This is a genomic window from Ralstonia pickettii (assembly GCF_001699815.1).
In the GTDB taxonomy this organism is placed as follows: domain Bacteria; phylum Pseudomonadota; class Gammaproteobacteria; order Burkholderiales; family Burkholderiaceae; genus Ralstonia; species Ralstonia thomasii.
Window position 1 is genome coordinate 1 of the sequence record NZ_MCGB01000007.1, and the last position, 56,506, is coordinate 56,506.

Annotated in this window: 57 protein-coding genes (1 of these 57 cut by a window edge); 29 read left to right on the forward strand and 28 right to left on the reverse strand. The window is 62.8% G+C overall.

Going from position 1 to position 56,506, the window contains the following annotated elements; all coding sequences use genetic code 11:
- Positions 1-13: 13 nt before the first annotated feature.
- A complete protein-coding gene (fghA, locus tag BEK68_RS00970; protein ID WP_012434974.1) occupies positions 14-877 on the reverse strand; it encodes an S-formylglutathione hydrolase in 864 nt (287 codons plus the stop codon).
- 22 nt (positions 878-899) lie between these two features.
- A complete protein-coding gene (locus BEK68_RS00975; protein ID WP_009238992.1) occupies positions 900-2,006 on the reverse strand; it encodes an S-(hydroxymethyl)glutathione dehydrogenase/class III alcohol dehydrogenase in 1,107 nt (368 codons plus the stop codon).
- Positions 2,007-2,237: 231 nt separating this feature from the next.
- Between BEK68_RS00975 and BEK68_RS00980 the strand changes: the two genes are divergently transcribed.
- The gene (locus tag BEK68_RS00980) at positions 2,238-4,040 is read left to right on the forward strand and encodes a methyl-accepting chemotaxis protein (protein ID WP_024541736.1); all 1,803 of its coding nucleotides are present in this window, start codon (positions 2,238-2,240) and stop codon (positions 4,038-4,040) included.
- A gap of 27 nt (positions 4,041-4,067) precedes the next feature.
- Here the strand turns inward: BEK68_RS00980 and BEK68_RS00985 are convergent, their stop codons facing one another.
- The 3 genes from BEK68_RS00985 to BEK68_RS00995 all read right to left on the reverse strand — a co-directional run bounded on the left by BEK68_RS00985 (position 4,068) and on the right by BEK68_RS00995 (position 7,368).
- On the reverse strand, positions 4,068-4,736 hold the full coding sequence (locus BEK68_RS00985; protein ID WP_012434976.1) for a glutathione S-transferase family protein: 669 nt from the start codon (positions 4,734-4,736) through the stop codon (positions 4,068-4,070).
- 253 nt (positions 4,737-4,989) lie between these two features.
- Positions 4,990-6,747, reverse strand: a complete 1,758-nt coding sequence (locus tag BEK68_RS00990; RefSeq protein ID WP_012434977.1) for a GGDEF domain-containing protein — start codon at positions 6,745-6,747, stop codon at positions 4,990-4,992.
- Positions 6,748-7,086: 339 nt separating this feature from the next.
- Positions 7,087-7,368, reverse strand: a complete 282-nt coding sequence (locus tag BEK68_RS00995; RefSeq protein ID WP_004629803.1) for an antibiotic biosynthesis monooxygenase family protein — start codon at positions 7,366-7,368, stop codon at positions 7,087-7,089.
- A gap of 261 nt (positions 7,369-7,629) precedes the next feature.
- Here BEK68_RS00995 and BEK68_RS01000 point away from each other — a divergent pair, with 261 nt between their 5' ends.
- Positions 7,630-8,679: an AI-2E family transporter gene (locus BEK68_RS01000; RefSeq protein ID WP_004629802.1), complete on the forward strand. Its 1,050-nt coding sequence runs from the start codon at positions 7,630-7,632 to the stop codon at positions 8,677-8,679.
- 30 nt (positions 8,680-8,709) lie between these two features.
- On the opposite strand, the gene BEK68_RS01005 is transcribed toward BEK68_RS01000, so the two are convergent.
- Positions 8,710-9,954, reverse strand: a complete 1,245-nt coding sequence (locus BEK68_RS01005) for a saccharopine dehydrogenase family protein (RefSeq protein ID WP_012434978.1) — start codon at positions 9,952-9,954, stop codon at positions 8,710-8,712.
- A 410-nt stretch (positions 9,955-10,364) separates the two neighbouring features.
- On the opposite strand from BEK68_RS01005, the gene BEK68_RS01010 reads away from it, so the two are divergent.
- The 3 genes from BEK68_RS01010 to BEK68_RS01020 all read left to right on the forward strand — a co-directional run bounded on the left by BEK68_RS01010 (position 10,365) and on the right by BEK68_RS01020 (position 14,360).
- The gene (locus BEK68_RS01010; protein WP_004629800.1) at positions 10,365-11,951 is read left to right on the forward strand and encodes an isocitrate lyase; all 1,587 of its coding nucleotides are present in this window, start codon (positions 10,365-10,367) and stop codon (positions 11,949-11,951) included.
- 274 nt (positions 11,952-12,225) lie between these two features.
- The gene (locus BEK68_RS01015) at positions 12,226-13,521 is read left to right on the forward strand and encodes an MFS transporter (RefSeq protein ID WP_012434979.1); all 1,296 of its coding nucleotides are present in this window, start codon (positions 12,226-12,228) and stop codon (positions 13,519-13,521) included.
- 56 nt (positions 13,522-13,577) lie between these two features.
- The gene (locus tag BEK68_RS01020; protein ID WP_012434980.1) at positions 13,578-14,360 is read left to right on the forward strand and encodes a substrate-binding domain-containing protein; all 783 of its coding nucleotides are present in this window, start codon (positions 13,578-13,580) and stop codon (positions 14,358-14,360) included.
- A 36-nt stretch (positions 14,361-14,396) separates the two neighbouring features.
- Here the strand turns inward: BEK68_RS01020 and BEK68_RS01025 are convergent, their stop codons facing one another.
- The 3 genes from BEK68_RS01025 to BEK68_RS01035 form a co-directional block, all read right to left on the reverse strand.
- Positions 14,397-15,314 (reverse strand): LysR family transcriptional regulator, encoded by a 918-nt coding sequence (locus BEK68_RS01025; protein ID WP_012434981.1) that lies wholly within the window; start codon positions 15,312-15,314, stop codon positions 14,397-14,399.
- Between the two features lie 198 nt (positions 15,315-15,512).
- On the reverse strand, positions 15,513-17,012 hold the full coding sequence (locus tag BEK68_RS01030; protein WP_012434982.1) for a GGDEF domain-containing protein: 1,500 nt from the start codon (positions 17,010-17,012) through the stop codon (positions 15,513-15,515).
- 240 nt (positions 17,013-17,252) lie between these two features.
- Positions 17,253-18,116 (reverse strand): SDR family oxidoreductase, encoded by an 864-nt coding sequence (locus BEK68_RS01035; RefSeq protein ID WP_012434983.1) that lies wholly within the window; start codon positions 18,114-18,116, stop codon positions 17,253-17,255.
- 103 nt (positions 18,117-18,219) lie between these two features.
- Between BEK68_RS01035 and BEK68_RS01040 the strand changes: the two genes are divergently transcribed.
- A complete protein-coding gene (locus BEK68_RS01040) occupies positions 18,220-19,119 on the forward strand; it encodes a LysR family transcriptional regulator (protein WP_012434984.1) in 900 nt (299 codons plus the stop codon).
- Here BEK68_RS01040 and BEK68_RS26515 read toward each other — a convergent pair.
- The gene (locus tag BEK68_RS26515) at positions 19,055-19,306 is read right to left on the reverse strand and encodes a hypothetical protein (RefSeq protein WP_407510600.1); all 252 of its coding nucleotides are present in this window, start codon (positions 19,304-19,306) and stop codon (positions 19,055-19,057) included. The two genes, BEK68_RS01040 and BEK68_RS26515, sit on opposite strands and share 65 nt — an antisense overlap.
- Positions 19,307-19,407: 101 nt before the next feature.
- Here BEK68_RS26515 and BEK68_RS24580 point away from each other — a divergent pair, with 101 nt between their 5' ends.
- On the forward strand, positions 19,408-19,584 hold the full coding sequence (locus tag BEK68_RS24580; RefSeq protein WP_280818289.1) for a hypothetical protein: 177 nt from the start codon (positions 19,408-19,410) through the stop codon (positions 19,582-19,584).
- 69 nt (positions 19,585-19,653) lie between these two features.
- Here the strand turns inward: BEK68_RS24580 and BEK68_RS01045 are convergent, their stop codons facing one another.
- From BEK68_RS01045 to BEK68_RS01060, 4 genes are all read right to left on the reverse strand, one after another.
- A complete protein-coding gene (locus BEK68_RS01045; protein WP_004629782.1) occupies positions 19,654-19,938 on the reverse strand; it encodes a hypothetical protein in 285 nt (94 codons plus the stop codon).
- A 59-nt stretch (positions 19,939-19,997) separates the two neighbouring features.
- On the reverse strand, positions 19,998-20,378 hold the full coding sequence (locus BEK68_RS26020) for a hypothetical protein (protein WP_012434985.1): 381 nt from the start codon (positions 20,376-20,378) through the stop codon (positions 19,998-20,000).
- An 87-nt stretch (positions 20,379-20,465) separates the two neighbouring features.
- Complete coding sequence (locus tag BEK68_RS01055; RefSeq protein WP_004629776.1) at positions 20,466-20,750, reverse strand: hypothetical protein; 285 nt, start codon at positions 20,748-20,750, stop codon at positions 20,466-20,468.
- Between the two features lie 91 nt (positions 20,751-20,841).
- On the reverse strand, positions 20,842-21,168 hold the full coding sequence (locus BEK68_RS01060) for a hypothetical protein (protein ID WP_004629775.1): 327 nt from the start codon (positions 21,166-21,168) through the stop codon (positions 20,842-20,844).
- A 711-nt stretch (positions 21,169-21,879) separates the two neighbouring features.
- On the opposite strand from BEK68_RS01060, the gene BEK68_RS26025 reads away from it, so the two are divergent.
- The 4 genes from BEK68_RS26025 to BEK68_RS26520 all read left to right on the forward strand — a co-directional run bounded on the left by BEK68_RS26025 (position 21,880) and on the right by BEK68_RS26520 (position 23,435).
- A complete protein-coding gene (locus BEK68_RS26025; RefSeq protein ID WP_012434987.1) occupies positions 21,880-22,110 on the forward strand; it encodes a hypothetical protein in 231 nt (76 codons plus the stop codon).
- Between the two features lie 81 nt (positions 22,111-22,191).
- Entirely contained in the window at positions 22,192-22,446 is a 255-nt protein-coding gene (locus BEK68_RS01070; RefSeq protein WP_004629771.1) for a hypothetical protein, read from the forward strand.
- Positions 22,447-22,547: 101 nt separating this feature from the next.
- Positions 22,548-22,760, forward strand: a complete 213-nt coding sequence (locus BEK68_RS26030) for a hypothetical protein (protein WP_004629768.1) — start codon at positions 22,548-22,550, stop codon at positions 22,758-22,760.
- 195 nt (positions 22,761-22,955) lie between these two features.
- Positions 22,956-23,435, forward strand: coding sequence for a LysR family transcriptional regulator (locus BEK68_RS26520; RefSeq protein ID WP_407513095.1), 480 nt, complete (start codon positions 22,956-22,958; stop codon positions 23,433-23,435).
- Positions 23,436-23,935: 500 nt separating this feature from the next.
- Here BEK68_RS26520 and BEK68_RS01080 read toward each other — a convergent pair whose 3' ends face one another.
- The 8 genes from BEK68_RS01080 to BEK68_RS26345 all read right to left on the reverse strand — a co-directional run bounded on the left by BEK68_RS01080 (position 23,936) and on the right by BEK68_RS26345 (position 33,523).
- Complete coding sequence (locus tag BEK68_RS01080) at positions 23,936-24,643, reverse strand: SDR family NAD(P)-dependent oxidoreductase (RefSeq protein ID WP_012434988.1); 708 nt, start codon at positions 24,641-24,643, stop codon at positions 23,936-23,938.
- A 2-nt stretch (positions 24,644-24,645) separates the two neighbouring features.
- Positions 24,646-25,410: a DeoR/GlpR family DNA-binding transcription regulator gene (locus BEK68_RS01085; protein WP_012434989.1), complete on the reverse strand. Its 765-nt coding sequence runs from the start codon at positions 25,408-25,410 to the stop codon at positions 24,646-24,648.
- 63 nt (positions 25,411-25,473) lie between these two features.
- Positions 25,474-26,649 (reverse strand): sialidase family protein, encoded by a 1,176-nt coding sequence (locus tag BEK68_RS01090; RefSeq protein ID WP_012434990.1) that lies wholly within the window; start codon positions 26,647-26,649, stop codon positions 25,474-25,476.
- 34 nt (positions 26,650-26,683) lie between these two features.
- Positions 26,684-28,114, reverse strand: coding sequence for a sodium:solute symporter family protein (locus BEK68_RS01095; RefSeq protein ID WP_012434991.1), 1,431 nt, complete (start codon positions 28,112-28,114; stop codon positions 26,684-26,686).
- 110 nt (positions 28,115-28,224) lie between these two features.
- A complete protein-coding gene (pdxA, locus tag BEK68_RS24595; protein WP_012434992.1) occupies positions 28,225-30,537 on the reverse strand; it encodes a 4-hydroxythreonine-4-phosphate dehydrogenase PdxA in 2,313 nt (770 codons plus the stop codon).
- Complete coding sequence (locus tag BEK68_RS01105) at positions 30,534-31,703, reverse strand: iron-containing alcohol dehydrogenase (RefSeq protein ID WP_012434993.1); 1,170 nt, start codon at positions 31,701-31,703, stop codon at positions 30,534-30,536. The genes pdxA and BEK68_RS01105 overlap by 4 nt, the downstream gene beginning before the upstream one ends.
- 33 nt (positions 31,704-31,736) lie before the next feature.
- On the reverse strand, positions 31,737-32,633 hold the full coding sequence (dapA, locus tag BEK68_RS01110; protein ID WP_004629750.1) for a 4-hydroxy-tetrahydrodipicolinate synthase: 897 nt from the start codon (positions 32,631-32,633) through the stop codon (positions 31,737-31,739).
- A gap of 764 nt (positions 32,634-33,397) precedes the next feature.
- A complete protein-coding gene (locus BEK68_RS26345; RefSeq protein WP_259393726.1) occupies positions 33,398-33,523 on the reverse strand; it encodes a hypothetical protein in 126 nt (41 codons plus the stop codon).
- A 176-nt stretch (positions 33,524-33,699) separates the two neighbouring features.
- Between BEK68_RS26345 and BEK68_RS24610 the strand changes: the two genes are divergently transcribed.
- From BEK68_RS24610 to BEK68_RS01185, 15 genes are all read left to right on the forward strand, one after another.
- A complete protein-coding gene (locus tag BEK68_RS24610; protein ID WP_004629747.1) occupies positions 33,700-33,978 on the forward strand; it encodes a metal/formaldehyde-sensitive transcriptional repressor in 279 nt (92 codons plus the stop codon).
- Between the two features lie 7 nt (positions 33,979-33,985).
- Positions 33,986-35,290, forward strand: a complete 1,305-nt coding sequence (gene dmeF, locus BEK68_RS01120; protein ID WP_012434995.1) for a CDF family Co(II)/Ni(II) efflux transporter DmeF — start codon at positions 33,986-33,988, stop codon at positions 35,288-35,290.
- Positions 35,291-35,415: 125 nt separating this feature from the next.
- Entirely contained in the window at positions 35,416-36,372 is a 957-nt protein-coding gene (locus BEK68_RS01125) for a hypothetical protein (RefSeq protein ID WP_012434996.1), read from the forward strand.
- Between the two features lie 195 nt (positions 36,373-36,567).
- Entirely contained in the window at positions 36,568-36,984 is a 417-nt protein-coding gene (locus tag BEK68_RS01130; protein WP_004629741.1) for a DUF1924 domain-containing protein, read from the forward strand.
- A 48-nt stretch (positions 36,985-37,032) separates the two neighbouring features.
- Positions 37,033-37,524, forward strand: coding sequence for a diheme cytochrome c (locus BEK68_RS01135; protein WP_024541741.1), 492 nt, complete (start codon positions 37,033-37,035; stop codon positions 37,522-37,524).
- Positions 37,496-38,227 carry a cytochrome b/b6 domain-containing protein gene (locus BEK68_RS01140; protein ID WP_012434998.1) on the forward strand — a complete coding sequence of 244 codons (732 nt, stop codon included), beginning with the start codon at positions 37,496-37,498 and terminating at the stop codon, positions 38,225-38,227. The genes BEK68_RS01135 and BEK68_RS01140 overlap by 29 nt, the downstream gene beginning before the upstream one ends.
- A 31-nt stretch (positions 38,228-38,258) precedes the next feature.
- Complete coding sequence (locus tag BEK68_RS01145) at positions 38,259-38,933, forward strand: response regulator transcription factor (protein WP_004629735.1); 675 nt, start codon at positions 38,259-38,261, stop codon at positions 38,931-38,933.
- On the forward strand, positions 38,930-40,306 hold the full coding sequence (locus BEK68_RS01150) for an ATP-binding protein (protein WP_012434999.1): 1,377 nt from the start codon (positions 38,930-38,932) through the stop codon (positions 40,304-40,306). The genes BEK68_RS01145 and BEK68_RS01150 overlap by 4 nt, the downstream gene beginning before the upstream one ends.
- Positions 40,307-40,500: 194 nt before the next feature.
- The gene (locus tag BEK68_RS01155) at positions 40,501-41,427 is read left to right on the forward strand and encodes a cation diffusion facilitator family transporter (RefSeq protein ID WP_012435000.1); all 927 of its coding nucleotides are present in this window, start codon (positions 40,501-40,503) and stop codon (positions 41,425-41,427) included.
- A 733-nt stretch (positions 41,428-42,160) separates the two neighbouring features.
- Positions 42,161-42,451, forward strand: coding sequence for a co-chaperone GroES (gene groES / locus BEK68_RS01160; RefSeq protein WP_004629730.1), 291 nt, complete (start codon positions 42,161-42,163; stop codon positions 42,449-42,451).
- A gap of 104 nt (positions 42,452-42,555) precedes the next feature.
- On the forward strand, positions 42,556-44,199 hold the full coding sequence (gene groL / locus BEK68_RS01165) for a chaperonin GroEL (protein ID WP_004629728.1): 1,644 nt from the start codon (positions 42,556-42,558) through the stop codon (positions 44,197-44,199).
- A gap of 230 nt (positions 44,200-44,429) precedes the next feature.
- A complete protein-coding gene (locus tag BEK68_RS01170; protein WP_004629726.1) occupies positions 44,430-45,503 on the forward strand; it encodes a YjgN family protein in 1,074 nt (357 codons plus the stop codon).
- 27 nt (positions 45,504-45,530) lie between these two features.
- Positions 45,531-46,616, forward strand: a complete 1,086-nt coding sequence (locus tag BEK68_RS01175; protein ID WP_004629725.1) for a M48 family metallopeptidase — start codon at positions 45,531-45,533, stop codon at positions 46,614-46,616.
- A gap of 118 nt (positions 46,617-46,734) precedes the next feature.
- Positions 46,735-47,181: a GtrA family protein gene (locus BEK68_RS01180; protein WP_024541742.1), complete on the forward strand. Its 447-nt coding sequence runs from the start codon at positions 46,735-46,737 to the stop codon at positions 47,179-47,181.
- A 221-nt stretch (positions 47,182-47,402) separates the two neighbouring features.
- Complete coding sequence (locus BEK68_RS01185; protein WP_065851523.1) at positions 47,403-47,642, forward strand: pilus assembly protein TadG-related protein; 240 nt, start codon at positions 47,403-47,405, stop codon at positions 47,640-47,642.
- Between the two features lie 4 nt (positions 47,643-47,646).
- On the opposite strand, the gene BEK68_RS01190 is transcribed toward BEK68_RS01185, so the two are convergent.
- Positions 47,647-48,794 (reverse strand): IS3 family transposase gene (locus tag BEK68_RS01190; protein WP_372585118.1). Its coding sequence is split into 2 segments (ribosomal slippage): positions 47,647-48,551 and positions 48,551-48,794, totalling 1,149 coding nucleotides; the frame shifts between segments, so codons are not numbered across the junction.
- Between the two features lie 112 nt (positions 48,795-48,906).
- Here BEK68_RS01190 and BEK68_RS01200 point away from each other — a divergent pair.
- From BEK68_RS01200 to BEK68_RS01210, 3 genes are read left to right on the forward strand one after another with little or no spacing between them, the layout of a single operon-like run.
- The gene (locus BEK68_RS01200; protein ID WP_249262876.1) at positions 48,907-49,881 is read left to right on the forward strand and encodes a hypothetical protein; all 975 of its coding nucleotides are present in this window, start codon (positions 48,907-48,909) and stop codon (positions 49,879-49,881) included.
- Between the two features lie 9 nt (positions 49,882-49,890).
- Positions 49,891-50,388, forward strand: coding sequence for a TadE/TadG family type IV pilus assembly protein (locus BEK68_RS01205; protein WP_012435003.1), 498 nt, complete (start codon positions 49,891-49,893; stop codon positions 50,386-50,388).
- On the forward strand, positions 50,381-50,827 hold the full coding sequence (locus BEK68_RS01210) for a TadE/TadG family type IV pilus assembly protein (RefSeq protein WP_004629715.1): 447 nt from the start codon (positions 50,381-50,383) through the stop codon (positions 50,825-50,827). Before BEK68_RS01205 ends, BEK68_RS01210 begins: the two co-directional genes overlap by 8 nt.
- Positions 50,828-51,661: 834 nt before the next feature.
- Here the strand turns inward: BEK68_RS01210 and BEK68_RS01215 are convergent.
- From BEK68_RS01215 to BEK68_RS01235, 5 genes are all read right to left on the reverse strand, one after another.
- Complete coding sequence (locus BEK68_RS01215; RefSeq protein ID WP_004629709.1) at positions 51,662-52,624, reverse strand: type II secretion system F family protein; 963 nt, start codon at positions 52,622-52,624, stop codon at positions 51,662-51,664.
- A 65-nt stretch (positions 52,625-52,689) separates the two neighbouring features.
- Complete coding sequence (locus BEK68_RS01220; RefSeq protein ID WP_004629708.1) at positions 52,690-53,667, reverse strand: type II secretion system F family protein; 978 nt, start codon at positions 53,665-53,667, stop codon at positions 52,690-52,692.
- Positions 53,668-53,731: 64 nt separating this feature from the next.
- Positions 53,732-55,096 (reverse strand): CpaF family protein, encoded by a 1,365-nt coding sequence (locus BEK68_RS01225; protein ID WP_012435004.1) that lies wholly within the window; start codon positions 55,094-55,096, stop codon positions 53,732-53,734.
- Positions 55,097-55,135: 39 nt separating this feature from the next.
- Positions 55,136-56,344: an AAA family ATPase gene (locus BEK68_RS01230; RefSeq protein WP_004629703.1), complete on the reverse strand. Its 1,209-nt coding sequence runs from the start codon at positions 56,342-56,344 to the stop codon at positions 55,136-55,138.
- A gap of 116 nt (positions 56,345-56,460) precedes the next feature.
- Positions 56,461-56,506, reverse strand: the final stretch of a protein-coding gene (locus BEK68_RS01235; RefSeq protein WP_004629701.1) for a hypothetical protein. 293 nt of this gene lie beyond the right edge of the window; only the last 46 of its 339 coding nucleotides appear in the window; the start codon falls outside the window, past its right edge; the stop codon is at positions 56,461-56,463.

Below are 56,506 nucleotides of genomic sequence, written 5' to 3' on the forward strand. Positions count from 1 at the left end.
CACTGACCTGCTGCTAACGCAGTTGTGCCGCGTGGTGCAGCAGGTGGTCTTCGATGAAGGTCTCGATGAAGTAGTAGCCGTGGTCGTACCCGGGGTGGCGGCGCAGTTGCAGCGGTTGCCCGGCTGCGGCGCACGCGGCCGCGAAGTCATCCGGGTACAACTGTTCTGCCAGGAATTTGTCGGCCTCGCCCTGATCGATCAGGATGCCGCGCGGGAAGGGGCACGACGCCTGCCGCATCAACTGCGTGGCATCGTGCGCTGCCCAGGCGGTGCGATCGTCCCCGAGATACCCGGTGAATGCCTTGATGCCCCACGGGCACACAGACGGATGCGCAATGGGCGCAAACGCAGACACCGAAGCAAAGCGTTCCCGATGGCGTAGCGCCAGCGTCAACGCGCCGTGGCCGCCCATCGAGTGCCCAAAGATGCCAATGCGCCCGGCCGCCACCGGAAAGACCACGCGCGCGATGTGGTGCAGTTCGTCGGCGATATAGCTTTCCATGCGGTAGTGCTCGCGCCATGGCGCCTGCGTGGCGTCCAGATAGAAGCCGGCGGCAATGCCGAAATCCCAGCTGTCGGTTTCGCCGGGGGCGTTCGCGTCGCGCGGGCTGGTGTCGGGCGCGATGAGGATGAGCCCCTCGCGTGCTGCCACGCGCTGCGCACCGGCCTTGATGGCGAACGTCTCTTCCGTGCACGTCAGGCCCGCCAGATAGAACAGCGCGGGGCAGCTCGTGCCTGCCAGCGCCTGGGGCGGCAGGTAGACCGAGAAGCGCATCGGCAGCCGGATCGCCGTCGAGGCATGCCGATAGAAGCGCTGCACGCCACCAAAGCAGGCGTGTTCGGAAAGCAGTTCAAGTGCCGGTACCGGGATCGTCATCGCGTGGCTCCATCCCCAAGGATCAATACAACACGACCGAACGGATCGATTCACCGCGCTTCATCAGCTCGAAGCCTTCGTTGATGCGCTCCAGCGGCAGCGTGTGCGTGATGAGGTCGTCGATGTTGAGCTTGCCTTCCATGTACCAGTCGACGATCTTGGGCACGTCGGTGCGGCCGCGGGCGCCGCCGAACGCGGAGCCCTTCCACTCACGGCCGGTCACGAGCTGGAACGGGCGCGTGCTGATCTCCGCGCCGGCTTCGGCCACGCCGATGATGATCGATTGGCCCCAGCCCTTGTGGCAGCACTCCAGCGCCTGGCGCATGACCTTCGTGTTGCCGATGCATTCGAACGAGTAATCCGCGCCGCCATCGGTGAGCTGGATGATGTGATCGACCACGTTCTCCACATCGCTCGGGTTGATGAAATGCGTCATGCCGAATTTGCGTGCCATCGCCTCGCGTGCGGGGTTCAGGTCCACGCCGATGATCTTGTCTGCGCCCACCATCTTCGCGCCCTGGATCACGTTCAAGCCGATGCCGCCCAGACCGAACACGACCACGTTGGCGCCCGGTTCCACCTTGGCCGTGTAGACCACCGCGCCCACGCCCGTGGTGACGCCACAGCCGATGTAGCAGACCTTGTCGAACGGCGCGTCGGGGCGGATCTTTGCCAGCGCAATCTCCGGCACCACGATGTGATTGGCAAACGTGGACGTGCCCATGTAGTGAAACAGCGGCTTGCCATCGAGCGAGAAGCGCGACGTGCCGTCCGGCATCAGGCCCTTGCCTTGCGTGGCACGAATGGCCTGGCACAGGTTCGTCTTGCGCGACAGGCAAAACTTGCACTGGCGGCATTCCGGCGTGTAAAGCGGGATCACGTGGTCGCCGGCTTTCAACGATGTGACTCCTGCTCCCACCTCAAGGACCACCCCTGCGCCCTCATGCCCGAGGATCGCCGGGAAGATGCCTTCCGGGTCTGCGCCCGAGAGCGTGTAGTAGTCGGTATGGCAGATGCCGGTCGCCTTGATCTCGACGAGCACCTCGCCGGCACGCGGGCCTTGCAGGTCCACTTCTTCCACAGTGAGCGGAGCACCGGCTTTCCAGGCGATGGCGGCTTTGGTTTTCATGCGCATTCCTTTTTTTGAAGTGGAGCCTGCCCGACGTGGGCAGTGTAGGGAGGCCGATTGTAGAACGTTGCCTGCCCCGGCAACGTGACAACAACGTCATGTTCGACAAATCAGACTTCAGATTCTCTTACAACGGCCGTTTCTTGTGCGACGGCAGGCCGACAGGGCCGCGTGCCGCATGCCTTACATGGTGGAACCCCTGCCATGGGCGTCGTAGTAGGAAACCATACCGTGCTTGCATCCATCCGTACTCGCATTTTGCTGACCTGCGTTGCCATCGTGGTCGGCGCATTGACCTTTGCCGGCGGTCTCAACTATCTCGTGACGCGCTCGTACAACGACGAGTCCATCCGCCAGAACCTGCAGTCCGTCGCGCGGGGCCACATCGCTGGCATCGACGACTGGGTGGCGTCCAAGACGCAGATGATGGTGTCGCTGCAAGACGTGGCGGTGTCTGCCGATCCGATTCCGGTCTTCAAGGCCGTGCACAAGGCTGGCGGCTTCATTAACGTCTATGTTGGCTATCCCGACAAGTCGTACAAATTCTCGAACCCCGAAGGCATTCCGCCGACGTATGACCCGACCGCGCGCCCCTGGTACAAGCAGGCGGTGGAGGCGGGCAAGCCTGTGGTGACGCCGCCGTACGTGAGCGCCAGCACCGGCCAGCTCGTGGTGACTTTCGCAGTGCCCATTCTGGAAGGCGGCGCGCTCAAGGGCGTGATTGGCGGCGACGTGGCAATGGACAGCGTGATCGCCAACGTGAAGGCCATCCATCCGACGCAGGCGAGCTTCGGTTTCCTCGTCAACGCTGCGGGCAAGATCGTTGCGCACCCGAATGACAAACTCACGCTCAAACCGGCAACTGAGCTGGCGGCAGGGTTGAACGAAGCCACACTGGCATCGCTGGCACAAGCCGAGAGGCCCGTGGAAGTGACGGTGGATGGGGCGTCCAAGCTGCTCTACCGCCAGGGCGTGAAGGGCACCGACTGGGGCCTGGTGGTGGCGCTGGACAAGTCTGACGCCACCGCGGGTATGCGCTCGCTGGTGATGACGTCGATTGGCGCGCTGGTGGGCGTGGCCATCGTTGCAGCACTCATCGTCGGTGCAATGACGGCACGCGCGTTCCGCCGCCTGTCGATGATCCGTGATGCAATGGACGACATCGGCTCGGGCAGCGGCGACCTCACCAAGCGTCTGCCGTCGGACGGCGAAGACGAAGTCGCGCAGATCGCCCGTTCGTTCAATGCGTTTGCCGACAAGCTCACGGCGGTGATGCAGCAGATCCGCCTGGGCAGCGATTCGGTGCGCTCGGCCGCGCAGGAAATTGCCGCCGGCAACGCAGACCTGTCGCAGCGCACGGAAGAGCAGGCCAGCTCGCTGGAAGAAACCGCGTCGAGCATGGAAGAACTGACGAGTATCGTGAAGCAGAACGCCGACAACGCGCGTCAGGCCAGCCAGCTTGCCGTCACGGCGTCGGACGTGGCCACGCGCGGCGGCAACGTGGTCGGCCAGGTTGTGCAGACCATGGGCGGCATCAACGAGAGCAGCAAGAAGATTGCCGACATCATCGGCGTGATCGAAAGCATCGCCTTCCAGACCAACATCCTGGCGCTGAACGCGGCGGTGGAAGCCGCGCGTGCCGGCGAGCAGGGCCGCGGCTTTGCCGTGGTGGCCAGCGAAGTGCGCAGCCTGGCGCAGCGTTCGGCCGGTGCGGCCAAGGAAATCAAGGCGCTGATCAGCGACTCGGTGGATCGTGTGAGCAACGGCACGGCGCTGGTGGATCAGGCCGGCGTGACGATGGCCGAGATCGTGGATGCAGTGAAGCGCGTGACCGACATCATGGGCGAGATTTCATCAGCGTCGGAAGAGCAGAGCAGCGGCATCGAGCAGGTCAACCAGGCCGTCAACCAGATGGACCAGGTGACGCAGCAGAACGCCGCGCTGGTCGAGCAGGCGGCTGCCGCTGCGGAATCGCTGGAGGAACAGGCCCACAACCTGAACGAGGCAGTGGGGCAGTTCCGCTTGTCGCACTAAGTGCATTAACTGCACCATGTTGTCGCGTTACGGGGCCGGGGCGGCGTTTGTTGCCTCGGCCTTTGCCTTGTCCTGCGCTTCGGCCAGCGCCACGTCGGCAGCTTGCGCGCGCTGCATGGCTGGCCGCGCCATGACGCGGTCAATGTAACCGCGCACCAGCGGTGTTTCCGGGATGAGCTTGAACATCGTCGTCCAGCCCAGCGCCGCACCCCACAGCACATCCGCCGCGGTAAAGCGCTCACCCAGCAGGTAAGGGCCTTTCTCCAGCTGGGCTGTCAGCGTGCCAAGCATGGTGTCGAAGTTGCCATACGGTGACATCGAATACGCTGCCGGTTCGCGTTTCATCGAGCGGTCGACGATGGCCGGCTCGAAGCATGTGCCGTAGAACGCCATCCGGCGCAGGTACGCACCGCGCAGCGGATCACCCACCGCCGGCGACAGCCCGGCCTCCGGATACAGCTCCGCCGCATACAGATACACCGCTACCTGCTCGGTGATGACCGCATCGCCGTGACATAGCGTCGGCACCTTGCCCAGCGGATTGATGGCAAGAAACTCTGGGCTCTTGTGCTGGCCGGTCGTCAGGTCGAAGGCATGCACCTCGTAGTCGGCGCCGAGTTCTTCGAGCAGCATGCGCGCGCCCCGCGAGCGGCTGCGTGGCGAGTGGTACAGAGTCAGGTGGCGGTCTTGCGGCATCGTCGTCTCCGATGTGCGGTGCAATGGGTGGATGACAGCTTGCCACTGTAGGCGGTCGATCCGGCTCCGTCTTGGAAAAATGCGCTGCGGCGGTGCATCATCGCGGCATTGTTTCCGCCGCTGCCGATTCCATGAACGATCTGCGTGACGTTGCCGGCAAGCCAGACACACGCGACTCCCGCCGCCTTGTGGGGAAGGCGCCTGCGGAGTATTGAGTATCGGCGCGCCAACCAGGCCTGGCGCGCCCAGCACATCAATCCGCCGCGAGCGCCACGTCTGGCGACGCAGGCGGGCGGTCCGCCATCACGCAGTTGCGCCCCGCCAGCTTGGCAGCATAGAGCAGATGGTCTGCCCGCCGCAGCAGCGGCTCCAGTTCGGGGCCATCCGCCGCGGGCGCTGCCGCCACGCCAAAGCTGGCCGTCATGCTGCAGGGCAGATCGGTGCCGGTGGGCACTGTCACCTCGGCAATGCGATGGCGCAGATGATCGGCCACCGCGCGCGCCTGCGCGAGGCTGTCCGCCCACACCATCACTGCGAATTCCTCGCCGCCGATGCGCGCCACCATGTCGGCGGACGGGCCTTCAGAGCGGCACAGTCTTGCAACGGTGCGCAGCGCTTCATCGCCCACGGCGTGGCCGTACGTATCGTTGATGCGCTTGAAGTGGTCGATGTCGAACATGATCAGTGCAATGAGCCGCGCCTTCGGCTGCGGCGATTTGCACATCGCGCCGGCGCGGTCTTCAAAGGCGCGACGGTTGAGCAACTGGGTGAGCGGGTCGGTCTCGGCCATGCGCGAGAGTTCCTGCATCAGGTGCGCGCGTTCCACCTCCAGCCGGCGGCGCTCGATGCTATTGATGCGCAGCACGCGGATCGCGTCGAACATCGCTCGGATCTCGCGCCGCGCAAAGTCGGTCGGGATGTGCACACTCAAGTTGCCTCGCGCAATCCCGTCGATCAGCCGCGTGGCGTTGACAAACGGCCTCACCACGTTGCGGCGGAACGAAATCATCATCCATGCCAGCGCGCCCAGCACCGACACCACGGCGCCTGCCGAGCCGATGAGCACCAGCAGCATCGCGCGCCGATGTTGGCGGATGTCGTCATCCGCCAGGCGCAGCACGATGTCGCGGAAATCCGTAGTGGCGCGCATGGTGGGCACGTAGCGCTCGGCAAATGCGGCGGGGGTGATATCGACGCCGCCGGGCTGGCTGGCCTTGGCGCGCACGGCAGCCACATAGCGCAGCCCGTCGCCGAAGTACTGGGCGCCGAGCGTGGCCAAGGCGTGCTGGTTCAGTGCCGAATGCGCACCCACGCGGGTCTCGATCATGCTGCGCAGCTGGTCAATACGGCCTTGCGTGCGTTCGATTGCAAGCTGCTCGTCAAACGTGAGCATGCGGTGCATGGCCAGCGCACCGGTAAAGCGCGAACCGAGCTGGCCCGCGTATTCACGTAGATCGGCCGACAGCCGCGCCAGCGTCAGGCAATTGAGCACGTCGGGATCGCCGCGCGTGATGTTGGCCGTGCGCGCGTTGACGATGGGCAGGAATTCCGGGATGACCGCGATCATGCGGTTCACGCCATCGGCCAGGTCGTCGCTGCTGCGTGAGCGCAGGGGCAGGGCGGTCAGCCGGTCGATGTTGGCGCGCGCGGCGGCCAGATGCGTCTGGGCGCGGCGCGCGGCCTTGATGTCGGCCTCGCAGCCTGGGCAATGTTCAGGGCCCAGCGCGTCGAGCAATTGGGCGACGTGTTCGTCGCTGACGGCGCGCATGCGTTGCAGGGCCGCGCTGCGCTCGGCCGGCACCGGCAAGTCTTCGCCGAGCACGCCGTTGGTCGGGCCGCGTTCGGCTGAAACCTTCTCCATGGCCAGCAACGTCATGCGCAGCACCTGGACGCTGCGGGCGGAATCGTCGGCACGGCCGTAGGCCAACCATGCGTAGCCCAGCAGCCAGCACGATAACGACAACACCGGAACGAGGACGATGGCGACGCTGGCGCCAAAGCGCCTGTCCATCGACGTTTCAGAAGACATGAACGGAGTGGTGGAACGTCTTGGCGGGCGGTTGGGCGGCCCGGAAGGCGGTTGCGAACGGGTTGCACAGGTGCCGGCGCACGTTGCCGCGTGCAGTACACATTTCTGGCTAACGGCAGCATCGGAAGCTTCTTTACCGTGCCATTGGAGCCGCGCCACGAGCGCGGACTGCAAACAAATGCAAAAGGATTTTTTACGGAATATTCAGGCCGGAGCCCTGAAAAAAGGGCTGGGCGGCCGGGTTGTTGCCACGGCATGGCACGAGATGGCGCCGCGCGCATCTCGTGCCTGGATGAGCATCGAACGATTCGGGCGGGCCGACTACTTGACCGCCACCTCGGAGTGCACCACTTCCGGCGCCTTTGCGAAGAACGGGCCGACCAGCTTGCGCCATTCCTGGAAATCGTCGGACTCGCGAAAATCGACCATATGGTCTTCCACGGTGTTCCAGCGTACCAGCAGCACGTAGCTGGTGTCGCGCTCGACGATGTGGTGCAGCTCAGCGCCGTGGCAGCCCTTGGCGCGCGCAAACAGCGGCAGGGCTTGCTGGACGGCGGCTTCAAACTCGCGTTGCTTGCCGGCGAGAATTTCGATGTGGGCCATTTCGAATACCACGTTGTGCTCCGTTTGGTTGGATGGGGAGAAGACTATAGCCGGTATAGCTGGCAATCCTCGGTGCCATGGCGGGCCGGCATCGGGGTCGTTCGACAGTGCGGGCGCCAACCTTTGGTTGGCTTCGCAAGCCGTGTCCACTTGTGGGCCGCCCCTATGACAACCGCGGCCGCGCGGGCATACTCGGATTCCATTGCCTTGGCCCGGATCCTGCTTGGGCCCTTCAGACGTCACCTCAAGCGAAAGCAATCCATGGATAGCGGAAACGACCACCAGAAATTCTTATACCTCCTGCTGTTCGCCGTCACGCTCGGACTCTGCTGGATCCTCTCGCCGTTCTTTGGCGCCGTGTTCTGGGGCGTCATCCTGGCGATCCTGTTCCAGCCCGTGCAGCGCGCGCTGGTTGCCCGCATGGGCAAGCGGCGCAATCTCGCAGCGCTCGTCACGCTCGCCCTGATCATCCTGATCGTGATCCTGCCCGTCATCTTTGTGGCGGCGACCATCGTGCAGGAGATCGGCGTTGCCTATCAGGAGATTCAGAGCGCGCAGCCGAATTACTCCCGGTACCTTTCGGAAGCGGTTCATGCGCTGCCGACGTGGGTGCAGCAGTTGCTTGCCAAAGCCGGTCTGACCAACATTGCCGGCATCCAGAAGAAGCTGGCCGATGGCGCCGCGCAGATCAGCCAGTTTGCCGCCACGAAGGCGCTGAGCATCGGGCAGAACACGTTCCAGTTCGTGGTGGGTTTTGGCGTGATGCTGTACATGGTGTTCTTCCTGCTGCGCGATGGCACCGAGATCGGCCGCCGCGTGCGCCGCGCGCTGCCGATGGACGAAGAGCACAAGCGCCTGCTGCTGAGCAAGTTCACCACCGTCGTGCGCGCCACCGTCAAAGGCAACATTGCCGTGGCGCTGGTGCAGGGCGCGCTGGGCGGGCTGATCTTCTGGATCCTTGGCATTGACGGCGTGGTGCTGTGGGGCGCGCTGATGGCGTTCCTGTCGCTGCTGCCGGCGATTGGCGCGAGCCTCGTGTGGATTCCGGTCGCGGTCTACTTCCTGATGGTGGGGGCGATCTGGAAATGCGTGATCCTCGTCGCGTTCTGCGGCGGCGTGATCGGCCTCGTCGACAACCTGCTGCGCCCGCTGCTGGTCGGCAAGGACACCAAGATGCCCGACTGGGTCGTGTTGATCTCCACCCTGGGCGGAATGGAGCTGTTCGGCATCACCGGCTTCGTGATCGGCCCGCTGGTCGCCGCATTGTTCATGGCCAGCTGGGACATCTTTGCGCGCGGGCAGAACGAATGATGCTTCGGCCGAATGGGCGGCGCGTCCCGCTCATATGCGCTCGAACCGCAGACCTGCGTGGCGGGTCAGGCGCTCGATAAAGCGTTCATCGAACATCGTGGCCGGCGTCCAGAAACCGCCCGGTCGCCCGATCTTGATGCCGTCTTTCACGTGGTCCAGCGCGAGGCTGGCAGCGGCCTGACCGAGCATCTTGCCGGTCGAGCCGTAGCCCGGGTCGCGATCGCCGCTCACCTTCACGCGCAAGGTGTTGCCTTGATCGGTTCGGCCGAACAGCCGCAGGTCGTAGCGGCCAGCCAGTTGCGCCGCCGGCGTGGGGCCTTCGCCGGGTTTGGGCAACAGAAAGCGCTGCATCACGATGCGAGCGGGCTTGATGACAATGCCCAGCATGAATGCACCCAGGCCGGCCACCATCGTCATGGCTTTCATGCGGCCGCTCAGGCCGTGCCCGGTGATCACCGCTTCGTCATAGAGGAATGGATTGCCATAGGCGTTGCCGGACAAGGCGTTGGAGCGGTGCACCACGCGCTCGTTGATGGCGGCCATGACAAAGGGCGCAATCCACGCATCGAAATCGGCATCGAACGCCGCGCCCCGGACAGAGCGCTGGCGCGCCGTGAAGCCGTGACCCTTGGGGCAGAGCGCATAGGGATCGGCCAGCTCCTTGCGCAAGGCGGGGTCGGCTGCGGCTTCCTGCACGACGTTGATCAGGCTGGCGATCGTGCCGCCCGATGCGCCGCCCTTTAGCGTCTTGACGCGCAACTTCACCTGCGTGGCGGGCGTCCCCCATTGCCGCATGGCGTGTTGCTGCAGGAAGTAGACACCCATGTCCGACGGCACCGAGTCGAAGCCGCAGCAATGCACGATGCGCGCCCCGGACTGCTGCGCCGTCGCTTCATATGTGCCGATCATGCGCCTGATCCACTGCGTCTCTCCGGTGAGGTCGCAGTAGTCCGTTCCGCTTTCGGCGCAGACCTTGATCAACGGCTCGCCATATAGGGCATAGGGGCCGACCGTGGACACCACCACCCGCGTCTGTGCGCACAGGGCCTGCAACTGTGCTTCGTTGGCAGCATCTGCCACGATGATCGGGATGGACTCGCCTGCCGCACCCAGCGAACATTTGACCTCCTGGAGCTTCGCTTCGGATCGTCCGGCGATGGCCCAGCGCAGCGTTTCCGCATCCCCCGAAAAGTGTTCGGCCAGGTAGCGGGTCAGGATCTGGCCGACAAAGCTCGTGGCGCCAAACACGACAACGTCATAGTGAGGAGCGGGCATGGGGTCTTCCTTTTTGTTCCATCGTTCGGCAGCAAGCAATAGTGAAGGCGCCGGACCCGTCGAGCAACTCACGGCGCCGGCATCGCTCGACCTGGGCAGATACGCATCCGCCCGGCGTCAGTCCAGGCGTTCGCCAGCCTCCGGCACCTGAAAGCTTGTTTCACATTATGGAATTCGCCAGGAATTTCTCCTGCGTGGCCTTCCCGTTTGCTGAAAAACCATTCCGCATTGCAAAATAAGTTGTCTATCTCATTGAAAAATAAAGAAAAACTAACTCTTATGTCTTATATAAGACCTTGCTGCGACGCGTCAAAGCCGGCCTACAATAAATCCATGCTGCTCGCTTCGAATTCCGTAGCTGCACACGCAACCGATTCTTCTCAAACGCGCTTTATTTCCAGGAAATTGACATGGCCCAGTATCAAGACGACATCAAGGCAGTTGCCGGTTTGAAAGAGACCCACGGCAGCGCATGGAATGCGATCAACCCCGAGTACGCTGCCCGCATGCGTGCCCAGAACAAGTTCAAGACGGGTCTGGACATCGCCAAGTACACCGCCAAGATCATGCGCGCGGACATGGCTGCCTACGACGCCGATCCGTCCAAGTACACGCAGTCGCTCGGTTGCTGGCACGGCTTCATCGGCCAGCAGAAGATGATCTCCATCAAGAAGCACTTCAACAGCACCGAGCGCCGCTACCTGTATCTGTCGGGCTGGATGGTCGCTGCGCTGCGCTCCGAGTTCGGCCCGCTGCCGGACCAGTCGATGCACGAGAAGACTTCGGTCAGCGCGCTGATTCGCGAGCTGTACACCTTCCTGCGCCAGGCCGATGCACGTGAACTGGGCGGTCTGTTCCGCGAGCTGGATGCTGCCAAGGACGCTAACGCTAAGGCCGCCATCCAGGCAAAGATCGACAACCACGTCACGCACGTCGTGCCCATCATTGCCGACATCGACGCTGGTTTCGGCAACGCAGAAGCCACGTACCTGCTGGCCAAGCAGTTCATCGAAGCGGGTGCCTGCTGTATCCAGATCGAAAATCAGGTGTCGGACGAGAAGCAGTGCGGCCACCAGGATGGCAAGGTCACCGTGCCGCATGAGGACTTCCTCGCCAAGATCCGCGCGATCCGCTACGCGTTCCTGGAGCTGGGTGTGGACGACGGCATCATCGTGGCCCGTACCGACTCGCTGGGCGCAGGCCTCACCAAGCAGATCGCCGTGACCAACACGCCGGGCGACCTGGGCGACCAGTACAACGCGTTCCTCGACTGCGAAGAACTGTCGGCCGACCAACTGGGCAACGGTGACGTCGTCATCAAGCGCGACGGCAAGCTGCTGCGCCCGAAGCGCCTGCCGAGCAACCTGTTCCAGTTCCGCGCCGGCACGGGCGAAGCGCGCTGCGTGCTCGATTGCATCACCTCGCTGCAAAACGGTGCCGACCTGCTGTGGATCGAAACCGAAAAGCCGCACATCGCGCAGATCGGCGGCATGGTCAAGGAAATCCGCAAGGTCATCCCGAACGCCAAGTTGGTGTACAACAACAGCCCGTCGTTCAACTGGACGCTGAACTTCCGCCAGCAGGTGTATGACGCGATGAAGGAAGCCGGCAAGGATGTGTCGGCCTACGAGCGCGGCCAACTGATGAGCACGGAGTACGACGACAGCGAACTGGCAAAGCTCGCCGACGAGAAGATCCGCACGTTCCAGGCCGATGCATCGCGTGAAGCCGGCATCTTCCACCACCTGATCACGCTGCCGACGTACCACACTGCCGCGCTGTCGACCGACAACCTGGCCAAGGAATACTTCGGCGACCAGGGCATGCTCGGTTATGTGGCCGGCGTGCAGCGCAAGGAAATCCGCCAAGGCATCGCCTGCGTCAAGCACCAGAACATGTCGGGCTCGGACATCGGTGACGACCACAAGGAATACTTCAGCGGCGAAGCGGCACTGAAGGCTGCGGGTAAGGACAACACCATGAACCAGTTCCACTGATTCACGGATACAGGTCTCGCCCGAAGCAGAACGCCAACCCATTGCGGGTTGGCGTTTTTTTTGGGGGTGGGCAATTCCGACGCAATGCATTGCTTGAACCTGCCGTTTCGCGTCCACCCACAGGACGTTGCGCGCAGATGGGATTGATAACCAAAGCACATCAATCGTTCCGAAAATTGCACTTCTCGTTTGTCGGTCTCCCGGCGAACATTGCCAAAACGACAAGCGCCGTCCAACGGCGTATTCTTTTTTTTGGCTTCCAGGAGACACCTCGATGCACCCCCCGTCCAGCCTTTCGACCGGGCAATCCAAGGCCGCTGCGGTCTTCCGCGTCACCGCCGGGAATTTCCTGGAGCAGTTCGATTTCTTCCTGTTCGGCTTTTACGCCACGCAGATTGCCAACGTCTTCTTTCCGACCGAAAGCGAATTCGCCTCGCTGATGATGACGTTCGCTGTTTTTGGGGCTGGGTTCCTCATGCGCCCGCTGGGCGCAGTCGTGCTCGGCGCCTACATTGACGATGTCGGTCGCCGAAAGGGCCTGATCGTCACGCTGTCGATCATGGCAAGCGGGACCGTGCTGATTGCGTTTGTTCCCGGCTACGCCACGATCGGCCTGCTGGCACCGGCGCTCGTGTTGCTGGGGCGTCTATTGCAGGGTTTCTCGGCGGGCGCGGAACTGGGCGGCGTATCGGTGTATCTGGCCGAGATGGCCACGCCCGGCCGCAAGGGTTTTTTCACGAGCTGGCAGTCCGCCAGCCAGCAGGTCGCAATCGTCGTAGCGGCGGGCCTGGGCTTCGCGCTCAACCAAGGGCTGAGCGCACCGGCCATCGCCGCATGGGGATGGCGTGTGCCGTTTTTCGTCGGTTGCATGATCGTGCCGTTCATCTTCGTGCTGCGCCGTAATCTTGAAGAAACGCAGGAGTTCAAGGCACGCAAGCATCGTCCGAGCATGAAGGACGTACTCAGCACGCTGGTGCAGAACTGGGGCGTCGTCATCGCCGGCATGATGCTGGTGGCGATGACGACCACGAGCTTCTACCTCATCACGGTGTATGCGCCCACGTTCGGGAAGACGGTCCTGCACCTCAGCACGGCCGACAGCCTGCTCGTCACGCTCTGCGTGGGGGTGTCGAACTTCGTGTGGCTGCCGATTGGCGGTGCGCTCTCCGACAGGATTGGCCGTCGGCCACTGCTCATCGGCATGACGGTGCTGACCATCGCCACTGCGTATCCGGCGCTTTCGTTTCTCGCGCACGCGCCGAGCTTCATGAATATGCTGCTCGTGCTGCTCTGGCTGTCGTTCATGTACGGCATCTACAACGGCGCGATGATCGTTGCGCTCACGGAGGTGATGCCCGTGCAGGTGCGCGTTGCAGGGTTCTCGCTCGCCTACAGCTTGGCGACGGCGGTATTCGGCGGCTTCACCCCCGCCATCTCGACAGCGGCCATTCATATGACCGGCGACAAGGCGGCCCCTGGCTACTGGATGAGTCTTGCCGCCGTGTGCGCTCTCCTGGCGACGTTGACGCTCTATCGCCGCCGCGCGGTGACGTTGGCTCCGGCGCACTGACGCGCAGCACGTTCCGTATATTCACAAGCAACGCACGACCTGGCACGACCCTCACCATGAAGACTCTGTTCCTGAAACTCTGCGCAGCCGCGCTCGTCGCAACCTCGGCAGCTGCAGCTCACGTCCAGGCTGCCGAGCTGCACGTCATGAGCTCCGGTGGCTTTACCGCCGCCTATAAAGTGCTCGGGCCGAAGTTTGCAGCGCAGACGGGCAACACGCTCAACACCGCGCTTGGACCGTCGATGGGCAAGTCGCCCGAAGCGATTCCGAATCGGCTTGCGCGCGGCGAGCCAGCGGACGCCGTCATCATGGTCGGCTACGCACTCGACGATCTGATCAAGCAAGGCAAGGTCATCCCGGAATCGCGCGTGGAACTTGCCGATTCGCGCATCGGCATGGTGGTTCGCGATGGCGCAGCAAAGCCCGACATCAGCTCGCCTGAGGCCCTCATGCAAGTGCTGCTGCATGCCAAGTCGATTGCCTACTCGGACAGCGCAAGCGGCGTGTATATCGAGCGCGAGTTGTTCAAGAAGCTCGGCATTGAAGAGCAGGTCAAGGCGAAGGCGAAGATGATTCCGCGCATTCCGGTGGCGTCGGTGGTGGCCACGGGCGACTACGAGATCGGTTTCCAGCAAGTCAGCGAGTTGCTGCCGGTGCAGGGCGCCACCTTTGTCGGAAAGATTCCGGAGTCGCTGCAGTCGGTCACACGCTTTGCGGCGGGCATTCCCGTTGGGGCACCGCATCCGAAGGAAGCCAAGGCGCTTCTCGACTATCTTGCTTCGCCCGGCGCTCAGGCAGACGTGAAATCGACTGGCCTCGATTCGGTACTTGCGCGTTGAGGCACGGCGCCCGCGTGGCAGGGCAAGCGCTGCTGGCTATGCATCGCTTGCCATCATGCCGCTGCGCTTCGCTTCAATGATCATCCGGTGAAATTCCTCCGCGGCCGGTGTGAGCGCCCGGCCGCGCCGCTTCACGATGCCCACGCGCCGGTTCACCACCGGCTCCACCAGCGGCACGCTCGTGAGAATCGGGTGCTCATGCCCCGGCATGGCCATCGATGGCACCGCAGCGACACCCAGCCCCGCTTCAACCAACCCCAGCATGGTCGTGACGTGCCGCGTTTCGCAGACGCTCGGCGCACGCGGCGCCACGGCCGACAGCGCCTGGTCCAGCAGCAGGCGGTTGCCGGAGGTCTTGTCCACTGAGACGTATTCGTGTTCGTAAAGCTCGTTCCACGTCACGCGCTTCTTGCGGGCGAGCGGATGATCGCGCCGGCAGGCTGCAACAAACCGCTCCTGAAGCAGCATCTTGAACTCGATCTCGGGCTCTTGGCTGCCCATGAAGCTCACGCCAAAATCTGCCTCGCCGCTGATGACTGCACCCAGCACTTCGTTCGCGCTTGCATCCAGCAGCTTGACCCGGATGCGCGGAAAGCGGCGGTGATAGGTCGCAATCAGGTTCGGCAGAAAGTAATAGGCCACCGACGGCACGCATGCGATGGTCACCTGCCCGAGGCGGCTCGATGAAACGTCGCGGATACCGAGCAGGGCGACGTCGAGATCGTCGAGCAGTTGTTCAGCGCTGCGGGCAAACACGCGGCCGACGGTGGTGAGTGTGACGCTGCGGGTGGTGCGCTCAAACAGGGGAACGCCGAGCGCGCTTTCGAGCTTGTCGATCCGGCGGCTCAACGCGGGCTGGGAAATGCTGATCGCCTCGGCGGCCTTCCGGAAGTTGCCCAACTCCACCACCGCGCGAAATGCCTGCAAGTCCGTCAAATCGAAATTGATGCCCACCGGCCAGCCTCCACATCCCAGATGCGCAGCATTTTGCGCGATTTATCACGGGGTGACACGTCTCCAGCGGCCCGCGGCGTGGCCCGCCCGGTTGGATGCTTTGGCTCGGGCGGCAGGTACCAGACGCCGATCAACTCCGACGGCGGCCAGTTTGCGCGACTGCTCGGTCTGTAGATCGGGGGCGGCGCTCACGTGAGGCTAGCCAACCGTGGCGTAGTCAATGCGGTTGCGGCCTTTACGCTTGGCTTCGTAGAGCGCATCGTCCGCAGCCTTGGTCAATGCGTTCAGCGACGGGAAGCTCGCGCGCCGCGCGGTCGCGCAACCGACGCTCACGGTGAAGGGGGCCAAACCTGCGTCGCCGACGGACGCGCCGGCGCCTTCCACTTCGGCACGGATCGCTTCGGCGATCCGCGTGGCACCCGCTTCGTCCGTATCGGGCAACAGCACCACGAATTCCTCTCCGCCGTATCGGGCCGCCAGGTCGCCGCGTCGTCGCGCATGCTTGGAAATGCACTGGGCGAGGTACTGAAGCGCGACGTCGCCCTGAGCATGGCCGTGCGCGTCGTTATAGCGTTTGAAGTGATCGGCATCGATAAAGAGCACGGACAGCCGACTGTCATTCCGTTGCAGCCGATCCCACTCGTTCTCCAGCGCGACATCCAGGGCGCGCCTGTTCTTCAACCCGGTGAGCGGATCGGTTTGCGTAAGCTCGCGCAGGTGGTTTTCCGCCATCACGCGGCCCCGCAGCGCAAAAGCCAGGAGCCAGACACCTGCGCAGAACGCAAGACTCACCGACAGCGACGACAACCCTACGATCCATGACAGCCGCTGCCAAGCTGCAAGGGCATCGCTCATTGCCGGGGCCACCACGGCGATGAAGGGGGTGCCCGGCACACGTTGAAACGTATAGAGGCGCACCACGCCATCGCTGGCCGACGGTGCTACATAGAAGCCGGACTCCTGATTCACCATGCGCGGGAACGTCAACGATTTGCTCAGATTGAACGCGCGGGCTGCGCCGGGCGGATTTCGCGCCATTAGCGTGCCGTCGGTGCGGACAATGGCCGTGATGCCGCGCGGCCCGACATCAAGCCTTTCAAGAAGCTGCCGGAAGTAATCGAGGTCGATCGCCACTAGCGCGGTGCCGGCAAACGTCCCATCCTGTCGGTTCATTCTTCGGCTCAGGGCGATGGCCTCCACGCCTGCGCGTGACCGGGCCTTATAGACGCCGGACACATAAAGGCCAAGGTTTGCGTGCTCGCGATGGACGATAAAGTAGTCGCGGTCGCTGAAATCCCAGCGGTGGGTCAAGGAGCAGCATCCGTCGACGAGCTGGCCCTTGTCGTCGGTCACGCCCATGCCGGTGACATACCGGGCAGAGGCCGTCGGGCTGAACAGCAGATCGTGCCGAACCTGCGGATCGAGGTTGCGGATGCCGGGTTTGTCGAGTGCGCCTATCAGCGTCTGCAGCGATTGATCTGCCGATTCAACGGTGCGCGAAATGTGGCTGGCCAGAACGGCAGCGACATTCTTCGAGGTGTCGTGTGCGTGCTCGATGGCCGTTTCGCGGTTGGCCCAAAGGGTCAGCACGCTGATTGCCAGGACAATGAATGTGAGCAGCGTCCCCAGCGCACCAACAACAAAGGGATGGTGGCCTGCCGATGTGGCCAGCCGTCGGGCGAGGGGGCGAAGGTGCATGTCGTGGTCTTGGGCGACGACAAACCGCACCTCAGCCTGGTCGACGAGGCATCGGGCGATCGATCTTGGGGACGGTTTGGATGCGTGTGGGGCACGCCGTCACCGCTGGTTATCGGCACAAGACACCAAAACTGCAGCCCGGCGAGCGGTTGACGTGGTTCCCGCTCAGCGCAAGGGCGCGGAAGAGGGCAGGCGGGCGTCAGTGCCCCCGCCTGTCGCCTGCCCCGCCCCGCGCGCGGCTCACTGCGCAAGCGCCGCAGCGAAATCGCGATACGTGCCCAGCGGCCGCCCCAGAATGCTGGTCAGGCGCTCGACATCGCCCGCCTGCGGCACCATGCCGTCGCTGACATAGCGTTCGGCCATCAGGCGCATCTCATAAGCCATCCATTTGGGCAGGAAGTTGGTCAGGTTGCTCTCGAATGCGGTCGGGTCGTCGCCGCCGTAGGCCACGGGGCGGCGGAGCGTTTCTGTCCAGATCGAGGCCAGTTCGGGGCCCGTCAGCGTATCGGGGCCCACGAGGTTGATGGTCTCGACCGGCAGCTTGCCCGGTGCCGCGTCCCGGCGGATCAGCTCGATGGCCGCGACTTCTGCGATGTCGCGCGTGTCGACCATCGCAACCCCCTTGCTGCCGATCGGCATCGGGTAGACACCATGGTTGACGATGACGTCCTTGACCATGTGCTCGTTGTCCATGAAGTAGGCCGGACGCAGGATGGTGGCGCTGAAGCCCATCTGCTCGATCATGCGTTCCGCGCCGGACTTCACCGCAAAGTGCGGCACGTTCACGAAGCGCTCGGCATGCATGACGGACAGATAGACGACGCGCTCAACGCCCGATTCGCGGGCAACGTTCAGTGCAATGAGCGCCTGGGTGAATTCGTCCCCCGCGACCGCGTTGAGCAGGAACAGCGTCCGGACACCAACGAAGGCACGCCGGAGCGAGTCGAGATCCAGCATGTCGCCCTGCACGACGTTCACGCTGGCCGGGAAGTCGGCCTTTGACGGGTCGCGCACCAGCGCGCGCACGTCCGCACCGCGGTTGGCAAGTTGATGGACGACTTGGCGGCCGACGCGGCCGGTAGCACCAGTAACGAGGATGGTCATGATGTTCACTCCTTGAGTGGGTTGGGTTCCCAGCTAAGGTAGGTGATCCATCTGTGGTCCGGAAGATGCTATAAAGAGACGAGGTATCTCACTGGCGGAACACATGGATTTGCTCGCGCTTGCCGATTTCAACCTGGTTGCCCGACATGGAAGCTTTGGCGAGGCTGCCCGGGCGACGGGGCGGCCGAAGGCGACGCTCTCTCGCAGGGTGTCGGAGCTGGAGGGCAGTCTCGAACTTCGATTGTTCGAGCGCGGATCACGCGGGCTCAAGCTCACCCAGGAAGGGCATGCGCTGTACGAGCGCACGGGCACGCTGCTCACCGAGATTGCCGAGACCGCCGCTGCAATTGCTTCGGGAAGCGAGCGGCCACGCGGACGTCTGCGCATCAGCGCCCCGATGCTTTTTTCCCAGACTGCCATGGGCAAGCTGGTTGCCACGTTCGCACTGAAATATCCCGAGGTGCTGTTGGAGGTCACGACTGAAGACCGTGGCGTCGACATGATCGAGGAAGGGTACGACCTCGTGATCCGAGTCAACCCGGACCCCGACGAAAGCCTGATCGGACGCGTGTTTATGCGTGATCGCCTCGTGGTGGTGGCGAAACCGGGACTGGAGCGGCCAACAGGCAAGGCCCTTGCGCCGGCCGTCTTGCGCGGCGCTGGTACGGGAAACGCCGCATGGGATATCACGGGTCCCGAGGGCAAGTCCCGCATCGCGATCAGGCCAGTCGCGCACTTGTCGTCGCTGATCATGGTGCGCGACACTGTCCGTCTTGGCGTGGGTGCCGCCTGTTTGCCGGTGTCGCTCGTGGCCCACGATCTGGAGGCCGGCACGTTGGTGCATTGGGGCGATGTGGACGGCCCCGATATCGCGCTATGGGCGCTTTACCCTTCCAGGCGGTTGCTGAGCGCCCGCGTTTCCGCTTTTCTCGAGCACCTCAAAGATGCGTTCCCGACCGGCACGCCCCAAGAGCTGGCGGCCTATATGCATTCCTCACCATAGGAATATCCGGCGATAGAGCCTCGGAGTTTCCGCGCATTTCCGGCAATGGGCGATGCGCGATCTCTTCCGCCTCGGTGTGGTTCAGTCCGAGCATGCGCAGCAGTGCCGATGCCGCCGGCTCCGATTGCGCGTCGATTTGCACGCCTGCCGCCACGGCGGCGAGGACAGTGCCGCCAACCGAGATCAGGCTAACAGGCGCGACTGTGCCTCGCGTTTGCGACGCGGCCCACGCGGCTCTTTTTCTTCAAGGGCGGTGGCCGCCGGCGTTGCCGCTGCAGCGGCTGTGGCGTGTCGTACGAGTTTGCCAAGAACTGGACGCTGGTCGGCACCGTCGCCTATCTGCCGCGCAAGACCACATCGACCATCACGCTGCGCAGCCAGGAAGGCCAGGTACTGGCCGTCCACAAGACGGAAATCGACGTGAAGCCCGTTGTCTTCAGCCTGAACGTTGGATACCGGTTCTAGCGGATCGAGAAACCTCGGGGTGGCCAGGCACGCCGGCCCATCTCTGCGTGACTAGGTCAGGGAATGCAACTACTGGGAATGCATGGAGCGACCAGGCACAAAGCCATCGATGATGTCTTCGGCCATCTTCGCAGCCGCACGTTTTGCCGTCCCGATGTTGTCCCATTGGGTTGCCGGCAGTGGGAAGATTCGGGAGCGCTCCGTGCTCGGCGGCTCCCCTTCCTGGCAAATCAGCACAGAGGCACTGTAAGACCGATCCGGACGCCGTTCATGCCATTCACGAGGCGGATCGAATAGATAGATCAGGGGGTAAACATCGAACCCCTTGTAGCGGCAAGTCGGATAGGCGTCCACAGCAATCTCCGTAGAAAGGGGTGGCTCCACTGTACGCGCATTCCGCCCGCTCCATCGAACTATCCACGAACAACCAAATGTGGACGGGGCGGCTTCAGCGTGCTACGTGATCCAGCAGGTCTGAGCTCGCCCTCCCAGGGTTGCACGCGCATATCCAGGGTATGGTCCCCCTGTGCCGTTTTCGCGTGGAGGCTGTCTCGGATCACTTGCCCGATGGCCAGGCGACACAAGGTTTCAACGCTGGCCATGGCTGCGGACGCCAGATCCGGAGCGCTTGCCAACACCCTGAAGGACCGCCTTCCTTCACCCACGAAACTGGTGAACTGCACGCAGTTCGGCTGCCCATCGCGGATGAAGCCAACCGTAATGGAATACGCCATGCTCTTTGCCGCTCCGGGAAGGGTGCAGAGAAAGCTGGTCTTATTGGATGCATGAGTCATCTTGTTTCCTGGCTGGTCATGCAAGGAACACGCCTCGCCAACTCAGTATCAAAAAGAGCCACGGGCCACAGAAATACGTCGCGCGTATTACAGAGACGCCACCGATTCGCCGGGTATCAAGCCATTGATGACGTCCTCGCCGAACTTCAGCGCGCCCCGCCTTGCGGTCCCGACATTCTCCCAAGCGGTCGGTGTCATTTGAAAAACGCGCGAGTGTTCGGCTCCAGGTTGATGACCTGCGCGGCAGATCACCACGGATGCGTTGAACGTACGGTCGAGGCGCTTGCGCGGCCATGACTGAACCGCCTCAGTCCTGTACACCAATGGATACAGGTCGAAACCCTTGTACGTGGCTGACGGGCTTGCATTCATGAATGGCTCCAACCGATGGTGGGCGTGGTCGACACCCCGGCGGGGCATCGACAGTGATTGTGATCGGCAACCCGCTGATTGGCCTGGTCGGCTATGACGCCACCCCAAGATGATCGACGGTGATCACGAGCATTCGATCTCCACGGTCCGCTTGGGCATGCATGCCCAACTGCGCCCGCAGAAAGCGGTCAAGCATGCACTGCAGCTGACAAAGGTCTTGCTGATCTGCGTGCATCAACTGATTCATGACATCGTGCGTGAATGCGATCGTCAGCGTTCTCACACGCCAGATACGGCTGTCGAACTCAGGCACCTGCCAGTTTGCCGCCAGCACACTCGGCCCGGAGTGCCAGGTTCGCACGTCCTGCCCGGTAATTTCATCCAGCACCGGTTTGGTAAATGCGACAAGGTCGAGCATCACGGATCTCCATGACTTACATCGCGAGTCGCGAGCATCAACAGGCAAGTGTCCGTGTGCGGAACAGGCGAGGATGACAGCGTGCAGGGCTTGGTCCAGGGCAGGAGGCGCTCCCGAGCGCCGTGATCCTAAGTGCGGGTAACTTTGCTTTCGTACTCACGGAAGCAAGAACTGGAGCGCCGCGGTCGGTGCCCCACTGTACTCCCATAAGTACACGGTGGCGTGACGATCTTTCGAAGTGCCGCGTGGCATGCTGCGCGCGCTCAGTGGTGGGGCAAGCTGAGGCGATAGGTAATAGGTCAATCTCCGCGCTCCGGGGCATGTCGTTCAAGACGAGCAGCGATTGCGAGAAGCTGTTACTATGCGCAATCTTTGCCTGTCGTTCGAATGTTCGAATAGATCGGGCTGGGTGCACAGCAAGAAAACAGACAAAACGCTGACCACCCGTCGGGCGTACACCCGAATCACCTTGGGCCATGCGGCCCATCACCTATCTGACCGGCGGTTTATCCGCTCCGTACGCAGCGCGCATGTACTAGGCGTGCCGGCCTACGCAAGTACGGTCACCTCGTTTCCAATCGCTTGCGCCATGCATTTGTATGCATGCACCAAGGCGTTGGCCTTACCCATCGTGGCGTAGCTCATCAGCAGGAACTGGTTTGCCCAGGCGCTCCACGCCTGCATCAGCTCTCGCCCGAACCTAGCACTGTATTGAACAAAGTCGACTCCCCGTACACGGTATCCGTGTACCCAATTGAACAAGAACCCGGCGTCTGGTTTGCCACCTATCTCATCAATGAGTACAGAGATGGCACGGAACGCCTCCTCGCCAACGTCTCGATGCGCCACAACGTACATGGCACCGAAGCACTCGCGAGGAATGCGGCGCGGCTTGCCGGAAGAGCAGCCATCGCACGTCTGACGCACCGTCACAAGAACTGAACCACGCAAGCCGCCTTGGGCGGCTTTTTCGCTTGCGGCAACGGCAGGCGCAACCCCGAAGTCAAAGGGAAGGAAGTCACCATGTTTGCTAGCGAAGAATGGGAAGAACTGCATCTGACGCCCGAGGGCTGGAAAGATGGCAGCTATCGGCACGTACCGGGCGACCCCGTCATGATCGAACCGCCTGCCAATGATGTGTTGACGGTGCGTAGGCATGTGGCTGCAGTCTATGGTGGCCCGTCGCGCGTGACGGAAGACAGAACGCCGCGCACCGATGACATGGGCCAGATCGAGCAGTTGCTGCTGAAGTACGGCGCTCCTGTCTTTGGCGTCTAGTCCAAAGGCGATGCAGCGGAACGCGTCGCAGCCCAATGCCTGGGCGTTAGTCCTAGCGCCCGCGCCATATTCAGTCCACGTTATTTGAGAAAGGAGTTGGCATGACACTCTGCCGCGCTTGCCTTGCCATTGAAGTCCACCGACTTGGTGCGTCAGGCCATGCTTTCTTAAGGATCACCGACACCCAGCGCATCAAGGCATCCAAGACCGCTGCCGTCACGGTGAGCACGTTCGCATGCCGCACGTGCGGCGCCAGCTGGACCTATCGCGAGGGGAAAAACGTGCCTAATCCGGGATGGTCGCTTGATCACTAGGCGTCTTCATTGCCGGCGCCTTTGCGCCAGGCATCGCCTCGCTCTTCTCCTGCGCGCCAAGGCTCGCGATCAATGAGGCGCATTTGTGCCTCGGTCATGGAAGGCCAAGAGTCGATGTCGAACCCCTGACGGCGGCGCGCGAGCCTCAAACAGTCGTATTCCACCGTCCTCAACGACTTGCAAGCCTTCGTGGCCGTGGCACGGGAGCGCAGTTTCACCCGCGCTGCGGCGCAAATGGGGCTGTCTCGCTCAGCGCTGAGCCATGCGATGCATGCCCTGGAAGCGCGGCTGGGTGTGCGGCTACTGACGCGCACTACCCGCAGCGTTTCCACTACGGAGGCCGGTGCACGGCTACTGGAAGCGGTGGCACCCCGGCTTGATGAGATCGGACTGGAGCTCGGGCCCCTCACTGCACTGCGAGACAAGCCTGCGGGCACCCTGCGCATCACGGCCCACGACCACACCATCACCACCGTGCTCTGGCCTCGGCTGCTGCCCTTGCTGCGAGACTATCCCGACGTCCATGTCGATTTCAGCGTCGACTACGCATTCACAGATATCGCTGCGCGGCGCTTCGACGCCGGCGTGCGCGTAGGAGATCGCGTGGACAAGCACATGGTGGCCGTGCGTCTCGCGCCGGGGCAGGGCATGGCTGTGGCGACGTCACCTGGCTAAATGGCGGACAAACGACTTCCCGCCAGGCCGCACGAACTCACCGAGCGATGGGCTTCGCCTTCGTGCCCCTGGACACCATGCAGCCCCATATCGATGCGGGCCGATTGGTACCGGTGCAGCAGGACTGGTGGCTGTCGTTTCCGGGCAACGACCTGTACTACGCCGCAGACACGTCTCGCCGGCGCTGGCTCTGGTGATCGAAGCCCTGCGATGGCGGGAAAGCGAAACTGACGCTACAGGCTAGCTGATCATGCTCGCCTGTTCGCCAGAATCTTCTGTCTGGCTTCGTCCAGCTCGTCGGCAACGCGATGCGTGATCACGTACGTGAGGCAATTCGGCTAACCGGATGCTGTTCATTGCAACGGGTCAAGGGATCTACGCCGCTCATGCATTGGAGGGTGCCGCCGCGCGCACGATGCAAGCAAGGCAAGGCTGATTGCTCGCCGAGGCCACCGGGCATCTGCCCCGCTTTGGCGTGATCTCCTAACTGCACGCCAGCGCTACAACGACGCCCCACCACACATCACGATCTGCTGACCGGTGATGGCGCCGCCGTATTCGCCTGCCAGGAATGCCGCCATGGCGGCCACTTCTTCGGGCGCGATGAACCGGCCGATAGGCGGCATGCGCGGCGGGGTGTGCGCGCGTGCAGGGTCGTGCAGGAACGGTGTATCCGTCGCGCCGGGCGCAATCACGTTGACGGTGATGCCGCGCGGCGCCAGTTCGGCGGCCCACGAACGCGCCATACCCACGAGGGCCGCCTTGGTGGCGGCGTACTGGCTGCGCGTTGGGGCGCCGTTGGCCGTGCGGCTACCGATCAAGAGAATGCGGCCGCCGGCCGGCATGCGCTGCACGAGTCTGTCTGCGAGGAAGGCGGCGGCATCGACGTGCACGCGCCACATCGCCTCACCATCGGCGGCGCAAAGCTCGCCCAATGGGGCTGTGCGCATGAAGCCGGCAGCATGCACAAGTGCGTCAACTGCGCCCAGGCTGTCGCATACCTTGCCCAACCGCGCGAAGTCCGTCACATCCACCTGTGCGATCTCCAACCCTTCGACCGGCTCGGCGGGCGCGGTCCGGCACAGGCCTGTCACGCGCCAGCCGTCGGCCAGCAGGCGCTCTGCAATGGCGCGGCCGATGCCCGAGGAGGCGCCAGTCACGATGGCATGACGGGCGGCAGCGGCTTGCGGTGCGGGGCGGGTTGGCATGCTTAGTCCAGCGGGGCGATTTCCACGTCGACCTCGTCGCGTTCGTGGAATGGGTCCAGTTGATCGGGCGATGCACCGTTGTCGGTGATGAGCGTCCAGGGTCGTTCGATAGGCGTCCAGTGCTGCTGGGTGGCGCGCCCGAGCTTGTCCGCCGTGGCCAGCACGATCACCTGCGCGGCCTGACGGATGACGCATTCCTTCAGATACGCCTGATCGGCCGACGCTTCACACAGGCCGTTGGTGGCGACCACGCCGTCGGCGCTCAGAAATGCCTTGTCGACACTCACGCGGCCGAGCGACAACTGCGCGAGCGGCCCAAGCGTGCTCATGCTCGACGGGCGCACATCACCGCCGATGAGCGTGACCGGGATGCCGCCAGCCGCCAGCGATGTCACGACCATCAAGTTGTTCGTGACAACGTGGATCTGCTTGCCGGACAGGTGACGCGCCAGTGCCGCGGTGGTCGTGCCGCCGTCGAGGAAGATGGTGTCGCCGTCGGCGATGTGTGCTTGCGCGAGGCGGGCAATCGCTTCCTTCTGCTCACGTGCGCTGCTGCGGCGCTCTTCCAGCGGGGCTTCGGGTTCGTGCGAACCGACCGCCGCCGCGCCGCCATACGTGCGCAGGATGCGGCGATCGGAAGCGAGCGCGCGCAGGTCGCGGCGCACGGTGGCTTCCGACATGCCGAAGTGCTCGCACAGTGTGGCGACGTCGTTCATTCCGCCCAGCACGGCTTTCAGCATGGCCTCGCGGCGCTTCGTGACTTTCATGTCTGCAAATATCCAACCGACCTCAGATGGGGAGCCACTGTAGCAAATCGGCCCCAAACGGGGTCAGCCGCGCACCCACGATTCGTCAACCGTCACGTATTTGATACGCTGGCGGAAATAGGTAAAGGCGATGTGCAGCGCGCCGTCGTTCCCTTGCACGATGGAGGGATACGAATACTCGCGGTTGCGCTGGTCGGCTGAATTGTTGGTCATGCAATAACCGTCGCCAATTTCAATGTTGCGGCGGCGCCAGGTTTGGCCACCATCTTCCGAGATGGCCAGCGACAGCGGCGCACGCGGGGCGCCCCAGAAAGCGGTGCCCCGCGTGGATGCCTGCTGGTCGCGCAGCTCGCCATGGTCTTCGGCGTCTTCAATGTCGTCGTACAGCGAGGTGCGTCGACCGGTGCTGTGCGAGGCATCGCTCTCGTTGTAGACCAGCGCGAGATGACCGTTTCGCAGTGCCACAAACTGGATCGACGAATTGTTGTTGGGCAGCGTTGTCGGCTGCGGTGCGCTCCAGGTACGGCCGTCTTGCGAGCGGCTGGCGTAGATGTGATCTGCCCAGCGGCTGCGGTACAGCGCCAGCAGGCTGCCGTCGGCCAGTGTCTGCACGTTCATGTGCACGCAGCCGATGCTGTCGGGCACGTCGTGGCGGCTCCAGGTGCGGCCCTGGTCTTCGGAGATCATGACGGCGCTGATGTCGTCATTGCCGACCCAGCGTTCCCCTGGTTGCGTGCGGCACAGGAAGACCGGGCAGGCCCACGCGCCGTCGGGCAGCACGACGATTGGCTGGCGCACGAAGGTGCCGGCCTGGTCGAACAGCGTATCGATGGGCCCCCAGCTTCGGCCGCCGTCTGTCGAGATACGCCGGCGCACGATGGCTGTGTTCTGGTGTCCCGAAAGCTGCGCGGTGTAGATCAGCCAGAGTTCGCCGGTGGGTGTGGTGAACAGTACCGGGTTCTGCTCCGATCGTGTCGTGTCTTCCGATAGCTTGGTCGCAGGCTGCCATTCGGAGGTGCCTGCCGCCAACCGAGACAGGTAGATCGATACATCGGGAATGCCTTCCTGCGTGCCGCCAAACCACACGCACAGCAAGTCGCCGTTGGGCAGCGCGTGCAGGTTGGCCGCGTGGTTTTGAACGCAAGGTGTGGGCAGGAACGCTTCGCGGCGCTCGGCGTCGGTATAGGCAGCTCGCACGTTCGAATCGAAGGCGGCGTAGGACGGAAGGGTGGCAGTCATGTTATGTCTCAGTTCAATGCTCGGTGTCTGGGGATCAATGCGCCGCGTTGTTTGGCTTGATGTTGGCGACGGGTGCGCTGGCCTGTGCAGGCTCAGCCGCGCGAAAGAGCAGCTTCTCGACCACCAGAACGAGGGCGGGCGTGACGAGCGCGATGTACATGTTGTCGACGCCGAACGGGTTGCCGAGCAGATACCAGATGGTGGTTGCAATCGCGGCCAGGATCAGGCCCGAAACGGCTCCACGACTGCTGTTGAAGAACGGCAGATAGATGCCGATGAGCGCAACGATGGACACCGACAGCCGCAGCGCCCGCGTGAAGAACGATAGCGCCAGGATTTGCGGCACGAACAGCACGAACACCAGCGGCAGCACGCCCACCGCCAGCGAGATCCAGCGTGTCATGCGCATTTCCTGCTCGGCCGACGGGCGATAGCGCGGCACATAGAAGTCGGTCACGATGAGCGAAGCAATGGCGAGTGCCACCGTACACACGCTCACGAAGATCGACGCCACCAGCGAAGTCGTTACCACGCCGGCCAGCAGCGGATGCATGTGTTGCAGAAAGACCGGCAGCGCATACAGGCTCTTGATGCCCGGGTACAGATACTTGGCGGCCACGCCGATGAAGCCCAGCGCAATCGAGATCGGCACGCACAGCACCGCCGCCATGAGCGAAGCCGAGCGGGCGGCTTCAGGGCTCTTGGTGGAAGAAATGGCTTGAATGATGAACTGGGTGGAGAAGATCGCCCCGGCCGAACCGATGATCCACGCGCCGATGGTGCCGCCGGACAGCGCACCCTTCCACGTGAAGTAGTGCTCCGGCATGGCCTGCGCCATCGGGGCAATGCCGCCAGAGAGCTTCCACGCCACCGCGACGATGATGCCGATGCCGACCACCTTGACCGCGCTGTGCACGATGGTCAGATACGCCACGCTCTTGAGACCGCCCCACACGAAGTAGATCGTGCTGACGGCAGCCGTGATGAGCGCCGCGATCGGAAGGTCGATGTGCATGACCGTGGAGATGGCTGCCGCGCCGCTGACATAGTTGCCCACGTTCACCAGAAACAGCGCGTAGATCATGACGGCCGACACGACCAGCTTGGCCGTGTTGCCGTACTTCTTGGCGATGAAGCCGGAGATGGTGAACTGCCCCGACGCATACAGACGCTTGGCCATGAACAGGCCAAACAGCAGAAAGCCGATGGCGGCAGAGATGACCGACCACGACGCTGCAATACCCACGCTGAAGGCTTCTTGCGAGGTGCCGATGGTCGACTTGGCGCCGATGTATTCCGACATCAGCAGCACGGCCACCACCACGGCCGGCATCGAGCGACCGGCCACCATGAATTGCTCGGAAGTGCGGCTGCGCAGCCGGATGCTGGCCACGCTGGTCACCACGATATAGACCACGACCATGGCGATGATCATGGTGGTGTCCCAGGTCGAAAACGAGGTCATCTTTTGTCTCCTGATTCTTGAGCGAATGGCTCCGGCCAGCCCGGCGTGTCTCCGTCGGGTCGGGCCTTGCGCGGGGGCGCTACATCAATTCGTGCTGCGTGGATGGGATGTCAGGCCGCACGTACGGCTTGCGGGTCATCGTGTCGGGTGGCGAGTTCACAGGCCTGGCGAAACGCTTCGAGCATGCTGCGTTCATCGGCGATGCCCTTGCCGGCAATGTCGAACGCGGTTCCATGGTCGACCGAAGTACGGATTACCGGCAGGCCCACGGTGACGTTCACACCGGCTTCCAGGCCCATCACCTTGACCGGTCCGTGGCCCTGGTCGTGATACATCGCCACCACCACATCGAAGTCGCCACGGCCGGCGCGGAAGAACAGCGTGTCGGCGGGCAGCGGGCCCTCTACGCGCCAGCCGCGTGCCTGCAGCACCTGCACGGCGGGGATGATCTTTTGCTCTTCTTCGCCATGGCCGAACAGCCCGTTTTCTCCCGCATGCGGGTTGATGCCGCAGACACCGATGCGCGGGTTCTCGATGCCGGCGCGTACCAGCGTGGCGTGCGCGCGTTCGATGGTGCGCTGGACCAGGCCCGGCTCGATGCGGCGGATGGCGTCTAGCAGCCCGATATGGGTCGTCACGTGGATCACGCGCAGGTTGGGCGCCACGAGCATCATCGAAACCTCATCGATGCCGGTCAGGTGCGCCAGCATTTCGGTGTGGCCCGGGAAGATGTGGCCGCCGGCGTGCAGCGCTTCCTTGTTCAGCGGCGCGGTACAGATGGCATCCAGTTCGCCAGCGGACGTCAGCTCGACGGTGCGGGCGATGTACTGATACGCGGCATCGCCCGCGATGGGAGAGAGCTTGCCGTAGGGCAGGTCGGCAGGAATGAGGCCGAGGTCGATGCAGTCCACTACGCCGTAGCGGAAGGCGGCGTCGGCAGGGCGCTCGATCGAGCGAACTTCCAGTGCCGCGCCGGTACGTTGGGCGGCATCGCGCAGTCGTGCCGTGTCGCCAATCACCAGAGGTCGGCATTGCTCGTACACCGCGCGGTGTGTGAGCGCCTTCATGATGATCTCGGGGCCGACACCGGCGGCATCGCCCATGGTGATGCCGATGACAGGACGATAGGTCATTGCGTGAGTTCCTTTGGGTGGGGTGCTGGCTGCGGTTTCGATCAACCGTCGCCAAGCGGCATGCAGGGAGCCGGGTGTGCCGAAGCCCCCCGCCTTGGTGACGACCGGCAGCACGCCGCCGACGCCAGTAAGTTGGGCATGCAGCAGCGGCATGCCGGATTCGATTTCGTCGCACAGGCGCAGCGCGTCGATGCCGGCGGTCGACAGCACGGCGCGCGCGGTCTCGCCGCCGGTGGCGATCAGCCCGCCGGCATGCGGCAAAGCCGGCGCCAGCAACGTGGCGAGGCGGCGGCAGAAGTGCAGGCCGTCGGCGCTGTTGCCGCGCGTGGTTTGGCTGAGCGTGACCAGCACGTCGCGGCCTTCGCACAGCGCATCGATGACGGTCTGGGTGATGTCCGCCTGCGGTGTGTCGAGCTCTTCCACGGGCAGCTCCAGCGACAGCAGGCGCGCACCGGCAGCGGCCTTCAATTCCGACGCCTGCGCATGGGACACGCTGGACATGCTGCCCACCACCGTCAGCACCGGCCCGGCGATTGCGGTTGCCGCATCGCCTTCGACAGCGGCGTTGGCGCTGCCGAGCCCCGCCGCGCGAATCAGCGCGGGCGCCAGACCGGCGGAGCCGACCCAGAACACATGCGCCAGCCGCACGGAGGTCTCGGCGATGTGCGCGAGGTCGTCATCGGTCTGGGCGTCGCACACCACGGCTTGCACACCGTCCGCCTGTAGTGCCGCCAGGCGACCGGCCAGCGCGGCGGCACCGGCGCGGATGTCGTCAAGCGTCAGCACGGCGGTCTGAAGGCCTTGGCGCTCCAACATGACGCGCAGATCGGCGCGGCCGCCGATGCTTTCGTTGCGCCACACCTCGGTGTCTTCCACGGCCACGCCGTGCAGCCACTGGCGGCCGTCGCGGGTGGTGCGTCCGGCTGCCGGAAACGCCGGCGCCACGATGGCCAGACCCGCCAGCGGTGCAAGCGCGGCCACCTCAGCAGCGACGTTGCCGCGCAGGGTCGAATCGATCTTCTTGTAGAGCCGCGTGGCCGGCCGGGCCAGTGCATGCCATGCCGCCACCTGCGTGGCCGCCGCATCGACGGCATTGGCGCGCCGCGTGTCGGTGTCCAGTGCGAGGACGTCGGCGCTGGTCGGATACCCGATGGGGTGTCCAACATCGGCGCGCAGCATGACCGCGCTGCGCAATCCGGCCCGCACGCCGGCCACCGCGCAATCGGCGGCGCCCGACAGGTCGTCGGCCAGGATCAGCAGCTTCGGAGCGGTGTGGGCGGACGTGTTCACGGCAGCAGGCGCTGGTAGATAGCCTTGATGTCTGCGTGGCTCAGCGGCTTGGGGTTGTTGCCCAGCAGACGCTTGACCTTCGACGCGGCCTCGGCCAGCACGTCCAGGTGCGTTTCCGACACGCCGAACTGGCGCAAGTCCTGCGGAATCTGCACAACGTCGGTCCACTCGGTCAGCCGTTCGATGAGCGCATCGGCGGCGGTCTCGTCGTCACTGTCATGGCTGCTGATGTCCAGTGCACGTGCCACGTTGGCCAGCCGCCCGACGATGGCATCCTTGTTGAACGACATTACGTGCGGCAACAGCATCGCGTTGGCCACACCGTGCGTAATGCCGAACATGCCACCGAGCGGATACGCCAGCGCATGCACGGCGGCCGTGCCGGCGGCGGTCAGCGCCAGGCCGCCGTACATCGAACCCAGCATCATCGCCTCGCGCGCCTTGACCGAGCGGCCGTTCTGATATGCCTCGACAAGGTTCGCGCCGATGAGCCGCATCGACTCCATCGCAAACATGTCGCTCACCGGGTTGGCCTTGGTCGAGATATACGACTCCAGCGAATGCACGAATGCGTCGATGCCCGTGGCTGCCGTGATCGGTTTGGGCAGGTCGAAGGTCAGTTCCGCATCGAGAATCACCAGTTGTGGCAGCAGATGTCGGCTGACGATGCCCACCTTCAGTTCTTCATCGGGCAGCGTGACGATGGCGTTGGGCGTGACTTCAGAACCCGTGCCCGCCGTGGTTGGGACCAACACCAGCGGAATGCCGGGGCGCTTGATCAGATCAATGCCGAGCCATTCGCGCAGCGGCTGTTCGTTGGTCAGGCGCACTGCAAACAGCTTGGCCGCATCCAGCACGCTGCCGCCACCGATTGACAGGATGGCATCCGGCGCAAACGGCGCGATCTGCTCGCGGAAGACGGTCTCGACGTTCTCAATCGTCGGTTCCGGTTCGACGCCGCGTACGATGCGCGCCTCGATGTCGCGCGCGGCCAGCGCTTGCACCACGCGGCCGATCACGCCGTTCTGCTCCATCACCGGTTGGGTGATGAGTGCGATGCGTTTGACGGGCACATCAAGCAGCGCGAGCTTTTCGGGCAGCAATGCCAGACTGCCTGCGCCGTGGACGATGTGCTTGACGGTCTGGAAATGGTAGGTGGAGGACATGGCGATCGATGATGTTGGGGCGGGCGGCAGTGCTTAGGCGACGTTCAGCGCGGCACGGTAGATGGCGAGCGCTTCAGCCAGGCGTTCGCGGCTTTTCTCATCGAGCGGCTTGGCCGGCGAGCGTGCCGGCCCTGCGGGCATGCCGAGCATCTCGGCGGCGGTCTTCAGCACTACGGGCATGGTGCCGAGCGCAAACGCGTCACGCAGTGCACGCAGCGATTCCTGTGCAGCACGCGCGGCCGGAATGTTGCCCGCCTGGAATTGATTCCAGATCGACATGACCACGTGCGGCACCGCATTGGTGGTGGCTGCCACCGCGCCGTCGCCACCGGCAATCAGTGTCCAGAGGATCATCGAATCGGTGCCGGTGAACACGGCAAAGTCGTCACGGCGCAGGTTGATGAGCTGCAGCAGGCGGTCGAAATCGCCACCACTGTCCTTGATGGCGCGGATGTTCGGGATGTCCGCCAGCCGGCGCACGGTGTCGACGGTCAGCGTCACGCCGGCCTTGGCCGGAATCGTGTACAGCAGGATCGGCAGCGACGTCGCGCGCGCGATCTGCTCGTAATGCGCAAACAGCTCCGGCTGCGTGGCGCCGTTGAAGTAGGGCGTGATGACGGATACGGCGTCCACACCCACGTCTTGCATCTTGTGGTTGAGCGCGATCACATCACGCGTGGCATAGGCGCCGGTGCCCGCCACCACGGGCACGCGGCCGCGCGCCTGCTCGACGGTAATACGGGCGATGCGCAGCTTCTCTTCTTCGCTCAGCGCAATGAATTCGCCGTTGGTGCCGAGCACGAAGAGCCCGTGGACGCCCGCGTCGATCAGCCGATCGATCAGCACGCGCAGGCCGTTTTCGTCCACGTCTTCCGTCGGGGTCATCGGGGTGATCAGGGCAGGGACGATCCCTTTGAACGACGCGGTCATGTGGCAATCCTTTCGTGGTGGGCTGCGGCCCGTGGGTCAGCTTGAACCGGAGGGATGCACGGCTGAATGCCTCAAACATCGATCGGTCCAGTCATTGTAATCAATAAAATGATTGAATCGATCAATGTTTACCCTGATCTCACTCCGCTGCACGAAAGCTGAGCAGGCGCCGTATCGCGCACTAACGCTACTCTTCTTGGGTATGGGTGAGGCGGCGTGCTCTTATGACACGACTGATTTTTGATCGAATCAGTCACGCGTAGGTCGCCCCGGTCATCCCATTCGGCAGTTGAGTTACGCGGGTGCGTATGGACGTGGGGTCGACTACCGCCAGTCCTGGAATGGAAGCAGCCTATGAACGGGTTTGCTATCCCTTTGGAAATATGGCTGCGTGCATGCCGAAGTAGTACCGAGGCGCGCTCGTGACACTTGCCTCGACCACGACTTCCTTGTCGGGGCTGATGGGGGTGGACAGCAACCACGGACAGGCGATCAGCCCCACTCGCCGGCGCGGCGAACGGGTAACGACCTTTCCGGCGGGAGGCATGAGGTCTCTCCACGCAAAGGGATTCCCGACTACGCACTAGCAGGGCTCCGCAACGATGGCTTTGTAACGGGCATGGGTGGTGTGGGCGCGCTTTTCGCCTTGGCACTGGCAAACACGCTAGTTGTTCGTCCACCAGCGACCAACTGCTCAAGCTGGGTGCGCTGCAGGCGAGGAGCTTGGGCGCTTCTCGCTTGCGGGATGCAGCACGGGAATGCCCTTAGACCTTGCGGCAATGCGGTGCCCGCGTGAGATCGAGAAAGCCCTGTGTGAGATGCCACTGCGCGAGTGCTGCCAAGCGCTGGCGTAGCGTGTTGATGGAGAGCGTCTGAGCGTGGTGGGCCAACTGTGCGCTGTCCGCGCTTGCTAGCAGGAACCCACCCCATTCGACCTCGAAATGACGGACTGCGGGCTGATAGCTGTGGCGCGTGAGTTCTCCCTTGAGGAAGGAGTTGGGCCGCTATGACAACTTAAATCTGATGTAGCATACCCCCCTATAGTATATTTTGGTCGAGGTGATGAATGAGCCACACTATCCGCGAGAAGCAGAAGCTACTTAACCGCGTTCGCCGGATTCGCGGCCAGCTCGATGCCATCGAGCGCGCCCTGGAGGAGGAGCAGGGATGCGCCCCCGTACTGCAGCAGATCACAAGCTGCCGAGGCGCCATGAATGGCCTGCTGGCCGTGGTGCTGGAAGACCACATCCGCACCCACCTGACCGAGGTGGATGACGAACACGAGCACGCCGACGGCAGCGCCAAAGAGCAGCTGATCGAGGTCGTGCATAGCTATTTCAGGTGAGCCGGCTATGAGCAATTTCTACGACACGCCGTTCCACGCCAGCCACGACCACGTGTTCCTGGGCGAGGGACATGAAAAGAACGAGCGCAAAACCTGGGCCGTGATCGTGCTATGCACCCTCATGATGGCCGCCGAGATCATCGGCGGAAGCGTGTTTGGCTCGCTGGCACTGGTGGCCGATGGGCTGCATATGTCGACGCACGCGGGCGCCATGCTGATCGCTGCGCTGGCTTACACCTATGCGCGACGTCATGCGAACGACCCGCGTTTCGTGTTCGGCACAGGCAAGCTTGGTGATCTAGCCGGCTTCACCAGCGCCATCATCCTGGCGATGGTTGCACTGTTGATCGGCTACGAAGCGGTGGTGCGATTCTTCTCGCCGGTGCCGATCCACTTTAGTGAGGCGATCCCGATTGCGGTCGTCGGTCTGCTGGTGAATATCGCAAGCGCCTGGCTGCTGAGCGGTGGCGACCACGGTGGTCACAGCCATGGCCACAGTCATCACCATGGTCACGCCCACGGACACGATCACGGCGCAGCCGGACTTGGCGACACGCATCCGCATGGCAGGGAAGTGCAGCACATCGAGGCGCCCGGGGGCGTGTTCGCACTGTCGATCTTCGAAGACGGCGTACCGCCAGTGTTCCGGTTAGCTGGAGAAACCGCTCCGCTGCCGGGCGATGTGGCGACGGTAACCACCATTCGGCCGGACGGGAGCCGCCAGGAATTCCTGCTGGTCCGCAAGGCAAACTATCTGGAATCCACCACCGAGATTCCGGAACCACATGCCTTCACTGCCGTACTCGGCATCGGCGGCCAGGAATACAGCGTGGCCTTCGACGAGCATGACCACGATCACGCCGACGGTCACGGGGCACACCATCGCGACCACAACATGCGCGCGGCCTATGTGCACGTTCTGGCGGATGCCGCCGTCTCTGTGCTGGCCATTATCGGTCTGCTGCTCGCCAGAACATTTGGCTGGCTCTGGATGGACCCCCTTGCAGGCGTCGTCGGTGCGGTGGTCATCGCCAACTGGGCGTACGGATTGATGCGCGACACCGGCGGCATTCTGGTCGACGTGACGCCGGACAAGCATATCGGCAGGCGCATCAAGACGGCGCTGGAGTCCGATGGCGACACGCTGCTCGACCTGCACGTATGGCGCATCGGCCCTGGCCACCTGGGCGCGGTGGTCTCGGTGAGCACAGGCCAGGCGCATCGCGGGCCGCAGTTTTATCACCAACGGTTGCGGCGACTCCAGGCACTGTCGCATATCACCGTGGAAGTTCACGCGTCGCCGGGCAAATAGCCTATTGGTCGACTCGGACATTTGCTCCGCATCACCAGCATGGGGCGCGGCACCCTGCCATGCGTGCCGCATCTGCCCGACCACAACAAAACACATTCGCGGTCTGACCGCAGATTCTTTCGACCATGTACGGCCCATCCGCATTTGTGCGCATTTGCGCAGCAGCGCTCGCCCTTGCTGCATGTGGCGTTCCCGGCCCATCGCGTGCGCACGGGATCGCTGGCAACCGCTTCTTTCCGGGCACACTCAATTTCGATGATCCGGCCGTTGCAGACGAATTCTCGATCACTGCAGGCGCAGTAAAACACCCTGATGACGCCGGAAACGTCACCGATCGCGCTGCAACGATCTCGTTCGCGAGGCTCCTGACGCCCGAGGTCTCGATCGGTTTTGACACAGGCTTCATTCGGCGCGACTGGGGCAGCATGCGTCAGCCCGGCGCAACCGGTTCCGACGTGGTGCTCAAGTCCAGGCTCTACGAGGACGATCTGAACGAGACGCTTATTGCCGGCTCCCTCATCTATGGACTGCCCCATACCGGGGCCAAACGGCTCGGCGCCAACACTTCAGCGACCATCGCGCCCAGCCTTTATATAGGCCAGGGGTTCGGCGCCTTGCCTGACGCATGGTCTTGGTTGCGGCCATTCGCCATCACAGCGGGCGTCAGCGTGGCTGTGCCGACCGGCAAAACGTCGGGCAACTTGAGCTATGACCCGACGACGCGGCAGTTCAACAGTGTGAACACAGCCAACGTCACCACGGTGCACTGGGGATTCGCATTGGAGTACAGCACGCTCTATTTGACGGATCGATTTGTGCCAGGCGTGCTGCCCAAGGAAGAACCCCTGCACCAGTGGATTCCCTTGGTTGAGTTCGCGTTCGACTCGCCACGCGGGCAACGCACGCGCGGCACCGTCAACCCAGGAATCGCCTATGTCAAGGATACGTGGCAGGTCGCCGCGGAACTGGTCCTTCCTGCAACCCACGGATCGACGCGAGGTGTCGGCGCAACTATTCAGGTGTTGTTCTTCCTTGATGATTTCCTGCCGTTGCTGTTCGGCAAGCCGATCCTGGCTCGCTAGCGGGTTGTCTTGCTGTGCGCAGCTACGGTGGCACTCACACCGATTGAAAGGGTCGACCTGTGGTCATGCCCATGTCGCCCACGCAGGCGTGCAATCCTTGACCGGGCCACTGAAATAGATCCCCGCGGTATCGCTTAAGAATCCGTTAAGAAGAATTCGAGAGCATTAAGGCATTCCTCAGTGCGAGAGGCCGCGATGCCAATCTCAAAGTTTCCTCCTGTTGCCTGCCTGCATTCGGTCTTGGCGTTAGCGCTAGCCGCTGCCGCTCCCCTGGCACATGCGCAAGCGCCCGCGCAACTGCTTGATCAATATCGAGCGCAGGCCGGAGCCCCCTCCGACCCGTCCCGCGGCCAGGAATTTTTTACATCCAAGCATGGCCGTGAATGGAGCTGTGCGTCTTGCCATGGGAACCCGCCCACGCAGACCGGCCGGCATGCCGCAACTGGCAAGTCGATCGCGCCGCTGGCTCCGGCATTCAATCCTGAGCGCTTTACCGATGCCGCCAAGACGGAGAAATGGTTTCGGCGCAACTGCAACGACGTGGTCGGGCGCGAGTGCACGGTGGCCGAAAAAGCAGACGTGCTGAGTTGGCTGATGACCCTCGGGAAGTAGGGCCATCCAGCAACCCGTTCAATTCCTGACCTGATGCGGAGTATCCAAATGTCTGGCCGTTTCGTTGTTACAGGCCGAGCTGCACGCGCTTGCCTGGCAATCGCGGGCCTCGGGCTGTCGTTTCTTGCCGCCGCCGAAGAGGGGCCTGGCATGCGCGCTGCACCGCTGCTGCCCAAGTATCGGCAGGAATGCGCGTCTTGCCATATCGCCTATCCGCCCGGAGCGCTACCCGCCAGTTCCTGGCAGCGCATTCTGGGCAACCTGCAGCACCACTACGGGACGGATGCTTCATTGGACCCCGCCACCGTCAAGCAACTCGATCAGTGGCTCACGGCCAACGCGGCGGATCGCTCAAGGTCAATACCCCCGCCGCCCGAGGACCGGATCACCCGATCGGCGTGGTTCGCCCGCACCCACGACGAAGTGCCGACTGCAGTGTGGCGCCGGCCTGCCATCAAGAGCGCCTCGAACTGCGCTGCCTGCCATACCAAGGCGGATCAAGGCGACTTCAATGAACACAATGTCCGCATCCCGCGCTGAAGCCATGAAAACCGATTCCATCACCCGCCGCATCCTGGTTTGGGATGCGCCGACCCGCCTCTTTCACTGGCTGCTGGCGCTGAGCTTCCTGGGTGCCTACTTGACCGCGGAAAGTGAGCAGTGGCGCCTTGTCCACATCACACTCGGATACACGATGGCGGCGCTGGTCGGCTTTCGACTGGTGTGGGGCATGGTGGGCACGCGATACGCTAGGTTTTCCAGCTTCGTACGGTCCCCCGCTGCCGCACTCCGCTATTTGACCAGCATCCTGCGCGGGCGGCCGGAGCACCATATTGACCACAACCCCGCTGGTGCGCTTGCTATCATCGCCTTGCTGCTGATGGCGTGCGGCCTGGCAGGAACGGGCTGGGCCACCTACAACGATGTCGGCGGTGACTGGCTCGGCGAACTGCACGAGGGCTTCGCCAACGCAATGCTTGCACTGGTGGGCATTCATGTTCTCGCCGTCTTTGCCAGCAGTTGGCTGCACCGTGAGAATCTGGTTGGCGCGATGATCAGCGGACGCAAGACCGGCCTGCCGAACGAGGGCATCCGCCGTGCGTGGTCGAGTGTCGCGGGCCTGATGTTGGTGGCTGTGCTGGGCTTCTGGTGGACGCAGTGGCAGTCCGCGCCGCCGGCCGGGGTCACTGACCGTCCCGCGGCCTCCGCGAAGCATCACGACGCCGACCGCGACGACTATTGATCCAAACCGGTACCGAGCGGAGATCTCATCCGTGCGCATCCTGCTTGTCGAAGACGACCCCCTGCTCGGAGACGGCATTCGTGCGGGCCTGCAGCAGCAGGGCTTCCAGGTCGATTGGGTGCGCGACGGCGAGGCAGCGTGGCGGGAGTTGCGCACGGACGCCTACGTCGCCGCAATACTCGACCTTGGGCTGCCCCGCATGGACGGCGTGGACGTGCTGCGAAAGGTGCGTGGCGCAGGCATTGCGGTCCCCATCCTGGTGTTGACCGCGCGCGACGCGATACCAGATCGCGTGCGTGGTCTCGATCTCGGCGCCGATGATTACATCGTCAAGCCCATTGATCTGCACGAACTCAGCGCGAGACTGCGCGCGCTGGTGCGCCGCGCGCATGGTCATCCCACGGAGCAGTTGAGGGCGCGCGGCATTGTTCTGGAGCCGGCGTCACGCACGGTCTTCTGCAACGGTCGAGCCGTCGCACTGTCGACGCGGGAATTTGACCTGCTGCATGCCTTGATGCTGAACGCGGGGCGCGTGCTGTCACGTGAGCAGCTCGAGCAGTGCCTATACCCCTGGGGGCAGGAAGTCGGAAGCAACTCCGTGGAGGTGCATATCCATCATCTGCGCGTCAAACTTGGCAGCGACCTCATCGTGACCGTGCGCGGCGTCGGCTATATGCTGCCGCGTGACAATGCCGAAGCGCCATGACGCGACCGCGCTCGCTCCAAGGTCGGCTGGTGTTGTTGGTGCTTGGCGCCGTCGCCGGCCTATGGCTCATCACCGCATTGATCACGTGGTACGACGCCCAGGACGAGATCGATCAACTGCTGGACAGTCATCTAGCGCAAGCTGGTGCGCTACTGGTCATGCAGCACGCACAGGCCGTCGACGAGGACGATGAGCCGAGTCACGACCTGCCTGTCCAGCATCGTTACGCGCCCAAAGTCGCCTTTCAGGTCTTTCACGAAGGGAAGCTGGGCATCCACTCGGCCAACGCGCCGAACCAGCCGATGGTTGCGCCAGGCGAGCGCACCGCGTCCGGATTCTCTACGGTGCAAATCGGAGGCAATGCTTGGCGTGTCTTTGTAGCGCAGGGAGTCTACAAGGACATCCAGGTCTACGTTGGCGAGCGCATCGACTCGCGCACCGCAATCCTGTCCGCCCTCTTGCGCAACATGCTGTGGCCGATGGCGTTGGCGTTGCCGTTACTCGCCTTGGCCGTCTGGTGGGCGGTCAAGCGCGGGATGCTGCCGCTGCGCAGATTGGGTAACGCGCTTGCCGAGCGTGACCCGCGAGCACTCGATCCGGTCCGGATGCCCCATGCGCCGGTTGAGATGACGCCCATGCTCGACGCGCTCAACGCGCTCTTTGCCCGCATTCAGACCATGCTCGACGCCGAGCGCCGCTTCACTGCCGACGCCGCCCACGAATTGCGCACGCCGATTGCCGCAATCAAGGCCCAGGCCCAGGTGGCAATGGCCGCCGAAGAGGACGCCATGCGTCGCCACGCCTTGGTGGGAACGTTGGAAGGATGCGATCGCGCTGCCCATCTGGTCGACCAATTGCTGTTGCTTTCGCGTCTGGAAGCGAACGCCGGCATTTCGATTGAACCGATCGACCTTGGTGCGCTGGCTAGACAAGTGATGGCAGACATTGCGCCAATAGCCTTCGGCAAGAAACAGCGCATCGCACTAGAGAATCCGGAGCGCTGCATGGTCGCGGGCAACAGGGCGTTACTGGCCTCACTTGTTCGCAACCTGATCGACAACGCCATACGCTACAGCCCCGCCGAGGCACAAATCGTCGTGACGGTCGCGCACCGTAACGGAAGTGCCGCGCTTTGTGTGGAAGACAGCGGCCCCGGACTCCCCGCCGCCGAACAGCACCGACTTGGCGAGCGCTTTTTCCGTGTCGAGGGAACGGACCAGAGTGGTAGCGGCCTTGGATGGTCGATCGTGCACCGGATCGCGGCGGTTCACGGTGCAAGCGTAACGGTTGACCGCTCGCCGGGTCTCGGGGGATTGCGCGTCGACGTTATCTGGTCGAACCTCACATCCAGTGGGTCCGGAACCCACCAATAGGTCATGCGCGACTTCATCCCTTCATTGAAGTCATGAAGAATACGAGCCAGCGGTGCGACTCGGGGAGCGTCCCGATGTGGAAAACGGCTCCGGTCTCTCTCATGCGCAATCGCTTGGCAGCGGGGCTGCGCCATTGACCGCGCGCCGCTGCTCAACCTGGAACCCCATCCCCACGTTCACTGCTCGGACAATCCATGCAACAGATAAAAGAAATCGATCTTGAGATCGCCGCCGATTCCGAAGACAGCGTGGCCAAGCAGGCCGCTGCGCGGCGCAGCACCCTTGTGAGCGTCGCCGTCAATCTTGGATTGACGATAGCGCAGGTAGCGGCTGGCATGCTGGCCGGCTCGCAGGCGCTGATCGCCGACGCCATCCACTCCTTGTCCGACCTGATCTCGGACTTCGTGGTGCTATTTGCTAGCCACCATAGCCAGAAAGGGCCGGATCAGACACACCACTATGGCCACCAGCGCTTCGAAAATGCCGCTTCGCTCGTGCTCGGTCTGCTCCTGCTGGCGGTGGGCGTGGGCATGCTCTGGAACGCGGTACTCAAGCTGGAGCACGCCGAGGCTATCCAGCCGGTGCGGCTCATTGGCCTATGGGTCGCGCTGGGCGCTCTGGCCGCCAAAGAATTGTTGTTCCGCTACATGCTGGCGGTGGCAGAAAGGGTGCGTTCGAGCATGCTGGTCGCCAACGCCTGGCATGCCCGTTCCGATGCCGCATCGTCGCTGGTGGTGGCGCTTGGCATCGTAGGCAACGTGCTCGGGTACCGTCTGCTCGATCCAGTGGCGGCGCTTGTCGTGGGCCTGATGGTGACACGCATGGGCTGGCAGTTCGGCTGGGAAGCCCTGCACGATCTGATGGATCGTGCCGTTGATGAGGAGACCGTGGAGGCGATCCACCAGGTCATGCTCGCGACGACGGGCGTACTCGGCGTACACGACGTCAAGACACGCCGTATGGGCGACATGATTCTGGTGGATGCACACCTCGAAGTTGATGCGCGCGTCAGTGTGCGCGAGGGCCACGACATCGCACTGGAGGCTCGCCGCCGCGTGATGGAGCGACGCGATGTGCTCAATTTGATGACGCACGTGGATCCGGTCGATGTGCCCCTCTAGTCGCAGCCTTGCGCCACGTCTTCCTAAAGTGGAGCGAGTATCCGGATGCCTTCTTGTGCCTGCACGCCTCTGCATACTCGGGACACTGGCAAGCTGAGTGGATTGTTCTAGGTCGAGAACTCGAGTTGGGCCGCGTTCAATGTGGCAAGCAGCCGTTGAAGGTGCGATATCAAGAGGGGTACGACCACGAGTACTACATCATATCCCCCTGATCGACGGCCATCTAAAGGTCCATGCCAAGGCGTTCTTGAGGCTGGAGATCCTTGCGGGGCGCTGATTCCCCTTGGCCACCAGAAGCTCGCTCGCATGCTGTGCCTCGGCAATTGCTTCTTGTAGGTGACGAAGCCTATCGGAATGTCTTGCAGGGAGAAGAGCGGAGTTTAGTGCGGCAAGGCCCCGCAGTCTGCCGCGTGAGACGCAATCAATGGTGCTCTCTCTGGCGCGCGTCTTGTGTGCTAACTAACTGAAATATAAGGATTTTCCTATTTTCGGCATGCCGTGCTGCGTCAGAGAGTTCCACATTGAGTGACCAAAGTTCCAGATTCAGTGAATCTCGACATCGACAACAACTTCCGCTACGCCCGTTCTTGAAATCGTAATACCCCGTCCCTATAATTAGCACTCGCCGGGCAGGAGTGCTAACAAAACCTCCGGTCCCCGATGCTTTCCCGATGCGCCGCGCTCTGCGGCGCGTTTTGTGAATAAACACTCACTTTGCATTGAGGAGTTGTGTATGAACCTGCGTCCTTTGCACGACCGCGTGATCGTGAAGCGCCTGGACAACGAAACGAAGACCGCTTCGGGCATCGTCATCCCTGACGCCGCCGCTGAAAAGCCGGATCAAGGCGAAGTGCTGGCCGTCGGCCCGGGCAAGAAAGACGACAAGGGCAATGCGATCGCGCTGGACGTAAAGGTCGGCGACCGCGTGCTGTTCGGCAAGTACGCCGGCCAGGGCGTCAAGGTGGATGGTCAGGAAGTCCTGGTCATGCGCGAAGAAGACATCATGGCCGTGGTGGCGAAGTAAGCGGGCGCTCAGTCGCATTGGCTTACCAGTAAACCATTCCTCATTGCCTGCCCCGCGGATTCCCCCGGCGCAGGCAACATCCAAAGATTTCGGAGATTCTCAAGATGGCAGCTAAAGACGTAGTGTTCGGCGACGCCGCACGTGCCAAGATGGTCGAAGGCGTGAACATTCTCGCCAACGCAGTGAAGGTGACCCTGGGCCCGAAGGGCCGTAACGTGGTGCTGGAGCGCAGCTTCGGTGGCCCGACCGTGACCAAGGACGGTGTGTCGGTCGCCAAGGAAATCGAGCTGAAGGACAAGCTGCAGAACATGGGCGCGCAAATGGTCAAGGAAGTGGCTTCCAAGACCAGCGACAACGCCGGTGACGGCACCACCACCGCAACGGTGCTGGCCCAGTCGATCGTGCGCGAAGGCATGAAGTACGTTGCCGCCGGCATGAACCCGATGGACCTGAAGCGCGGCATCGACAAGGCTGTCGGCGCTGCCGTCGAAGAGCTGAAGAAGATCAGCAAGCCGACGACCACCAGCAAGGAAATCGCTCAGGTTGGCGCCATCTCGGCCAACAGCGACGAATCCATCGGCCAGCGCATCGCTGAAGCCATGGACAAGGTCGGCAAGGAAGGCGTGATCACGGTGGAAGACGGCAAGTCCCTGGCCGACGAGCTGGACGTCGTGGAAGGCATGCAGTTCGACCGCGGCTACCTGTCGCCGTACTTCATCAACAACCCGGAAAAGCAAGTTGTCCAGCTGGACAACCCGTTCGTGCTGCTGTTCGACAAGAAGGTCAGCAACATCCGCGACCTGCTGCCGATCCTGGAGCAAGTGGCCAAGGCTGGCCGTCCGCTGCTGATCATCGCTGAAGACGTCGAAGGCGAAGCCCTGGCAACGCTGGTGGTCAACAACATCCGCGGCATCCTGAAGACCGCCGCCGTCAAGGCTCCGGGCTTCGGCGACCGCCGCAAGGCCATGCTGGAAGACATCGCCATCCTGACGGGCGGCCAGGTCATCGCTGAAGAAGTCGGCCTGACGCTGGAAAAGGCAACCCTGAACGACCTGGGTCAAGCCAAGCGCGTTGAAATCGGCAAGGAAAACACCACGATCATCGATGGCGCAGGCGATGCCCGCAACATCGAAGCCCGCGTGAAGCAAGTGCGTGCCCAGATCGAAGAAGCGACCTCGGACTACGACCGTGAGAAGCTGCAAGAGCGCGTGGCCAAGCTGGCCGGCGGTGTTGCCGTGATCAAGGTCGGCGCTGCCACCGAAGTCGAAATGAAGGAAAAGAAGGCCCGCGTGGAAGATGCGCTGCATGCAACGCGCGCTGCCGTGGAAGAAGGCATCGTGGCTGGCGGCGGTGTTGCGCTGCTGCGCGCCCGTGCGCTGATCTCCGGCCTGAAGGGTGCGAACGCTGACCAGGACGCCGGTATCAAGATCGTGCTGCGCGCCATGGAAGAGCCGCTGCGCCAGATCGTCACCAACGCTGGCGACGAGGCTTCGGTGGTGGTGGCCAACGTCATCGCCGGCCAGGGCAACTACGGCTACAACGCCTCGACCGGCGAGTACGGTGACCTGGTGGAAATGGGCGTGTTGGACCCGACCAAGGTGACCCGCACCGCGCTGCAGAACGCTGCTTCGGTCGCTTCGCTGATGCTGACGACGGACTGCGCCGTGGCAGAACTGCCGAAGGACGATGCTGCTCCGGCAATGCCGGGCGGCATGGGTGGCATGGGCGGCATGGACGGCATGATGTAATTTGCCGTACCGGTCCTGGCCCGGCCATCCTTCGGGATGGCTGTTCCAAACAAAAAACCCCGTGGGTGCGAGCCTGCGGGGTTTTTTGTTGGTCGCTTTGTTAAGACGGTGTTAACGCTGCAAGGCAGTGGGCTTCGCTACAATCGGCCCACCCGCGAGCCTCAGCGTCGTCACGTATCGATGAGCGTCCTGAAGCGGGGCACGATAACAACTCAGGGAAGGGAAAACAGATGAACGACATCGCACGCGAGTCCGTCCTGGGCAGCGCCCCCGCTCCAGCTGCGCCGCAACCCTTGCGGCTGCGCTTTATTGGCAGCGGCTCGGAATACTTCCGCATCTGGATCGTCAACCTGCTGCTGACCATCGTCACGCTGGGCATCTACTCGGCCTGGGCGAAGGTCCGCACGCTTCAGTATTTCTATCGCAACACCCAACTGGCGGGGTCCAGCTTCGATTATCACGGCAGCCCGATCGCCATTCTCAAGGGCCGCGCGATCATTTTCGTGCTGGCGTTTGCATTCAACCTCCTTGGTCATTCGTCGCCGCTGTTGGGGCTGGCACTGCTTATCGTGATGGCCGCCGCGTTTCCGTGGCTGCTCGTGCGCTCGCTACGTTTCCGCATGGCCAATTCCAGCTACCGCGGCTTGCGCTTCGCCTTTACGGGCAAGGATGCCGAGGGCTACATGGTGTTTCTGGTGTGGCCGATCCTCAGCGTGCTCTCGCTGTACCTGCTCGCACCGCTGGCGCACCAGCGCTTCAAGCGTTTCCAGCACAAGAACACGCGCTTCGGTACCGCGCAGTTCGATTTTTCCGGCACGCCGGGCAACTTCTATGGCGTGTATCTGCGCACCTTCGGGCTGGCGATACTGGCGCTCGTGGTGGCCTCTTGCCTCGCGTTGCTACTGGGTGTGTCGTTGCACCGCGCGCCGGGAGTGGGGCAGATCTTCGGCTTCATCCTCATCGGCCTGTTCATGTATGCCGCGATGCTGTTCCTGACGCCTTATTTCCTGTCGCGCCTGCAGAACGTGGTGTGGAACCACACCACGCTGGGCGCGCATCGCTTCCAGAGCCAGGTGGGTGCGGGCAAGCTGTTCTGGATTTTCGTATCCAATGCGGTGCTGATCCTGATCACCATCGGCTTGTTCACGCCGTTCGCACGCGTGCGCACGGCACGCTACAAGCTCGACTCGGTGACGATGATCGCGGCCGGTTCGCTAGATACCTTCGTTGCCGGCGAAACCACCAACGTAGGCGCGCTGGGCGACGCCACAGTGGACTGGTACGACATCGATATCGCGCTGTAAACGCGCTGCAAGGCAGGGGCACCCGCTGTGATTCTCGCGACCTACTTCGACGGCCGTACCTCGCGCGCGCAACCCGTGCGTCTTGCTGTCGAGGCGGGCGAGGCGGTGCTGTTCGAGCCCGAGGGCACGGTGCTGCGCCGCGCGCCGCTCGCTACGCTGCGGGTGTCGGAGCGCGTCAAGCATGCACCGCGCTTGATCACCTTCGAAGACGGCGCGTTTTGCGAGATCACCGACCCGGCGGAGCAGACGTCGCTGAATGCGCTGCTGCATCGCACCGGCTATCGCGAAGGCTGGGTCGTGCGGGCGCAGAACAGCTGGAAGCTGGCGCTGGGCTCGCTGCTGGCCATGGTGGTGGTGCTGGCGCTGGGGTATCGCTACGGCTTGCCCTGGGGCGCCAAGGTGATGGCCGGCATGGTGCCGCAGCGTGCGGAAGCGCAACTCGGGCGCAGCACGCTCAAAGCAATGGACGAGCGCTGGTTGCGGCCCAGCAAGCTGCCAGCCGCGCTGCAGGACCGCATCCGCGCACGCTTTGCAGCACTGCACAAGCCGCCGCAGGCCACGCACACGTATCACATCGTGTTTCGGGACGCCGACATCGGCGCCAATGCCTTTGCGCTGCCCGGCGGCGATATCGTCGTGACCGACGCGCTGGTCAAGCTGGTGGGTGAGGGCGATGGTCTGACGGGTGTGCTGGCGCACGAGGCGGGTCACGTTGAATATCGCCATGGGCTGCGGCAGGTGATTCAGTCATCGGCCATTGGGGCAACGGCGGCGCTGCTGTTTGGCGATGTCTCGACGATTCTGTCGGGCGTGCCGGCGGCGCTGCTGACACTGCGCTATTCACGCGACTACGAGCGCGATGCCGACCGCTATGCCGCGTTGCTGCTGCAGGAGAACGGCTTATCCGTTGCCGCATTTGCCGACGTGCTGCAGGCGCTGGAAGACACGCATGGCGGCACGCGCAAGGCAGATGCCGCCAAGAAGACCGATGCCGCCAGCGATGACGATGCAGCGGCGTTCTTCTCGTCTCATCCGCTGACGCGCGAACGCATCGACACGCTGCGCCGTTTTGACCGCACGCACGGCGGCAGTGACAACAACGACGCGGACTGACGCGGCACGCACGCCGCTCGCCACGCTCGTCCAATTCCCGGCGCCTTCGTCATCCCTTTGATTGATTTCCCCTTTGCCTCACGCCACCAAGAATGGTGGCAGAGGGACGGGGGACATCATGCGACATGCTGAAACGGGCGTCATGAACGCATTGGCAGGTCTGCTGCCGCCAACGCTTGCGCAGCGGCTGCCAGATCCCATGATGGTGATCCGCGTGTTCCGCTTCGGGGTCTCCGGTGTTGCGGCCACCGGCATGCACGTTGCCATCGCCACCACGCTCATCAACGGCTTTTCTGCCTCTCAGGTGACGGCCAACGGCGTAGCGTTCGTCTGCGCCAACGTCTGCTCGTACCTGCTCAACGCGCTGTGGAGTTTCTCGGCCAAGCCGGGGCGCGCCAATTTCCTGCGCTTCTACGCCGTCTCACTGCTCTGTCTGGCGCTGACGCTTGCGATCTCGTGGCTGGCCCAGACGTTGGGCCTGAGCTACTGGGTCGGGCTTGCGGTCATCCTGTCGGTGGTGCCGCCGCTCACCTTCTTAATGCATCGGTTCTGGACGTTCCGCTAGCGGAGGGCAACATGGGCTGCCTGCACAAACCGCCCGCAATGCAAGCGACCAAGCGGCTTCGCGTTTCACTACTGAATCATACCTACGGCCAGTTTCGGACTGCGTCTGTGGCGGCTACAACTGACGATAAGGGACGGGGAAATCTGCAAGCGACCGGCGAGCCGCGGCAGGTAGTCGATACAACGCCCGATAGCCATTCACACCGGCGGAGGCGAAGGCATATGCGCACGCATACCAAACAGAGAGAACGCGGGGCGGTGCTCCCGATGGTGGGCCTGATGCTTGCCGTGTTGCTCGGAATGGCAGGTTTGGTGATCGACCTGAGCGGGTTGTTTGTGGCCAAGACGGAGCTTCAGTCAGCGGTGGATAGCTGTGCCTTGTCGGCGGCCCAGGAGCTGGATGGCGCCTCCGATGCGCTGACACGGGCAACGAATGCGGGTGGTACGTCCCCGGTTCTGTAGACAGTTACAGCGATCGAGTTGGGTGAGCTTCCTCGAAAGCCATGGGAGACAGGCCGCCATTGTGCCCGTGGCGGCGCTGTCGGTTGTAGAACACCTCGATGTAGTCGAACACGTCTGACCTGGCATCGTTCCGTGACGGATAGACCTTGCCCCGGATTCGTTCCTTCTTCAAGCTGCTGAAGAACGACTCGGCCACCGAGTTGTCCCAGCAGTTGCCACGCCGGCTCATGCTCACCTCCAACCCGTGTTCGCGGCAGAACCGCTGCCAGTCGTCGCTTCCGTACTGCACGCCCTGATCGGAGTGGATCGTGACCGTTCGCGTCGGCCTGCGGCGCCAGATCGCCATCAGCAGTGCATCCAGCGCCAACTCCCGCGCCAACGTCGGTTTCATCGACCAGCCGATGACCGCACGGGAGTACAGATCCAGCACCACCGCCAGGTACAGCCAGCCTTCGGCCGTGCGCAGGTAAGTGATGTCCGTGACCCAGGCGTGATCCGGCTCGGGCACGGTGAACTGCCGCTGCAGCCGGTTGGGCGCTACCACTGACGGTTTACCCGTCTTGTAGCGGCGGCGTTGCGGCGACCGCACCGAGCGTAAGCCGTTCTCGCGCATTAGGCGTGCAACCCGGTGCTTGCCGACACGTTCGCCGGCTTCGATGAGATCACGATGAATGTTGCGGCTGCCGTACACGCCGCCGCTGGCCAGATAGGCTTCTTCGATCAGCTTGAGCAAGCGTGCATCCTCAATCGACCTGGCCGAGCGGGGCTTGGCCAGCCAGGCGTAGTAGCCGCTGCGTTCGACCTTCAGGACCCGGCACATCGTCGTGATCCGGAACTCGTGCTGGTGCGCATGCATGAACCCGTACCTTGCCCTTACCCCCTGGCAAAGTACGCGGCGGCCTTTTTTAGGATGTCGCGCTCCTCCTCGACACGGCGAAGTTCGGCGCGCAGTTGTTGGTTCTCGCGCTGCAGATCGGCATCCTGCTGCGTCTTGCGTGCCTGCCGGCTGACCCCGCTGCGGCGAAGCCACTCGTACAGGCTGTGGCTCGACACCCCCAGCCGCTGCGCCACTTCCGCCACCGGGTAACCGCGTTCGGTCACCTGCTTGATCGCCTCGGCCCGGAACTCATCCGTATATCGCTTGCTTTTCATGCTTCCTCCAGTCTCAAAAACACCCTATCAGGTGTCTACAAGACCGGGGACGTACCAGGGGGTGACAGCGGGCAATGCCAACCGTGTTGTCTATCAAGCATCTTCTGCGTCGTTGGCCAATGCTGACGTCACGTTCAGCACGGCACTGAACGGCACCTACAGTGCGGCCGGAGTGGCGTCCAGTTCGTCCAGCTATGTCAAGTGCAAGCACTCAAAAAGTGGGATCACGGCGCGCCTGATCAAGTTCGTTGGCGGTGCCAACAGCTATGCCGTTGCCGCGCTGGCGGTCGCCACGCGTGTGCATGCGCAGAGCACGTGCCCGATTCCGGTCGCCTTGATCCCGAAAACCGGCGGGACGGCACCCAACTATGGTTTCCAGGTTGGTGAGTGGGTCAGCATGCTGTACTCAGGCGGCTCTACTACGCCAGGTGAGATGGGCTGGTACAACCTCGACGGCTCCACCAATGCCAACGAGACAAAGACCGAAATGGATCAGGGCTACTGCAATTCCAAGATCGGCGACCAACTGGGCACGCCTGGTGCGAAAGTGTCCGTTGACGACAATTGGAACGCACGCTTTGGCATCTACAAGAACAAGTCCAATGCGTCGCAACTGCAGCCGGATTTCACGGGCTACTCCTACACGTCCACCAACTGGACAAACACGGTGCCGCAGAACGCTTACAGCGGCACGCCGGCATCGGGTTCCGACAAGAGCGCTGCCAACTTCAAGAACAAACGGCTTGCCTACGCCAACTATGACGATACCGGTACGAGTGTTTCCGGCGGCGACAAGATCACCGGGCTCAACGTCAAGGGCGGCTACAAAAACCTCGCTACCAGCGGGAGCAGCGGCGACCTTGCCACCTATGGGGTGAACCGGCGCGTTGTCCTGGTGCCCGTCATCTCGTCCGCGTCAAAGATCATCGACTACGCCTGCATGCTGATGTTGCAGCCCATTGACGGTGTCCACAACACGCCGCAGTTCGAGTTCCTGGGCAACGCAGGGAGCGCCAGCAGCCCGTGTTCACCCAGTGGTCTGGCAGGCGGCAGCAAGGGCCCTTTGGTTCCAGCATTGGTGCAGTAGGAGCGAACCATGAAGACACGACAACGACAACATGGCGTGGCGCTGGTCGAACTGGCCATCATGCTCAGCCTGCTGCTGGCCATCACCTTTGGGATAACGGAGTTCGGCCGGGCCATCTACACCTACAACACCCTGGCAAAGGCCACACGAGACGCCACCCGCTACCTGAGCACGCAGGCCGCCGGCAACGCGACCTCCTATGCGACTGCAACAAATCTGGCGGTCTACGGCACGCCGACGGTTGGCAGCAAGCAAGCGCCGCTGGTCCCCGGGCTGACATCGAGCATGGTGTCCATCTGCGATGCGTCCAACACGAGCTGCACGTCCAACATTGCGCAAGGGACCAACCCGGCCATCAACACCGTCACCGTCACGATCTCGGGCTACACGTTCAACCCGGTGATCGACATGATGGCGTTCCTGCGATTCTATGCGGGCGGCAAAGGGTCGATCACTTCGTTCCCATTTGGGAACATCTCAGTGACCATGAGGCAGTCCTATGAATAAACATCAGAAAGGAACGACGGCGGTTGAGTTTGCCATTGTGGTGGCGCTCTTTCTGACGGTACTGCTTGGCATCCTCGACTTTGGGCGCATTCTCTTTACCTGGAACGCCGTGGGAGAAGCGACGCGCTGGGGGGCGCGACAGGCGGTGGTTTGCGGGCAGGGGTCGACATCTGTGTTGGGTAAGATGCAGACCATTCTTCCGACGCTCACGTCTGCGAATGTGTCGGTGCAGTGGTACGACACCAGTGGGGCGGTGAGTACCAGCTGTGACGCTACGAGCTGCGGTGGTGTTGCAGTCAGCGTGACCGGTATGACGGTGGCGCCTTATTCGCCGGCTACCTGGATTGGATTTTCACGGCTTGCCGTGCCGGGGTTTTCTACTTACTTGCCGCGGGAGATCATGGGGCAGGACCCTAATAGCAGTAGTGTCTGCTCCTGAGTCAGCTTCTTAATGGTGTGGGTCTGGCCCACTGTTTTTTCGGGGGATGGGCTTAGTGGTCCATCCCCTTTTGCATTTCCTGCCGGGCTTGACCGACTCTCTTGGTCTTGCCAAAGAAACTGAGCAAAAAAAGCGTGCCCGAGATGGCGAAAGACTCCTTGAATTTATGTCGCAGTGGAAGGGAAAAACTTGCTGCGCTCAGGCAGTTTCCGCTTCCTTTTCTTCGCAACAAAATCCAAGGCGCCATCAAGAGCGGGGACGATCAAATCGTATAGAGGTCGGCGCAGCTTTACTCGCCGTGTAGGTTGAGTTGATTCTTAGTTTCGGCGCCACGTTCAGCACATTAAAGAAAAAGGCCAGCCCATCGTGAGGTTGGCCTTGTCGTTTGGGCTGGCGTCCAGAGGGTTTGGTCTTTGATTTCCCCGCACGAGATGTCGCTTTGAATTTCTACAAACGGCCGGGAAAAAGGTGGGGAACTGTCCGAGCGAAGCGACTCCTCCCAACCTCTCCCGACTTACGCAAATCCAAGAGGCAGTCGCCGTCTCGGGCACGCCTTTTTTGCTCAGTTTCTTTGGCAAGACCAAGAGAGTCGGTCAAGCCCGGCAGGAAATGAAAGAGGGAATGGACCACAAAGGGCCACCCTGGCAGGGCGCGAAAGGAGGGCAAACCACCAAGCTCAACCCCGAAGCCGACGCACCACGAAGCCCAACCCCAAACGCTAAAGATACAAAGGAAAAAACCCGGCGCGCGTCCGGGAACAGGACCACCGCGCTAGCACATACGCCAGGTGATAGTCCGGGGGCCGTTACTACCAGTTATTTGCGCGCTCGCATGTCAGCCTCCCGAGGCTGTCATGGTCGGCAGCAGCACACGGTAGATCTGGATGAATGCTGGGCCGAGCAACACCAGAAGCAGCGTAGGGAAGATGAAGAAGATCAGCGGGAAGAGCAGCTTCAGCGCGATCTTGGCGGCCTGTTCTTCGGCACGCATGCGGCGCTTGGTACGCAGCATGTCTGACAACACGCGCAGCGAGTCGGCAAGGCTGGTACCGAAACGGTCAGCCTGGATCAGCATCGATGCAAACCGGTCGACGTCTTCCACACCGGTGCGCAGCGCCAGGTTGGTGAGTGCCTTTTCCTTCGGAAACCCGGAACGCAGTTCCAGCAGCGTGAGTTCCATTTCTTCAGCCATTACGGGGCAGCGCAGCGCGAGTTCGTCCGACACGCGCATCATGGCAGCGTCCAGGCCGAGCCCGGCTTCTACACACACCGTGAGCAAGTCAAGCATATCGGGAAATTCTTCAAATACATCTCGCTGACGATGCTCGACCTTGCGTGCCAGTGCCGCATTGGGCAGGTAATAGCCAATGGCGCTCAGCAGCCCCAGAACAGCGAGGACCACCTCCTGGTCGTGATGTTCCGGCCGGCTGCTCAGCACCAGCAGTGCCGCCAGCGGTAAGAGGATCGCGAGCACCGTCTTCACAGCAAAGTACAGCGACGGCGCCCACGGTTGCCGCCAGCCGGCATTCATGAAGCGGATGCGCAGTTGCGAGTTCTCCCAGCCATCTTTGGGCAACGACAGTTGCGAGACCGGCTTGGCCCACGTGGCCAATTTCTCTACCCAGGCATGGTCAGGGCCCCCGGCCAGGTCTGCACCCACGGTCTGACCGCCGATCTGTTGTATCCGCCCGCGTGCGCGGTTCGGAGAGAACAGGTGCAATAGCCCGAGCGCACCGCCAAAGGCAGCCACGAAGATCAGGACCAGGATGAAATATTGATTGGAATAGAGCGCTTGCATGATCGCCTCCCCCCAAGAATACGAAGTCACGTTGTGAGGTTCCCGTGCTGCATATCGCACGTCCGTCAGACCCGGATGCGGATGATCTTGCGCATCCAGATCAGGCCCATCACCATGTTGAACAGCGCCAGGCCGATCATCTTCAGGCCCATCGGGTCCGTCCATAGCACCTTCATGAAGTCGGGATTGACAAGGAGAATCATGCCGGCGGTGCAGAAGGGCAGCAGCCCGAGAATCCACGCCGACAAACGCCCTTCGGCTGACAGCACGCGGATCTTGTCGTACAGCTTCAGGCGCTCGCGCACAAGGTTGCCGATTGTGTCGAGAATCTCCGCCAGGTTGCCGCCGCTTTCGCGTTGGATTAGCACGGCAATCACGAAGTAGCGCAGGTCATTGACGGGCACCCGCTTGGCCAGGTTGGTCAAGGCTTCATCGAGCGATACGCCGTAGTTGATTTCTTCGAATGTAGTGTGGAACTCGGGACCCATGGGCTCCTTAATCTCTTGCCCGACCATGCCTAGCGCGCTGGCGAAGGAGTGGCCGGCACGTAGTGCACGGGCAATCATGTCCACCGCGTCGGGAAGCTGCGCCTCCAGCTTCTTCAGGCGTTTGCGCCGCTGCGATGCGATGTGCAAGACCGGCAGCGCAGACATGAGCAACGCGCAGGCCGTCACGATGCCAAACGGGACCGGCAGCAACGCACCTACTGCCAGCACTCCGGCGCCAGTCAGGATGGTGTATCCCAGGAGCTGCGCGACCGACCAAGCGCTGCCGGATTGCTCCAGCCAACGGTCAATCGTGCTCACGCGGGGGAGGCTCATCAACCAGCGCTGGAACTGGGGCGATTCGCTCAGCAGGCGTTTCTTCAGAATCGAGAGCTGTTCAGTGCCGATGTGTCCGCCCGCGGACAGCGCGCGGATGCGGGCATCAACGCGCTTGGCCTCGGGGCCGTGGTAGTTGTTCCACCACTGGTAGACCCCCTCGATGCAGAGTACGACGGCCGCGAACAGCAGGATTGCGAACGCGTAGAAGATTTCGTTCATTTAGGGTGCCCCCGTTTCTAGATCGCGCTTGGACCACACTGGTGGTGGCTCTGGCTTCAAGCCTTTAAACCTCAAAGTGCCTTTGCGGGTCAAAGGTCTCGTCTGGCAAGCCCACCCCGAACACGCGCAGTCTTTCGGCAAATTTCGGATAGACACCTGTGGCGCGGAAGTGCCCCTTGACGGAGCCGTCTTGCGCGATGCCCGTGCGCTGGAAGGTGAAAATTTCCTGCATGTTGATGACATCGCCTTCCATGCCGGTGATCTCCTGGATGCTGATGACTTTGCGGCGCCCATCCGTCAAACGCGCCACTTGAATGATCACGGTGATGGCCGAGGCGATCTGCTGCCGGATCGTCTTGGGTGGCAGGTTCAGGCCTGCCATGTTCACCATGTTTTCCATGCGCGTCAGTGCATCGCGCGGGGTGTTGGCGTGCACGGTGGTGAGTGACCCTTCGTGACCGGTATTCATGGCGTTGAGCATGTCCAGGGCCTCGCCGCCGCGCACTTCGCCCAGGAGGATGCGGTCTGGCCGCATGCGCAGGGCGTTGCGCACCAGTGCACGCTGCGTGATCTCGCCTTTACCCTCGATGTTGGGCGGGCGCGTTTCCAAGCGCAGCACGTGCGGTTGGCGCAGTTGCAGTTCTGCGGCATCTTCGATGGTGACCATCCGCTCGTCTGCCGGGATGAAGCCCGAGAGGATGTTCAGGAGTGTGGTTTTGCCGCTGCCCGTGCCGCCCGATACCAACACGTTCACCTTGGCTTGCGACAAGGCTTGCATCAGCTTGGCCATGGGCGGTGTGAGTGTTTTGAGATCGATTAGGTCCGACACCTGCAGCGGGTTGGTCGCAAACCGGCGGATCGAGAGCAGCGGGCCATCGATGGCCGAGGGCGGAATAATGGCGTTCACCCGCGAGCCATCGGGCAGGCGCGCGTCCACCATCGGGCTGGTTTCATCAATGCGACGCCCCACGCGCGAGACGATCTTCTCAATCACCTTCATCAGGTGTGCATCGTCGTAGAAGGTGACGTCGGTAAGCTCCAGCTTGCCGCGGCGTTCAACGTAGACCTGCTTGGCCGTGTTGACCAGGATGTCAGACACCGTCGGGTCCTGCAGCAGAGGCTCGAGCGGGCCGAAGCCAAACATCTCGTCATACACATCAGTGGTCATCTGCCGACGCTCGGTGTCATTGAGCAGCAGCTTTTCTTCGTCGATGATGTTGTTGACCAGGGTGCCGATCTCGTGGCGCACCTGCTCGATCGGGAAGCGGGCCAGCCGTTCCAGATCCACGCGGTCGAGCACCACTTCGTGCACGGTTTTCTTGAAGTCCCGGTAGGCGGGATGGCCCGCCACATTGTGGTGGTGCGGTGCGTGTCCGTTCATGGACAGCGGCCCGTGTTCCGGGCGGGAGAGTTGTTCGCGGATCGACATGATGGGCTCCGTCTGACTGGCGAAATGGACAGGAGAAACTCAGGCAATGTTCGGAGACGACGTCTTGGCCCGCGAGAAGAACTTGCTCAAGGAGAAACCTTTCTCTTGTGAAGCATGACGATCGTTCTCGCGCGCTGTGGCGAAGACGTTGCCTAAGGCCATGAGCGCCTTGGTCATGGCACTGCTGCGGTGATGCTGGGCAATGGGCATGCCCTGGCAGATGGAGTCATCCACCGCGGCCGCATCTTCAGGAAGCACATGGAAGAGCTTCTGTCCGAAGACTTGCTCCAGCGTGCTGCGTGGTAGCTCGTCGCGCTTGCCATGCCGGTTGACCAGGATGCGCAGCTTTTCGGGGGGGTAATGCAGGCCGTGCAGGATATCCAGCAGGCGCCGCCCCGTGCGGGCAAAGGCAATGGTCGGCTGGACCACGACGCAGATCTGGTCGCAGTGGTCGAGCACCGCAATCGACAGCGGGTTGATCGCCTGCCCGACGTCCACCAGGATAAAGTCGTAGATCGGTGACACCAGCGAGAGCACGTACTCGATCTTGTCCTTCTTGATCTCGCCCGCCTTTATCGGATCGCTGGCGCCGGCCAGGACGTCAAAGTCCTTGGCTACGCGTGTCAAGCACGCTTCCAGGAAGGCATCGTCCAGCCGGTCGACCTGTGCGCACACTTCGGACAGCGTGGCAGGTGGCGTCTTGTTGCTCACCAGAAAGTGCGTGTCGCTGAACTGCGTGTTCAGGTCGATCAACAGCACGCGCTTGTGTTCGTGTGCGGCCAGCGTATAGCCGACGTTGCTGGCGATGAAGCTGGAACCCGCGCCGCCCTTGCTGGAGATGAAGGCGATTACGCGCGCTTCCTCGCGCGTTCTCGGGGTGTGGTTGGTTTCCAGCCGCGTGAGCGCTGTCGTCAGTTGGGCGCGTTCCAGCGGCCAAGTCAGTATGTCGCTGACGCCTGCGCGCAGTGCGCGAATCAGGTCGTCGCGCTCCTGGGTTTGCGTGACGAGGATGCACGGCAGGTCGGCGAACTGCTGCCGCAGCAGTTCGATGCTCAGCATCTGGCTCGGGCCACCGCTCGGCTGGTCGATGATGAGCGCATCCGCGCCGCGCAGTTGGCAGGCATGCGTGGACAGGCTGCCCGGTGCAGCATGCAGGTGCATGACCTGGTAGCTGCCGGCGGCGGCTACGAGGCGCGCAAGGTCAGCCAGGCGTTCACCGTCTTCGGAGGCAATCAAGATCTTGAGCATGGCAAAGCTCCCCGTTCGATCGTGTGTTTTGTATGTCGTTGCATCGCGCCGCGCATGGGCTGGCCTCGTATCAGGCTGGCGATGGCGGGTGCAGCATGGGCACCCGCCCTGTACTGTCAGCGCGAGAAGCTGCCGGACATTCCGCTACCACCGTATCCACTG

What these genes read in the sequence shown, in the direction of transcription:
- fghA (WP_012434974.1), bottom strand. Translation starts at nt 877, where the DNA reads ATGACGATCCCGGTACCGGCACTTGAACTGCTTTCCGAACACGCCTGC.
- BEK68_RS00975 (WP_009238992.1), bottom strand. Translation starts at nt 2,006, where the DNA reads ATGAAAACCAAAGCCGCCATCGCCTGGAAAGCCGGTGCTCCGCTCACT.
- BEK68_RS00985 (WP_012434976.1), bottom strand. Translation starts at nt 4,736, where the DNA reads ATGCCGCAAGACCGCCACCTGACTCTGTACCACTCGCCACGCAGCCGC.
- BEK68_RS00990 (WP_012434977.1), bottom strand. Translation starts at nt 6,747, where the DNA reads ATGGACAGGCGCTTTGGCGCCAGCGTCGCCATCGTCCTCGTTCCGGTG.
- BEK68_RS00995 (WP_004629803.1), bottom strand. Translation starts at nt 7,368, where the DNA reads ATGGCCCACATCGAAATTCTCGCCGGCAAGCAACGCGAGTTTGAAGCC.
- BEK68_RS01000 (WP_004629802.1), top strand. Translation starts at nt 7,630, where the DNA reads ATGGATAGCGGAAACGACCACCAGAAATTCTTATACCTCCTGCTGTTC.
- BEK68_RS01005 (WP_012434978.1), bottom strand. Translation starts at nt 9,954, where the DNA reads ATGCCCGCTCCTCACTATGACGTTGTCGTGTTTGGCGCCACGAGCTTT.
- BEK68_RS01010 (WP_004629800.1), top strand. Translation starts at nt 10,365, where the DNA reads ATGGCCCAGTATCAAGACGACATCAAGGCAGTTGCCGGTTTGAAAGAG.
- BEK68_RS01015 (WP_012434979.1), top strand. Translation starts at nt 12,226, where the DNA reads ATGCACCCCCCGTCCAGCCTTTCGACCGGGCAATCCAAGGCCGCTGCG.
- BEK68_RS01020 (WP_012434980.1), top strand. Translation starts at nt 13,578, where the DNA reads ATGAAGACTCTGTTCCTGAAACTCTGCGCAGCCGCGCTCGTCGCAACC.
- BEK68_RS01030 (WP_012434982.1), bottom strand. Translation starts at nt 17,012, where the DNA reads ATGCACCTTCGCCCCCTCGCCCGACGGCTGGCCACATCGGCAGGCCAC.
- BEK68_RS01035 (WP_012434983.1), bottom strand. Translation starts at nt 18,116, where the DNA reads ATGACCATCCTCGTTACTGGTGCTACCGGCCGCGTCGGCCGCCAAGTC.
- BEK68_RS01040 (WP_012434984.1), top strand. Translation starts at nt 18,220, where the DNA reads ATGGATTTGCTCGCGCTTGCCGATTTCAACCTGGTTGCCCGACATGGA.
- BEK68_RS26020 (WP_012434985.1), bottom strand. Translation starts at nt 20,378, where the DNA reads ATGACTCATGCATCCAATAAGACCAGCTTTCTCTGCACCCTTCCCGGA.
- BEK68_RS01055 (WP_004629776.1), bottom strand. Translation starts at nt 20,750, where the DNA reads ATGAATGCAAGCCCGTCAGCCACGTACAAGGGTTTCGACCTGTATCCA.
- BEK68_RS01060 (WP_004629775.1), bottom strand. Translation starts at nt 21,168, where the DNA reads ATGCTCGACCTTGTCGCATTTACCAAACCGGTGCTGGATGAAATTACC.
- BEK68_RS01070 (WP_004629771.1), top strand. Translation starts at nt 22,192, where the DNA reads ATGTTTGCTAGCGAAGAATGGGAAGAACTGCATCTGACGCCCGAGGGC.
- BEK68_RS26030 (WP_004629768.1), top strand. Translation starts at nt 22,548, where the DNA reads ATGACACTCTGCCGCGCTTGCCTTGCCATTGAAGTCCACCGACTTGGT.
- BEK68_RS01080 (WP_012434988.1), bottom strand. Translation starts at nt 24,643, where the DNA reads ATGCCAACCCGCCCCGCACCGCAAGCCGCTGCCGCCCGTCATGCCATC.
- BEK68_RS01085 (WP_012434989.1), bottom strand. Translation starts at nt 25,410, where the DNA reads ATGAAAGTCACGAAGCGCCGCGAGGCCATGCTGAAAGCCGTGCTGGGC.
- BEK68_RS01090 (WP_012434990.1), bottom strand. Translation starts at nt 26,649, where the DNA reads ATGACTGCCACCCTTCCGTCCTACGCCGCCTTCGATTCGAACGTGCGA.
- BEK68_RS01095 (WP_012434991.1), bottom strand. Translation starts at nt 28,114, where the DNA reads ATGACCTCGTTTTCGACCTGGGACACCACCATGATCATCGCCATGGTC.
- BEK68_RS01105 (WP_012434993.1), bottom strand. Translation starts at nt 31,703, where the DNA reads ATGTCCTCCACCTACCATTTCCAGACCGTCAAGCACATCGTCCACGGC.
- dapA (WP_004629750.1), bottom strand. Translation starts at nt 32,633, where the DNA reads ATGACCGCGTCGTTCAAAGGGATCGTCCCTGCCCTGATCACCCCGATG.
- BEK68_RS24610 (WP_004629747.1), top strand. Translation starts at nt 33,700, where the DNA reads ATGAGCCACACTATCCGCGAGAAGCAGAAGCTACTTAACCGCGTTCGC.
- dmeF (WP_012434995.1), top strand. Translation starts at nt 33,986, where the DNA reads ATGAGCAATTTCTACGACACGCCGTTCCACGCCAGCCACGACCACGTG.
- BEK68_RS01125 (WP_012434996.1), top strand. Translation starts at nt 35,416, where the DNA reads ATGTACGGCCCATCCGCATTTGTGCGCATTTGCGCAGCAGCGCTCGCC.
- BEK68_RS01130 (WP_004629741.1), top strand. Translation starts at nt 36,568, where the DNA reads ATGCCAATCTCAAAGTTTCCTCCTGTTGCCTGCCTGCATTCGGTCTTG.
- BEK68_RS01135 (WP_024541741.1), top strand. Translation starts at nt 37,033, where the DNA reads ATGTCTGGCCGTTTCGTTGTTACAGGCCGAGCTGCACGCGCTTGCCTG.
- BEK68_RS01140 (WP_012434998.1), top strand. Translation starts at nt 37,496, where the DNA reads ATGAACACAATGTCCGCATCCCGCGCTGAAGCCATGAAAACCGATTCC.
- BEK68_RS01150 (WP_012434999.1), top strand. Translation starts at nt 38,930, where the DNA reads ATGACGCGACCGCGCTCGCTCCAAGGTCGGCTGGTGTTGTTGGTGCTT.
- BEK68_RS01155 (WP_012435000.1), top strand. Translation starts at nt 40,501, where the DNA reads ATGCAACAGATAAAAGAAATCGATCTTGAGATCGCCGCCGATTCCGAA.
- groES (WP_004629730.1), top strand. Translation starts at nt 42,161, where the DNA reads ATGAACCTGCGTCCTTTGCACGACCGCGTGATCGTGAAGCGCCTGGAC.
- groL (WP_004629728.1), top strand. Translation starts at nt 42,556, where the DNA reads ATGGCAGCTAAAGACGTAGTGTTCGGCGACGCCGCACGTGCCAAGATG.
- BEK68_RS01170 (WP_004629726.1), top strand. Translation starts at nt 44,430, where the DNA reads ATGAACGACATCGCACGCGAGTCCGTCCTGGGCAGCGCCCCCGCTCCA.
- BEK68_RS01180 (WP_024541742.1), top strand. Translation starts at nt 46,735, where the DNA reads ATGCGACATGCTGAAACGGGCGTCATGAACGCATTGGCAGGTCTGCTG.
- BEK68_RS01185 (WP_065851523.1), top strand. Translation starts at nt 47,403, where the DNA reads ATGCGCACGCATACCAAACAGAGAGAACGCGGGGCGGTGCTCCCGATG.
- BEK68_RS01205 (WP_012435003.1), top strand. Translation starts at nt 49,891, where the DNA reads ATGAAGACACGACAACGACAACATGGCGTGGCGCTGGTCGAACTGGCC.
- BEK68_RS01210 (WP_004629715.1), top strand. Translation starts at nt 50,381, where the DNA reads ATGAATAAACATCAGAAAGGAACGACGGCGGTTGAGTTTGCCATTGTG.
- BEK68_RS01215 (WP_004629709.1), bottom strand. Translation starts at nt 52,624, where the DNA reads ATGCAAGCGCTCTATTCCAATCAATATTTCATCCTGGTCCTGATCTTC.
- BEK68_RS01220 (WP_004629708.1), bottom strand. Translation starts at nt 53,667, where the DNA reads ATGAACGAAATCTTCTACGCGTTCGCAATCCTGCTGTTCGCGGCCGTC.
- BEK68_RS01225 (WP_012435004.1), bottom strand. Translation starts at nt 55,096, where the DNA reads ATGTCGATCCGCGAACAACTCTCCCGCCCGGAACACGGGCCGCTGTCC.
- BEK68_RS01230 (WP_004629703.1), bottom strand. Translation starts at nt 56,344, where the DNA reads ATGCTCAAGATCTTGATTGCCTCCGAAGACGGTGAACGCCTGGCTGAC.